Here is a 55,800-nt window from a genome sequence, read left to right on the forward strand (position 1 = left end):
CATCCCGTGAGCGTCACGACGCCCTCGCGGACCTCGACCCGGATGTGGTCGGCGGGCAGGGGGAGCAGTCGGTCGACGACCTCACGCCGTACCTCCTCGGTGAGGTCCTCGTCGTCCCGCAGGAACACCTTGAGCAGATCCGAGCGGCTGACGACGCCCTCGAGCCTGCCCTCGGCGTCGATGACGGGCAGCCGCTTGACCTCGCGCCTGGCCATGATGCGGGCCGCCTCGGCCAGGGTGGTGGTGCCGTGCACGGTGACCGCCGGGCTGCTCATCAGTTCCTCGGCGGTCAGCGCGCCGGCTTTCGCCAGGTCGGACAGACGCCGGCGCTGGGTGAACCGGTCCGGATCATCGTCCCGGAACTCCTCCTTGGGCAGCAGGTCGGCTTCCGAGACGACCCCGATCACCCGCCCCTCGCCTTCGAGCACGGGCAGCGCGCTGACCTTCCACCGTTCCATGAGCCGGACGATCTCCTTGAACGGAGCGTCGCGGCCGACGGCGACGACGGCGCGTGTCATCACGTCGCTCACGACGTGCGGACCGGTTTCCATGATCTCCTCCTCGGAGCGCTACAGGAGGAGGGCATACCGACGGTGACGATCACTTCCGGAACTCCCGGTGGTCGTCGTCCTTGCCGAAGTAGTGCCGCTCCTCGACGAACTCCCGCTCACCGGGACGCAGGACCGCTCCCGGCGTCGACAGGAAGGCGATGAGCCCCAGGACGCCGACGGCCATCAGTGCGAAGCCGACGACGAACGAGCTGTAGCCGAACACCAGACAGGCGCCCAGCACGGTGGCGACGATCAGAAGGAGGGGGATCATGGCCGCTGTCCTTTCTTGCGCGCTCCCCGTTCAGAGCTTGCGCAGCCAGTCGTCGGCGACGCCGTGCACGGCCAGGCCGGTGGGCTGGGGGAGCTTGTCGTCGATGCGGTAGGAAAGGTGGTCGACGACGTCCACGACGCCGTCCAGCCGCCGTGTCATACCGACCGCGATCGGTATCTCGCTGCGCCGCTCCAGCTGACCGGTGAGCGTGACCACGCCGTTCCGCACGGCCGCCTCGACGGTGTACGGGGCCAGCCACAGTGTGTTGACGAAAACCCCCTGCTGCACGTCCCGCCGGATCTCGTCGTCGGTGCGCAGGAAGACCTGGAGCAGGTCCCGGCGCGTGACGATGCCGACGAGCACGCCCGCCCCGTCCACCACGGGCAGCCGCTCGACGCGGTGCGCCGTCATGAGCCGGGCGGCCTCGGCGACCGTGGCGTCGGCGCGCACGGTGACGGCGGGCTTCGACATCACCCCGCCGGCCGTCGTGGCACGGCTCCTGGCGCCGGCGCGCCGGGCGCGGGCACTGAACAGACGCCGACAGCGCGCCCGGACGCCGGCGGTCTCCGGCTCGTGCGCCTGACGCAGCACGAGGTCGGTCCCGGAGATCACACCGACGACCTTGCGATCCTCGTCGATCACCGGGAGCCCGCTGATGCGGTGCTCCTCGAGCAGGCGCACCACTTCCTTGAACGGCGTGTCGCACCGTGCGGTGACGACATCGCCGACCATGAGAGCGCCTGTCCTCGTGGGCTTCATGGCCGAGCCTCGCTTTCGTGGGTGGCGGTGGTCACGACCCCCTTTCAGGGGCCTCGACTTCAGCTTCCCGCCACGGGTGCGCGGACCACATGGGCCGGACGTCCCCGCCGAGGGCCGACCCGTCCCTCGTACGGCCCGCCCGCCGGTGCGACCGTGAAAGTGGACCCCTGCGCTGCACGGAAGGCGGTGGGAACGATGACGCTTCCCCTGGTGTCGGGCGTCGACGGATCCGATGCGAGTCTGTCGGCGGTCGACTGGGCGGTGGACGAGGCCGCCCGGCACGGAATCCCCCTGCGTCTGGTGCACGCCTCGCGCTGGGAGCGCTATGAACGAGCCGTTCCGACCGGCAGCCTCAGCCGTCCGTCCGAGCGTGTGCTCGTCGAGAACCTCGTCGCCTCCGCGGCCGAACGCGCCGGGCGGCGCAACCCCGAGGTGAAGATCATCACCGACATCGTCCCCGACGACGCCGTCGACGCCCTCCTGAGCGAGAGCGACAACGCCTTCGCCCTGGTGACGGGCTCGCGAGGCCGCGGTGCGCTGAAAGGCCTGCTCCTCGGCTCCGTCGGCCTGGCCGTCGCGGCCCGCGCGCACTGCCCGGTGATCGTGGTCCGGGGCGACAAGGCGGCCCTGGCCGGCTCCCACGAGCGGATCCTGCTGGGTGCGGGCGAACCCGTGACCGGCGCCGAGGCCGTACGCTTCGCCTTCCGCGAGGCCGAGGCACGGGGCTGCACCCTGGACGTCGTACGGGCATGGCGCTTCCCCGCGCACGCGAGCGCCGGCGATCCCGCGCTCGCGAACGAACCGGTGCGTCGGTACGAGGAGCAGGCCTCGGCCCTGCTCGACACGCTGCTGTGGGACGCCATGGCAGACCATCCCGGTGTCCGGGTGCGGCGGGTCACGGCCGAGGGGCCGGCCCACAGCGTCCTCGTACGCCGCTCGGCAGCCGCCGACCTGGTGGTCGTGGGGGCCCGCCGCAGGTACGGCCACCTCGGGCTCCAGCTGGGCCGGGTGAGCCACACCCTGCTCCACCACGCGGACTGCCCGGTGGCGGTCGTGCCGCAGACGGCGTGAACGTCGTACGTGCCCTTCGACTCCGGCGCCGACTACCTCTATGCCGCGGGGGTGCCTGTCGGCGCGGCCTCCGCGTCGGGGCATGCCGGGTGCACAGGGGCCGTACGGCCCGCGGAGGGGACCGGGCAGCCTCTGCCCCCGCCCGGGGCCGCGGAGTGACGCTGGTACCGGATGACAGACCGAGCGTGGGAGGTGCCGAGATGCTGCGACCCGTTGTCGCCGGAGTCGACGGATCCGCCGAGAGCCTGGCCGCTGCCGCATGGGCGGCTCGCGAGGCCGAGCGGCGGGACAAGCCGCTCCACCTGGTGCACGCCTGGGACTGGCACCCCCGCCGGCAGGAACGCGAGATCGCCAGTGCCGCCCAGCGGCATCTCGCCCGGCGTTCCCTGCGGCAGGCGGAGGAGCACGTCCGTGCCGAGTGCCCCGAAGTCCGTCTCACCGAGGAGCAGAGGGAAGGCCCGGCCGTCGCCGCCCTGCTGAAGGCCGCGGACGAGGCGGAGCTGATGGTCCTGGGCTCCCGCGGACTGAGCGGCTTCACCGGATTCCTCGTGGGATCCGTCGCCCTCGGCGTGGTCGCGAAGGCGACGTGTCCCGTCGTCCTCGTCCGGAAGGACGAGGAGGCGGCCGACGAACACCTGCCGGCCGGCGACGGAAGCGCCTCGACGGACACCGGTTACGAGGACGTCGTGCTCGCCGTCGACCTGGCCGAGGCCTGCGACGAGGTCATCGAGTTCGCCTTCGAGGCTGCCCGGCTTCGGCACGCCCGGTTGCGCGCCGTGCACGCCTGGCAGGCGTCCGGCCCCGTCTCCCTCGGATCCGGCGACATCGGACTGGTCAAGGACACCTGGCAGGGCGAGGAGTGGTTGGGCTTCCTCAAGGCCGTGCTCCAGGTGTGGCGCGACAAGTACCCCGACGTGGAGGTCCTGGCGACGGTCGTGGACGAGAAGCCGTCCACCGCGCTCGTGCGGGCCGCGACCGGAGCGAGCCTCCTCGTCGTCGGCCACCGCCTCGCCGAACGTCCCGTCGGCCCCCGCACCGGACCCGTCACCCATGCCGCGGTCCACCACGTCGGCTGCCCCGTGGCCGTCGTCCCTCATTTCTAGTCGTCCCCCGCTTCTGGAGGAGGTGAGGGTCATGACGAGGCCGGTCGTGGCCGCTCCGGACGGTTCGAAGGAGAGCCTGGCCGCGGCCGACCGGGCGGCCGGGGAGGCCCTTCGTCGCGGACCGCCGCTCCGTCCGGTGCACACCTGGGAGGGCCCCGGCGCCCTTCCCGACGGTTCGGGAGCGGCCTCGGGGGAGACCCGCCTTCACGCCTGGCACCAGGCCCCGACCCGCCCGTCGGGGACCCGGGCCGGAGAAAGGGTGTTCCCGATGATGTCCGACGTCCGCGCAGACCCCTGCCACGCATCCACCTACCTGGTCCGAGCCGCCGTCACCGCTCCGTCTCCGTACAACACGCAGCCCTGGACCTTCGTCGCCGAGGGCGGGGACAGGGGCATCGAAGTGCATGCGGACGGGGCCCGGAGGCTTCCTCTCGCAGACCCTGTCGGCCGGGAACTGGTCATCAGTTGCGGAGCTGCCCTCTTCAACGTCCGGCTGGCCGTCCGCCATCTGGGCTTTGCCCCGGTCGTCGCGTACTTCCCGCGCCCGGCGGACCCGGCGTTCCTGGCCCGGGTGGCGTGGGGCGCCTACCGGCGTCCCTCACCCGAGGACGAGCGCCTGTTCGGTGCCCTTCGGCGCCGCCACACGGTGTGCGGGCCGTTCCTGGCGGAGCCGTTGCCCCGGTCACTGGCCGACGAACTGCGTGATCACGCACACCGCGCGGGCGCCACGCTGGACTTCGTCACCGACCGGGCGGGCCGACGGCACCTGGCCGAGCTGGTCCGGCTCGCCGAGGACGCGCACAGGTCCCGTCCGGAGTACGCCGCCGAGCAGAGACGGTGGACACGATGGCCCGGCGAGCCGCGGTACGACGGGATCCCCGTCGACACCGACGGGACACACCCGGATGTCACGATCTTTTCCGGACGCGACTACGTCGGCCTCACCCGGATGTTCCCCACGCCTCCGCAGCGATGGCCCTCGCGAACCGGACCGGTCGCGATCCTCAGCACGGACCGTGACGACCCCGCGGCCTGGCTGCGGGCAGGTGAGGCCCTCCAGCGGGTCCTGCTCGAAGCGGCGGACCACGGGGTCATGGCGGCCTTCCACACGCAGCCGCTGGAAGTGCCGTCCCTGAGGGTGAGGATCCGGCAGACACTCAGCGGCGGGGCCTTCCCGCAGATGATCTTCCGCCTCGGGTATCCGCCGTGTGTACGGCCGCTGCCCCGGCGCCCGGTCGCCGAGGTCCTCAGGACGGCCGACGGCGAGCCGACCTGAGTCGCGCGCCCCCGTCTCGGTCATGCGGCCGACGGCGACGGTGCTCCGAGCGTGGTGCAGCACCGCGTGGGCCACCGGCCCGAGTTTCCCTGTCCGGCGGGACGGACGGCGACGGCGTCCCACCACGGTGAGCCGACCCGCGGGTTGCGGCGGCCGGCAGGGCGTGTGCGGCCGATCCCTTGACCACCTGCTCCGCGACGGGGACGTACGGGAATCTCCGGTGCCACCTGGCAACGGTGTCGGTGGGCCGGGTGCGTTCCATCGGTTCCATCGACTCGCTGCGGCCGCCGCCGTGTTGGTCCCGACAGCGGGACCGCCGGCTCGGACGGTGACCGTCGGGCACCGGACCAGGCCCGGCACCAGGGGCAGCCGCCTGCGGGCCGCCTCGTCGGCGACCCACCACACGGCCGTCATCCAGAAAGCCCCGAGCCCCGAGCCTCCGGCCACAGGGCCGGACGGTGTGCTTCGGGGACCGAGCGGCCCCTGCCGGAGCGCTCCGCGCGAGGGGACCGTGGAGTCAGGAGGCAGGACAGGGCCGCCGGACCCGTCGGGACCGGCAGCACAAGGCTGTCCGCCGTCGCGCCGGGGAGCACCACCGCTCCGGTTCCGAGGTGCTCGAGGGAAGGGGGAGCTGTCATGAGCGGCCCTGTACTGGTGGGAGTGGACGGCTCGGCAACGGGCTTGGCCGCGGTGGAGGCGGCCGCGCGGGAGGCCGAACGGCTGGGGGTGGGGCTCCGACTGGCGCACGCCTGCGAGTGGCCGGCGGCCCAGGTACCGCCGGGAGTGCCCCCGTGGGATCCGGACGGCACCGGGGCGCGAGGCCCGGCGAACGGCGCGCTCGCGGAGGCCGAGCGCCGGGCCCGCAGCGCGGCGCCCGGTGTGCGGGTCACGTACACGGTCCTCATGGGTGAGCCGGCGGCGGTGCTGGAGACCGAGTCCCACCGCGCGTCGCTCACCGTCGTCGGCAGCCGCCCCATGAGCCGGTCCCGCGGCGGACGACGCGGCTCGGTGGCCGCCCGGCTCGCCGCCCACGGAGGTTCTCCGGTACTGATGGTCCGGGGCGGGCCGGACCCGGCCGGTCCCGTCGTCCTGGCCTGCGACGACGGTCACGTCGGTCGGCAGGCAGCGGAGTTCGCCTTCGCCGAGGCATCGGCCCGCGCAACGGACTTAGTGGTGCTGAACGGGTTCGCGACGCGGAACGGACGGCCCCAGGACCGGCCCGACGACTCATGGGCCGCGCTGCGGGAGAAGTACGGAGACGTCTCCGTACGCCGTCCCCGAGTCCGGGGCGGGACCCGCCGAGCGGTCATCGAAGCGAGCGCGCACGCGCAGCTCGTCGTGATCGGAACGCGGCGCCTGGGCGGATGGACCGCCGCCCGGCCCGTCACGGTCAGCCGAGTGGCCCTGCGGCACTCCGGTTGCCCTGTCGCGGTGATCCAGGAAGAGGGACGGGACCGGTGGACGCGTACCGGCTGGCCGAACCGGCCCGGCGCCCGGAGTGGCTGAAGTTCCCGGACCGGTTCCGCGACTGGCTCATCGGCATCCTGCTGGTCGCCGCCGTGGTGGCCGCCGCCATGAGCGACATCAAGGACGCACGTCCCTGACCCGCGGCCGTGCCGAGAGGATCGTCACGGGCACCGGTATGAGCACCGAACCGGGCGCGATCGCCGTCGAGTTGCGCTCCGGGACCGAGTCGTCCAGTCCTTGCCGCGCTGATCACCGACCCGGCCCGGGACGACGTCATGGCGCTGGGCACGGCGGGGCTGCTCGCCCTTTCCCGTGAGAGCGTCGGCACGGAGACGGCACAGACGATGGCGTTCACCACCTTCGTACTGTTCCAGCTGTTCAACGCGCTCAACGCCCGCGCGGACGACGGCACCGTGCCGTTGGACGCGGCGCAGTGGGCGGCGTGCCTCGCCACGGCGTCCTCCGGGTGAGCCGGGGCCCACGGACCCCCCGAACAGGGGCCGTTCGGCCCCTGCGACCGCTCCGGCGTACAGGTGAGGCTGGTGCGACCGGTTCGGGACGAACGTTCGCGGGAGGTGCCATGGACGCTGTGCGCGGACTCGTGGCCGACTCCTGGCGGCGCTGCCAGGCGTGCGGTGTACATCCCGACGGCAGCCGTCCGCCACCGCTGCGATGGGCGTCCGAAGGACTGAACGCCCATCGCGGGTCCCATCCGCTCGCCGCCGTGCTTCCCCTGTTCCGGGAAGTGCTGGGCTCCGGCGCCGCCGACGACGGGCATGTGTTCGCGGTCGGGGACGCGGACGGCACCCTGCTCTGGGTCGAGGGCGACGCCGGGGCCATGAGACGGGCCGAGCGTATGCGCTTCGTAGAGGGAGCCGTCTGGTCGGAGCGACAGGCCGGCACCAACGCTCCGGGTACGGCACTGGAGTTGGGCCGCCCGGTGCAGATCGTGACGGGTGAGCACTTCAGCGCCGCCGTGCACGGCTGGTCCTGCGCCGCAGCCCCGGTGCGCGATCCCGTCACGGGCAACGTGCTCGGCGTGGTCGACCTGTCCGGCGGCGCCACCATCGCCACACCGCCGGCCCTGGCCGCGGTACGTGCCGCCGCGCTGGCGGCCGAGGCACAGCTGGCACGGATGCCGTCCGTGCCACTCCTCGGACCGGACAGCCACGGTACGTCGACCCCCCACGGGCTCCGCCTGTGGGCGCTGGGCAGGGACGGCGCCCTGCTGGAGCGCGCGGGCCGGGTGCGCCGCCTCAGCCCGCGGCACAGCGAGATCGTGCTGGTGCTGGCCCTGGCGGGCCGGGGCGTCACGGGCGACCGGCTCGCCGTGGACCTCTCGGAACGTGAGCTGCCCGCCTCCACACTGCGCGCCGAAATGACCCGTCTGCGCGCCGTGCTGGGACCGGACCTGCTCGGCTCCCGTCCGTACGCGCTGCTGTGCCCCGTGCGGACCGACGTCGACGAGGTGTCCCGGCTGCTGGCCGAGGGCCGGGTCGGCGAGGCGCTGGCCCGCTACCCCGGCCCGCTGCTGCCGCGTTCGGAGGCACCGGCCGTCGTGGCGCACCGCCGTTGCCTGGAACAGCAGTTGCGCGGCGCCGTCCTCGGCAGCGGTGACGCCGGGCTGCTGCGCCGCTGGGTCATGGCGGACTGGGGCTCCGAAGACCTCGGTGCCTGGGCCGCCCTGGCCCGGATCCTGCCGGCCGGCTCGCCGCAGCACGCGGCGGCTGCCGCGCGGGCCCGCGCGCTGAACCTGGAGACGGCCGTGTTCCCCCAGGTCCGGCGGCATGCAGCGGTGTTGCAGCGTTCCCCCTCCTAGCGTTCCGAGTATCACCCCGATCGTCGTGATCGGACGTCATCCGAGAGGAGACGGCCATGAGGTACGAGCCTCCGGGCGCGCCGGGCAGTCCCGTCGACGTCGCGCCCCGCTACGAGAACTTCATCGGCGGCAAGTGGCAGGCGCCCACCACCGGCCAGTACACGCCCAACCTGAGCCCCGCCACCGCCAAGCCCATCTGCGAGATCCCGAAGTCCGGGGCCGAGGACATCGAACACGCCCTGGACGCCGCGCACGCCGCCAAGGACAAGTGGGGCGAGGCCTCCACGGCCCAACGGGCCGCGGTCCTCAACCGGATGGCCGACGCCATCGACGCCCACCGCGAGGAACTCGCCGTCGCCGAGAGCTGGGAGAACGGCAAGCCGGTCCGCGAGACGCTGGCCGCCGACATCCCCCTCGCCGCCGACCACTTCCGCTACTTCGCCGCCGCGATCCGCGCGCAGCAGAGCGAGATCACCGAGATCGACAAGGAGACCATCGCCTACCACTTCCACGAGCCGCTCGGCGTGGTCGGGCAGATCATCCCGTTCAACTTCCCGCTGCTGATGGCCGCGTGGAAGCTCGCCCCGGCGCTCGCCGCCGGCAACGCCACGGTGATCAAGCCCGCCTCCCCGACCCCGTGGTCGATCCTGAAGCTGATGGAGGTCGTCGGCGACATCGTGCCGCCCGGAGTCCTCAACGTCGTCAACGGCCCCGGCGCCGAGATCGGCAAGGCGCTCGCCACCAACAAGCGCATCGCCAAGGTCGCCTTCACCGGCGAGACCACCACGGGCCGCCTGATCATGCAGTACGCGTCCCAGAACATCATCCCCGTCACCCTGGAGCTGGGCGGCAAGTCGCCGAACATCTTCTTCAACGACGTGGCCGCGGCCGACGACGACTTCCTGAACAAGGCCGTCGAGGGACTCGTCCTGTACGCGTTCAACAAGGGCGAGGTCTGCACCTGCCCCTCGCGCGCCCTCATCCAGGAGGACATCTACGAGGAGTTCATGGGCCGCTGCCTGGAGCGCATCCGCGCCATCCGGCAGGGCGACCCGCTGGACACCGCGACCATGATCGGCCCCCAGGTGTCGAAGCAGCAGGTCGAGAAGATCGCCTCGTACGTCGACATCGGCGTCAAGGAGGGCGCCGAACTGCTGATCGGCGGCCACCGGCCCACGCTCGACGGGGAGTTCGCGAACGGCTTCTTCTACGAGCCGACCGTCCTCAAGGGCCACAACAGGATGAGGGTCTTCCAGGAGGAGATCTTCGGCCCCGTCCTCGCGGTCACCACCTTCAAGGACGAAGCCGAGGCCCTCGCGATCGCCAACGACTCGCTGTACGGCCTCGGGGCCGGCGTGTGGACCCGCGACGGCGCCCTCGCGTACCGCATGGGCCGCGCCGTCAAGGCCGGCCGGGTCTGGACGAACTGCTACCACCAGTACCCCGCCGGTGCCGCGTTCGGCGGCTACAAGGTCTCCGGCATCGGCCGCGAGAACCACCAGATGATGCTCGAGCACTACAGCCAGACCAAGAACCTCCTGGTCAGCTACGGCACCAAGCCGCTCGGGCTGTTCTAGGAAGGAGCGGGACGACATGTCCGTGGGTTCGGCGAGTGTCGAGAACGGCACCGCGGGACACGTCACCGCCACCCGGGCGGCCCGCCGGGCCATCGAGGACCTGCGCGCCGCCCGGGGCAGGCCGGTGATGTTCGTCCAGTCCGGGGGATGCTGCGACGGCAGCGACCCGATGTGCTTCCCCGGCGGCGAATTCGCCCTGGGAGACGGCGACATGCTCGTCGGCGTGGTGCAGGGATGCACCTTCCACATGAACGCCGACCACTACGAGGCCCTCGGCCGCCCCCTCTTCGTCCTCGACGTCGAACCGGGCACCCCGGGCGGCTTCTCCCTCCCGGCCGGGGACGGACTGCGCTTCGTCACCCGGATCAAGGCGCCCCAGCACCACACCAGTTGAGGAGCACGTCATGAAGGCCGCAGTGGTCACCGCATTCGGCAAGGCCCTGGAGATCCAGGACCTGCCCGTCCCCGAGACCGGCCCCGGACAGGTACTCGTCCGCATGGAGGCCTCCGGGCTCTGCCACACCGACATCCACGCCGCCCACGGCGACTGGCCGGTCAGGCCGCAACCGCCGTTCATCCCCGGCCACGAGGGCATCGGGCGCGTCGAGGCCGTCGGCACCGGCGTCTCGGAGGACCTCCTCGGCAAGCGGGTCGCCGTCCCCTGGCTCGGCTCGTCCTGCGGCACCTGCCGCCACTGCGTCTCCGGCTGGGAGACCCTCTGTGAGTCGCAGGTCAACTCCGGCTACTCCGTGGACGGCTGCTACGCCGAGTACGCGGTCGCGAACGCGGGCGCGGTCGTCCGGGTCCCCGACGCCGTGTCGTCCTTCGACGCGGCACCCCTGACCTGCGCCGGCGTCACCACGTACAAGGCGATCAAGGTCGCGCACGTGGTGCCGGCCGAGCGGGTCGCCGTCTTCGGCATCGGCGGACTCGGCCACCTCGCGGTGCAGTACGCACGCCTCGTCGGCGGCCTGGTCACGGCCGTCGACCTCGAACCGGACAAGCTCGGTCTGGCCCACCGGCTCGGCGCCGACGTACTCGTCAACGCCCGCACCCACGACCCGGTCGAGGAGATCAGGAAGACCGGCGGAGCGGACGTGGCGGTCGTGCTCGCCGCCGCACCCAAGGCCTTCGAGCAGGCGTACCGGTCGCTCAACCGCGGCGGACGCCTGGTCATGGTCGCCCTGCCCGCGGACAACGCGGCGGTCAGCGTGCCGATCTTCGAGACCGTGCTCGGCGGGATCTCCGTCATCGGCTCGATCGTCGGCACCCGGCAGGACCTGACCGAGGTGTTCGCGCTGCACGCGGCCGGACGCACCCAGGTCGTCGCCGAGCCCCGGCGCCTGGAGGACGTCAACGAGTGCTTCGACGAGGTCCTCGGCGGACGGGCCGAGGCCCGGCTCGTCTTCGAGTTCTGAGAGGCCCGGAGGTTCCGGGGGATCCGGAACCTCCGAGAGATCCGTGGCCCGGCACCCACCGGGCCACGGAGAGAGGCAGCACACCATGACCACCGTCACCGTAGGTGCCGTACGGGAGCGGGCACCCGGCGAACGCCGCGTCGCCCTCGTCCCCGAAGCCGTCACCCTCCTGCGCCGGGCCGGACTCGACGTCCTGGTCGAGACCGGGGCCGGCTCCGGAGCCTGGTTCACGGACGCGGACTACACCGCCGCGGGCGCGACCGTCGTACCCCTGGCAGAGCTGTACGCCCGGGCCGACGCCGTCCTGTGCGTGGCGGCACCCGATCCGGAGACGGCAGGGGCACTGCGCGCCGGACAGACCCTCATCGGTCTGCTCGAACCCCTGCGCCACCCCGCGCTGGTCCAGGAACTGACCGCACGCGGAGTGCGCACGGTGAGCCTCGACCTGCTGCCGCGCACCCTCAGCCGCGCCCAGTCCATGGACGCGCTGACCTCCCAGGCCAACATCGCCGGGTACAAGGCGGCCCTGCTCGCCGCCGACTCCTACGACCGCTTCTTCCCGATGCTGACCACCGCGGCGGGCACCATGCGCCCGGCGCAGGTCCTGGTCCTCGGCGCCGGAGTCGCGGGACTGCAGGCCATCGCCACGGCCCGCCGTCTCGGCGCCGTCGTCTCGGCGTACGACGTACGCCCCGCGTCACGAGGGGAGGTGGAGTCCCTCGGTGCCCGCTTCCTCGACGTCCCGCGCCCGCCGGAGGAGGCACCGGGCACCGAACAGGGAGGCTACGCACGGGAGCTGACGTCGGACGAGCAGCAGGCCCAGCGCGAGGCGCTCGACGCGCACATCGCCCGCTCCGACATCGTCATCACGACCGCCCAGGTCCCCGGACGCAAGCCACCCCTGCTGGTGACCGCCACCGTCCTGGAGCGGATGCAGCCCGGCTCGGTCGTCGTCGACCTCGCAGCGAGCGAACTCGGCGGCAACGTCGAGAACTCCGAACCCGACAAGACCGCCGTCCTCGACAACGGGGTCACCGTCATCGGCGCCGGACGCCTGCCGTCCGCGATGGCCACCGCCGCTTCCACGGCCTATGCCCGCAACCTCGTCGCCCTGCTGCGCCACCTGGTGCGGGACGGCGAACTCGTCCTCGACCCGGCCGACGAGATCACGGGCGCCCTCATGGGAGGTGAAACGTCATGAACGACCTCGACCTCCTCACCGCGATCACCGTGTTCGTGCTGAGCGTGCTGGTCGGCATCGAGGTCATCAGCAAGGTCCCCGCGACCCTGCACACCCCGTTGATGTCCGGATCCAACTCGGTGCACGGCATCGTCGTCGTCGGCGCCATGCTGATCGCCGCGGAGTCCCACACCTGGCTCGGCTACGCCCTGGCCTTCGTGGCCATGGTCTTCGGCGCGATGAACGTCGTCGGCGGGTACGTCGTCACGGACCGGATGCTGGAGATGTTCAAGGCCAAGCCCCAGAACAACGACAAGAACGACAAGGCGGAGGTGTGACCGCCATGGACACCGTCTCCAACGCCGTCCACTACGCCTTCCTCGCCGCGGCCGCCTGCTTCGTGCTCGGCCTGCACCTGATGAACCACCCGCGCACCGCGCGCCGCGGCAACACCCTCTCCGCCGCCGCCATGGCCGTTGCGATCGCCGCCACGGTGTGGCTGGTCGCCGACGAGAGCCACATCACCGGCACCGGCTGGCTCGTGCTCGCCTCGGGCGGTCTCGTCGGTGGAGCACTCGGCCTGGCGGCCGCCCGCCAGGTGCGGATGACCGCCATGCCCCAACTGGTCAGCCTCTTCAACGCCGTCGGCGGCGGCGCGGCCGCACTCATCGCCGTGAACGACCTGCTCCAGGCCGACGACGCGGCGGCGGCCGGCGCCAGGGTCTCCGTGCCGGGCGCGCTGGACATAGTCATCGGCGCGGTCACCTTCTCCGGGTCGCTGATCGCGGCCGGCAAGCTGCAGGGAACGGTCTCCGGAGCACCGGTCGTCTTCCCCGGGGCACGGCTGCTGAACGTGCTGCTGCCGGCCTCCTTCGTCGCCGGCACGGTCTGGCTGGTGCTGGCACCGGACTCCCGTACCGCGCTGTACGGGCTGACCGCCGTGGCCCTGCTGTTCGGCGTGACGATGGTGCTGCCCATCGGCGGCGCCGACATGCCGGTCGTCATCGCCCTGCTGAACGCCTTCACCGGATCCGCGGTCGCCATGGCCGGCTTCGTGCTGAACGAGACCGCCCTGATCATCGCGGGCATGCTCGTCAGCGCCTCGGGCGGCATCCTCACCAAGCTGATGGCCGACGCCATGAACCGCTCCATCGCCAACATCGTCATCGGAGGCTTCGGCACCGGCGCACCGGCGACGACCGGCGGGGGCGGCGCCCCGGCCCAGGTGCGGTCGGTCTCCGCGGACGACGTGGCGATCCAGCTGGCGTACGCGAGCAAGGTCGTCTTCGTCCCCGGCTACGGCCTCGCCGCCGCCCAGGCCCAGCACGAACTCGGCGACCTCGCCAAGCTCCTCACCGCCCACGGCATCGACGTCAGCTACGCCGTCCACCCCGTCGCGGGCCGCATGCCCGGCCACATGAACGTGCTCCTGGCGGAGGCCAACGTGCCCTACACCCAACTGAAGGAGATGGACGAGGCCAACCCGCAGTTCCCCCAGGCGGACGTCGCCCTCGTCATCGGCGCCAACGACGTCACCAACCCGATCGCCCGCCGACCAGGCAACGCGATCTCCGGCATGCCGATCCTCGACGTCGACAGGGCGAAGAGCGTCGTCGTCATCAAACGGTCCATGGGCCACGGCTACGCGGGCATCGACAACGAGTTGTACACCGACCCGAAGACCGGGATGTTCTTCACCGACGCGAAGAAGGGACTGAGTGAACTGAAAGCGGCCGTGGGTGAGTTCGTCGGCTGAGTTCCGTGGCACCGGTGATCCCCCGCCTTCTCCGGCGGGGGATCACCCCTGCGTGCAAGTCAGCCGACGGTGTCCCGCAGGCGTCGTTCCGTCGTGGCGGAGAAGAGATGGAACCCGCCAGGTCGAACAGTGACACGCACCTGCTCCCCCTTGGCGTACCGCCCCCTTTCCGGGGCCCGGACGACGACGTCCACGCTCTCCGGACCCACCTTGGCGGTGGTGTGGAGGTAGGTGACGGCACCGGTGTCCTCGACCGCCTCCACCACGAGGTCCAGGGCCGGCGTCTCCAGGTCCTCGGACGACAGGAAGACGAACTGCTCCGGCCGTACGCCGAGCAGGATCCCGGCCGCGCCCTCCTCGGACACCGCCTGCCGCACCACCGGACGCAGCGGTACGACAAGACCGCCCAGCTCGGCGCCCTCTCCGGTGAGAGGCGCTCGGAACAGGTTCATCGAGGGGGAGCCGATGAAGCCGCCGACGAAGGCGTTGGCCGGGCTCCGGAACACCTCCCTGGGCGTCCCCACCTGCTGGAGCACCCCGTCCTTGACGACGGCCATCCGGTCGCCCATCGTCATCGCCTCGACCTGGTCGTGCGTGACGTACACGGTGGTGGTGCCCAGCCGCCGCTGCAACGAGGCGATCTGCGTCCGGGTCTGTGTGCGCAGCTTGGCGTCCAGGTTGGACAGGGGCTCGTCCATCAGGAACACGCGCGGTTCGCGGACGATGGCGCGTCCCATCGCGACCCTCTGGCGCTGTCCCCCGGAAAGGGACTTCGGCTTGCGTTCCAGGAGGTCGCCGAGGTCCAGGACGTCTGCCGCCTCGGTGACACGACGCCGGACGTCCTCCTTGGGCATCCTGGCGATCTTCAGGGCGAAGCCCATGTTGTCCGCCGTCGTCATGTGCGGGTACAGGGCGTAGTTCTGGAACACCATCGCGATGTCCCGGTCCTTGGGTGGCAGGTGGGTGACGTCCCGGTCACCGATGCGGATGGTGCCCGAGTCGACGTCCTCCAGCCCGGCGAGCATGCGCAGGATCGTGGACTTGCCGCATCCGGACGGGCCCACCAGGACCATGAACTCACCGTCCGCGATCTCCAGGTCGAGCGTGTCGACGGCCGGGCGCTCCATTCCCGGAAAACGCCTCGTGGCCTTGTCGAAGGTGACGGACGCCATGACCTTACCCCTCTCTGTCCGGCCCCGGCGGTGCCTTGTACGACGGCGAGCGGCACGCACGGGGCACGGCGCCTTGCCCGGAGCCGCGCCTTCAGCCTCCCGGCCCGCAGTGGTGCGGCGGCAGGCACTCAACGGCCCTGTCCGAGGGGCGGCGAGCCCAGCGGCGGAGGGCCGCACAGCCCACCGAGGAGGACTTCCGGCCCGTTCCCAGCCGGTCGGCGTGATCTCGAGGGCTCACTCAGCACCGCGAGCTGAGGCGCGTTCTCGAACGCGGCGGCCTCGCGGCCGGTCTCAGACCGCGCCCGTGCCGGTGAGCTGCGGCTCGACGTCCACGACACCCTCCACGGCGCGCACGAGGCGTACGGCGATCGGGACGAGCGCGGTGTCGCGTACGTGTCCGCGCAGGGTGACGACTCCCTCCTGCACGGTGACGTCGATGGAGTGGCCGGCGGTCGGATACAGGGAGGACACCACCGTGCGGCGGACCTCGTCGGCTATCTCGTCGTCCGGCCGCAGGAAGACCTTCAGCAGATCGGCGCGGCTGACGATGCCCTGGAGCATGCCGATGTCGTCGACCACGGGCAGCCGCTTGACATGCCGGACGGCCATGATCCTGGCGGCCTGGGCCAGAGTGGCGTCCGCGTGGACGGTGACGGCGGGTGTGCTCATGAGCTCCTCCGCCCTGGTCGCACCGGCCTTGGCGACATCGGCCAGGCGCTCTCGCTGCTGGGAGAGGTTCTGCTCACCTTCGTGGAACTCCTCCTTGGGCAGCAGATCGGCCTCCGACACGACGCCGATGACGCGTCCCTCTCCCTCCAGCACGGGCATGGCGCTGACCTTCCACTGCTCCATGGTCCGCACGATGTCCTTGAACGGCGCGTCACGTCCCACGGCCACGACCGTCTGGGTCATCACATCGCTCACGTTGTACGGAGTCCCGGTCATGTCCGGCCACCTCCCTCTCGCTCCAGTCGTTCGTACTCCGGCTCATGTGGCCGGTCCGGCGCTGCGGAAGCGGTGTCGTCCACCTGATGGCGCAGCTCCGCGGAGACGTCGACCACACCGTCCACGCCCTGGCACAGGCGCACGAGGACCGGGACGAGCGACTTGCGCTCGACGGTGCCCTTCAGTGACACCCGCCCGTCGACGACCCGCACGGTGACCGCGCCGGGCGTGATGCCGAGCGTGCGCAGGAGCACCTCTCCCGAGATCTCCTCCCGGACGGCGCTGTCGCCCCGCAGGAAGACACGCAGCAGGTCGGCCCTGCTGACCAGCCCGACCAGCCGGTCCGCCTCGTCGACCACCGGCAGCCGTTTGACGTGGTGGCGCTCCATGACCTGGGCGGCCTCCACCGCCGACCACTGCGGGCGGGCCGTCACGGCCGGGCTGTTCATCAGCTTCTCGGCGGACGTGGCCTCCGCCTTCGCCCGGTCGGCGGGCCCGGGACGCAGGACCGGCAGCAGACCTGCCGGATCGAGTCGGGCGGCCTCCTTGCGCAGCAGGTCCGCTTCGGAGACCACGCCCACGGCGTGTTCCTCGTCGTCCACGACGGGTACGGCGGTGATGCCGTGTTCGGCGAGCAGCTTGGCGATCTCCTTGAAGCCGGTGTCCCGGCGCACCTTGACGACCGGTGTGGTCATGAGGTCGCTCACCGTCCGGTGCCACATGGCTCCCGCCTCCTCGTGTCGCGTGCGTTCCTCCCTCCACTCTCCGCCCCGCACACGTGAGCCGCATGGGCCGGACGGCCCGGACGGCACCCGACGCCCCCCGGGGAAGCCGTGGCGTGCGGCACCCGGCGGAAGGGGTGAGGCTGAACAGAGAAGAGAAGGCCGCCGACCGGGCGGACCGGCGGGCGCTGCCGAGGGCGCCGCCCGGCGGGAATGCCGCCGTGTGCTGTCCGAGACGGTCGCGGGCCGCACCGCGACGCACCCGGGGGTGCAACCGCAGTGGGAACCCGCGGGCGTCACCGTCCCGGTGTGAGGGCCGGACGGCCCCGCCCTCCGCCCCGGACGGCCCTGGTTGACTCCGGGCGGTCCGGCACACGATCGGAGGGCGCCGTCGCTCGAACGGCGAGACGGCGGGAGCGCCGCCGACCCCCGGGAGCCGATGATGGAAGCCTCACGCAAGGTCCGCCATGTCGCCCGTACGGCGACCCGATCACCGTACGGACCCGCCTGATGCGTACGAGCGCGGCCCCGCCGGCCGTCGGCACGCGGACCACGACGGAGCCCGGTACCGGCCCGCCGCCACGGGTACGGCAACTCGCCGCCGCCGATGTCTTCTCCGCCCTGGACACCACACGGCGTGGCCTCGCGCCGGCGCAGGCGGGGCAGCGGCTGGAACGGTACGGGCCCAACGAACTGCCGCGGACGCGACGCCGTGCCGCCTGGCGGGACCTGGCGGCCCAGTTCACGGACCTCTTCGCGGTGGTCCTGCTGGTCGCCTCGGCGATCACCTTCCTGGCGTACGGACTTCAGCAACCGCGTGAGGCCGGCACCCTGCAACTGGCGGTGGCCATCCTGGCCGTCGTCGTGCTGAACGCGGCCATCGGATTCGCGCAGGAGTACTCGGCGGAGCGCACGGCACAGGCCCTGGCGGCGATGGTGCCGCACGCCTGCCGGGTGCTGCGCGGCGGGGAACGGCTGGAGGTGCCCGCCCGGGAGCTGGTGCCGGGGGACGTGGTGGTGCTGGAGGCCGGGGACGCCGTGCCGGCGGACTGCCGACTGGTCGAGGCGCATGAACTGGCGGTCGACAACGCGTCGTTGACCGGGGAGAGCAACGCCGTGGGCCGCACCGCCGAACCGGTGGCGCCCGGGCCCGCGCTGGAGGCCCGTAACTGCGTCTTCATGGGGACCGACGTCGTCGCCGGATCCGGGCGTGCCGTGGTCCTCGCCACGGGCGCGTCCACCGAGTTCGGGCGGATCTACCGGCTGGCCGCCGCCGCGCCGCGGCAGAAGACCCCGCTGCAGGTCCAAGTGGCCGTCATGGCACGCCGGGTGGCGGGGGCGGCCCTGGCGACCGGGGCCCTGATGTTCGTCGTACGGCTTCCCACCGGCGAGTCCGTCGTGCCGTCGTTCGTGTTCGCGCTGGGGGTGATGGTGGCGCTGGTGCCGGAAGGGCTGCCCGCCACCCTGTCGGTGTCCCTGGCGATCGGCGTACGGCGGATGGCGCGGCGTCAGGCCCTGATCAAGCAGTTGCTGGCGGTGGAGGCGCTCGGCTCGACCACCGTGGTGTGCACCGACAAGACCGGGACGCTCACCCAGGCGGAGATGACCGTCACCCGGGTGTGGGCGAACGGCGTGCACCACGACGTGACGGGTGTGGGCTACACCCCGCGCGGCGAGGTCGCCGACGCGGCGCCGGTGCGCGAGCTGCTCAGGGTGGCGGGCCTGTGCTGCGACGCCCGGCTGGTGCCGCCCGCGAGCCCTCAGGAGCACTGGAGGGTGCTCGGCGACACGACCGAGGGCGCCCTGCTGGTCGTGGCGGCCAAGGCCGGTCTGGACCTGGACGCGGCGGCCGCCGCGACTCCCCGGGTGACGGAGTTCCCCTTCGACTCCGACCGCAAGCTGATGACCACGGTCCACCGGACCGCGACGGGCCACCAGGCATGCGTCAAGGGAGCCCCCGTGGAGCTGCTCACGCGCTGCACCGACGCGGAGCGGGACGGACGGCGGGAGCCGCTGACCGGGCGGGACCGGGCGGCGGTCGTCGCGGCGGCCGACGAGCTGGCCTCCCAGGGGCTGCGGGTGCTGGCCGTCGCACGGCGGGAGGTCGACGGGCCCCGGACCGACCAGCAGGAGGCGGAGTCCGGTCTGACCCTCCTCGGCCTGGTCGGCATGCTGGACCCCCCGCGCCCCGAGGTCACCGACGCGGTCGCCGCCTGCCGCCGGGCCGGCATCCGGATCGTCATGGTCACCGGGGACCACCCGCTCACCGGGGAGGCCGTGGCCCGCCGGGTGGGGATCGTGCTGCGGCCCGATCCCGTCGTGGTGACGGGTGCCCGGCTCGACGCCATGGACAACGACGACCTCGACGCGCTCCTCGCCGAACCGTCCGAACTGCTGCTGTGCAGGGTCAGCCCGGAGCACAAGATGCGGGTGGTCACCGCGTTCCAGCGGCGCGGCGAGGTGGTGGCGGTCACCGGGGACGGCGCGAACGACGCTCCCGCCCTCAAACACGCCGACATCGGCGTGGCGATGGGGGCCGGCGGCACCGACGTGGCCCGCGAGGCGGCCGCGATGGTCCTGCTGGACGACTCCTTCGCCTCCATCGCGGCGGCGGTACGGCTCGGCCGCGCCGTCTACCAGAACATCCGCAAGTTCCTCGTCTACCTCTTCAGCCACAACATCGGGGAACTGGTCCCCATCCTGGCGGCCACCTTCGCGGGATTCCCGCTGGTGCCCATCACCGCGGTGCAGATCCTCGCCATCGACCTCGGCTCCGACGTACTGCCGGCCCTGGCACTGGGCGCCGAGCCACCCGAACCCGACGTCATGGACCGCCCCCCGCGCTCCCGCCGGGAGCGGCTGTTCTCGGCCGCCGTGATGGGACGGATCCTGTTCCTCGGCGGCATCCAGGCGGTCTGCGTCACCGCCGTCTTCTTCTGGCACATCGTCGCCTCGGGCATCCCGTTCGACGACTTCACCAAGGACACGCCCGTCTACCGGGAGGCGATCACCATGGTCCAGGCGGGGATCGTGCTCAGCCAGTTCTTCAACGCGCTCGCCGTGCGCACCGACCGGCAGAGCATCCTGAAGGTGGGCCTGCTGTCCAATCCGGCCCTGCTGGCGGCGGGCGGCTTCGGCCTCGCCCTCATGGCCGCGATCAGCTACCTGCCCCCGCTGCAGGCCGTGTTCGGCACCGCCCCGCTCGACGCCGCCGACTGGGCCGTCCTGGCCGCACTCGGCACCCTGCCCCTGCTCGCGGACGAGACCCGCAAGGCGTGGCTGCGCCGACGCGACGCACGCCGGAAAGGAGCCCCACGGTGAAAGTGATCGTCGTCGGCTGCGGACGGGTGGGCGCCGGCCTCGCCGGTCTGCTCGCCGCGGAAGGGCACGACGTCGAGGTCGTCGACCGGCGCCCCCAGGCCGCCCGGCGGCTGCCCGACAGCCCCCGCATCCGCTTCCACGAGGGCAACGGCTTCAGCCGCGCCGTCCTGGGGTCCGCCGGGATCGAGCACGCGGACGCCTTCGTCGCCGTCACCTCCGGCGACAACAGCAACATCGTCAGCGCGCGTACGGCCAAGGACGTCTACCGGGTCCCGGTCGTCCTCGCCCGCATATACGACCCACGGCGCGCCGACATCTACCGCGACCTCGGCATCCCCACCATCGCCAGCGTCCGCTGGACCGTGCACCAGCTCCACCGGATGCTGCTGCACCGCCACCTCAGTCCCGAACTCAGTTTCGGCAACGGCGAGACCCTGCTCGTCCGCTCGGAGGTGCCCGCCTACCTGGTAGGCAGGCGGCTGACCGAGTTCGACGTCGACGGCGAGATCCGTGTCGTCGAGGTCACCCGCGGGGGCCGCTCCCTCATCCCCGCGCACGGCACACCCGCGCAGGCGGACGACCTGGTCACCTTCGCCGTCGCCGCCACCGCGCTCGGCAGACTGCGCGGCTTCCTCGACAAGGAGCTGGGAACGTGAACGTGCTCATCGCCGGCGCGGGACGGCTCGGCACCCAGATCGCCCGGGTGCTCTGCGCCGCCCGCAACGAGGTCACCCTCATCGACACCGACGACGACCGGCTGGCCGCACTGGAAGGCCGCGTCCCGGTGCGGCTGGTGGCGGGCGACGCCTGCGAACCGGCCCTCCTGGAACACTGCGGCGCCCTGACCGCCGACCTCGTCATCGCCACCACCGGCGACGACGAGGACAACCTCGTGATCAGCCTCCTCGCCAAACGGCAGTTCTCGGTGCCCCGGGTCGCCGCCCGCGTCAACGACGCCGACAACGCCTGGCTGTTCGACGAACGCTGGGGCGTCGACGTCGCCGTCCCCTCCGCCACCCCGCTGATCTCCCTCATCGAGGAGGCCACCGGCGCCACCGACACCGTCGCCCTGCTGCGGCTCAGCAAGGCGGGCGTCGAGGTCATCGAAACGGCCATCACGGAGCGGTCCAGGGCGCGGGGCCGGGCCCTGGGCGACATCGCGCTGCCCGAGGGCACGGTCGTCGCCACCATCGTCCGCGACGGACAGCCGACCGCGCCGGACCCGGCGGAGCGGCTGCGCCCCGGCGACGAACTCCTCCTCGTCTCCCACACGGCGACCGAGCAGGAGATCCACGCCGCCTTCCAGTGAGGGCGCCGCCCGTCCCGGGCTTCGGAGGTGCGTGCGGGCGATCAGGATCGGTAGGCGACCAGTGCCATCATGCCCGCCTCACCGTGGTAGGCGTTGTGGCAGTGGAGCATCCACTGTCCCGGATTGTCGGCGTCGAAGAACACGGACACCGTCTGCTGCGGCAGGACGATCGTGGTGTCCTTGCGTGGCCCGCCGCTGCCGAGCTGGTAGGTGTGGCCGTGCAGGTGCATCGGGTGCCACATGGCGGTGGTGTTGACGAAGTCGAGCCGGACCCGCTGCCCCTGTTCCACGGTGATCGGATGCGCGGTCGGGTCGCTCATGTCGAACCGCCGACCGTTGATGGCCCAGTCGTACATCATCATGCCGCCGGTCAGTTCGACGCGGTGGACCCGGTCGGCCTTCTTCGACGCCAGTCGGACGTCGTCCGCCGCGTTCAGCTGCGATGCGGCCAAGAGCTTGCCGTCCAGTTCGGCCGGACGGACGGACGCCCCGGGGACGCTGCCGGAGCCGGTGCGGATGACGGCCATGCCGGTGGTGTTCTTTCCCTCGGCCAGCGCCACCAGGGGGAAGACGCCGTCGTCCAGGGTGACCAGGACGTCGTAGCGTTCGCCCATGCCGATCAGCAGGGCGTCGACCTGCTGGTGCCGGACGGGGAAGCCGTCGGTATGGGTGAGGGTGAGTTCGTGGCCGCCGAGGGCGACGCGGTAGGCGGTGTCGCTGCCGGCGTTGATCAGGCGCAGCCGGACGCGCTTGCCGGGCTTGCTGCGGAAGACCGCGGGGTCGGCCGGAACGCGTCCGTTGACCAGGTGATACGGGTACTTGACGTCACCGGCGTCGCCCCCGAGCAGTGGGCTCCGAGCGCCCATCAGCATGAGCTCCGTGCCCGCGTCGCCTGAACCGGAGGCCGCGGTGGAAGGGGCGCTGGTCGTACCGCCCATGCCGCCCATACCCTCCATATCGCCCATGCCGCTCATGTCCATGCCGCCCATGCCCTGGCGCAGCTCGGCGAAGACGTCGTCCGGGGTCCCGGCGACGCCGTCGAGCCAGTCGTCGAGGACGACCACCCACTCCTCGTCGTACGACAGGGGCTCCCTGGGGTCCTCCACGATCAACGGCGCGTACAGGCCCCGGTCGAGCTGGACGCCGGTGTGCGGGTGGAAGAAGTAGGTGCCGGGCGTGTCCGCGGTGAACCGGTAGGTGAAGTTGTGTCCCGCCCGCACGGCCGTCTGGGTGGCCGGCGGTGCGCCGTCCATGTCGTTGCGCAGGGCGATGCCGTGCCAGTGGAGGGAGGTGGCGGTCTGGTCCGGCAGCTGGTTGGAGAGCGTGGCGGCCAGGGTGTCGCCGGCCGGGACGCGCAGTTCCCTGCCCGGGACCCGCCCGTCGAAGGCCCAGGTCCGGGCCGTGATCCCGGCACCCAGGCCGACCGTTGCCCGTGCTGCGGTCAGGGTCAGTTCGTGGGTCCTGCCGGACCTGGTGCGCTTCTTGTCGGCGGCGGCGACGGCCGACCCGGAGGGGCTGATCAGGGCAGGCGTGCTGCTGGAGCCGCTGCAGGCGGTGAGCGCGCCCGCGCCCGCGGCGCCGAGTCCGGCCAGCAGGACGGAGCGGCGGTTCATGCTGTTCACAGGGGTGTCCCTTGTCTCGATGTCGCTGGTGTTCGACGCGCGTGCGGACGGCTTCGTGCACGCGTGGGTGCGCGAAGCCGCGGGCGCGGCCTACAGCAGCAATCGAGAGAGAACGCAGAGGTCCGGTGGCGCCCGGCCCGTGGTGCCCGGGACGTCCCGGCCGCCGGCTGTTCCGGGGAAGGCCGGAGCGCCGCAGGCGGACGGCTGGTGGGGCGGCACGAGTTTCATGCTGTCTACGCCGATTCCGGCACAGTGCTGCGTCACCGTGCCGGAGCACGCCCCGGCGTCGTCGTGGATCGCGGCCGCGCCTGTGGCGAGCGACGGCATGGCGTGCCCGCTCGTGTGGACGGACAGGGACGGCCCGGCTGTGTGGCCCATGCCCGCCATGGCCCGGGCGGGCAGCACATGTGTGACGGCGCCGGCCGTTTCGTGATGCACGAGCACCGCGAGAGCGGCCACCAACGCGACGACGACAGCGCGTGTCCACCGCAGCGCGGCGCCGCGAGCGCCGTGAGGCCGGTGGTTGGCTGTCGTCATGGCTTCCGTCCGTGCTGACGTGAAACGGTGATCGCCATCAATATACCCGGGAGGGGTAAGGGGGCGACTGGGGCGGAGGGCGGGGTCGGTGACGCAGACACGCGTGCGGCCTGTCGTGGGCGCCGACGGCTGACCCGACGTGGCGCTGGACGCGGGTGGGCCGTGTGTCCGGTGGAGAACATCACCGGCGCGATGAGTGCCAACTGCAGCCGGTGGTTCGGCATCCAGCCGGGCACCCGGTCGGCGCCGAACAGTTCGTGTGCCATCACCGCGAACAGCACGGGGGCAGGCAGGCCAGCCCCGGCCCTCGGCACGCCACCGTCCAGCCGGACGGCACCGGCGCGGCGCGGTCCGAGGAGGTACCGGCCGAGCGCCGCGATCAGCACGGCCGAGGCCAGGACGACGACTTCGAGGGCACCCATGGGCGGCTCGCCTCCCTTGTCCGTTCCCTCCCCAGCCTGTCCGGGGAGCACCCCTGCCTGGTAGGGGCGCAATGGCCCACCGGTCCTGGACCGTCCGGCCCCAGACCACCACCACGGGCAGCGGGGACGATGCAGGTGAAGGCAGAGGCCGCCGGATACCCCTCCGCGTCCGGCCACGGAACGAGGCTGAGGCAGGTGAGTGGCGATGATGTTCTGGTACGACCATGGCGTGAGCGGCTGGGGCTGGTTCGCGATGTCGGCAGGCATGATCCTTTTCTGGGCGCTGATCATCACAGTCGCCCTGCTGGTCTTCCGCACGCTCAACCGGCCCCAGGAGCGCACCCACACCCCGACCGCACCCTCGGCCGAGGACATCCTCCGCGAGCGGCTGGCCCGCGGTGAGATCGACGAGGACGACTACCGGCGCCGCCTGAACGCACTGCATGCCGGGCCGCTCACCAAACCCTGAGACCCACGGGCCGCACAAGCACGAGTGCGGCCGGTGCCGGCTCACGGGGCGAGGGAGAAGTAGTTCTCCTCCTCCTGCGTGAAGTGCAGCCGCAGGACGGTGTTGAGGCCGTAGAGGCAGGAACGCGGGTCGTCGAGTTGTCCGGGGGCCAGACCGCCGTCGGCGCGGGCCAGTTGGAGGTGGGTGGCGATGCGCCGCGAGAGGCGTTCGACGAGCAGACGGTGGGTCTCCTCCACGGCGGTGAGCGCCGCGGGCCCGGGGGAGTCGGAGAGGCGATCGGCCGCGTCGCGTACGGCGTCCAGGACGTCCTGAAGGTCGTGGTGCTCGTCGGCGAACCGGTGGATGAGCGCTTCGGCGGCGGGGGTGACGGCGGGCCGTGCGGCCTGGTCGACGCGCAGGGCGCGCAGGGCGTTGAGGATGACGGCGACGTCGACGAGGCGGTCGACGCGGTCGGTGGTCAGGACGATGTCGGCGGCCTCGGAGGAGGCGGTGGAGCCGCGTGCGCCCATGGCGACACCGACGTCGGCGGCGGCCAGGGCAGGGGCTTGACGCCGTCGCCGACCATCACGGTGACCGCCGGATCGGTCTTCTTCTCTCCTTCCATCCCCTCGCGGCGCCCGGGCCGTCCGGAAGGGGACGTCCGGACCTGCTGTGGGGCCGGACGGACCGCAGGGGAACTCCTCAGAGGAAGCTGAGAGGTTCCTGTGCCAGGCTGACGCGCCCGATCGACACGGAAGACCCCGACGCACTGGAGGATTTCACCGATGAGCCTGGTCAACGGCCTGCCCGCACACATACTGCTCGTGCATTTCGTCGTGGTCCTCGTTCCCCTGACCGCGCTGGCACTCGTGGTCGGTGTGATCTGGCCCAGGGCGGCGCGGCGCATGGGTGTCGTCCTGCCGCTGCTCGCCCTGGTCACGCTCGTGAGCGTGCCGCTCGCCACGCAGGCAGGCGAATGGCTGGAGCGCCATGTCGACGGCAACGCGCTGGTGAGGCGGCATGCCGAACTCGGCGACGGCCTGTTCCCGTGGGCCGGGGGCCTGTTCGTCCTGGCGGTCGTCGTCTGGTGGGTGGCCGGCCGCGCCGGAGCGTCCGGCTCCACTGGCTCGCGCGGCATCCGGTGGTCCGCCGCGCCGGTGCGGGTCGCGGCGGCGGTGCTGTCGCTGGTGGTGGCCGGGGGAGCAGTCGTGGACGTCTACCGCATCGGCGACTCGGGGGCGAAGGCCGCGTGGCACGACGGGTTCTCCAAGACGGCGTCGGGCGACGGGGACGACTGACATCCGGTCGCCGGCACGGTTCGGCGGCAGATGGCGTGGTGCGGGTGGCGGTCGGCCGGCCCGCCACCCTCACGCGCCGTCGGTGTGCAGGGCCAGGCGGGGGCAGGCGGCGACGGCCCGTCGGGTGTGGGCGCGCAGCCGGTCGGGGACGATCCCGTCCCTGAGGACGGGGTAGCCCCATTCGTCGAGGTCGATCAGCTCGGGGAGCAGTTCAGCGCACAGCCCCTGGCCGGTGCAGGCGATGCGGTCGATGCGCAGGGTCCGGGTCGGGGTCATCGCCAGGTCTCCGGGGGTGTGGCGGGCGGTACGGGGATCCGCGGCGGTCGGTGGGCCGCGGGGCAGGTTCCGTGGGTGAGGTGGTGGTCGACGTCGTCGGCGAAGACACGCAGGGCGGAGGCGGCCAGGCGGGCGGCGCCGTCGGGATGACGGCAGGCGCCCCGGTCCGGCAGCAGACCCGTCCGGCGACGCAGACGGGACAGCAGCTCCGGGTGGGCCTGTCCGGCGGCCAGCGCGGCGAAGTCCTCGGCCACCGCGGGCAATCCGTAACGGCAGGGGCCGCACTGTCGGGCGCCGTGGGCGGCCAGGAAGGCGAGCATCCGGGCCGTTTCCGTCAGCCCGCAGGCCGGGTCGGGAAACGCGACGAGCACGCCCGCGCCGGGTGCGGCGCCCAGCGCGGCCAGCTCGCGGCGGGCGAGGGGCGTGGGCGCCTTCTCTGCCGGGATCCAGGTGCCGCCGAAGCCGCCGAGCAGGACGGCCCGCAGCGGTTCCGTGGTGCCTCCGGCACGGTCGAGCACGGTGGTGAGCGGCGTGCCGAGCGCCGCTTCCAGGACGCCTGGCGCGGCCACCGCCCCGGAGACGGTGACCAGCGTGGTGCCGGGTTCCTCCGGGGTGCCGGCCTGCCGGAACCAGTCGGGTCCGTGACGGGCGATGAGGGCGAGGTGGGCGAGGGTCTCGGCGTTGTGGACGAGGGTGGGGCGGCGGGCGACACCGCGTTCGTGGCTGCGCGGCGGGCTGCCCTGCGGGCGCGCCGGGCCCCCGTTGAGCCAGCGCACCAGCGACGTCGACTCGCTGGAGACGTAACCGTGCGGCAGGGCGTGCAGACGTATCCGTACGGGGTCGAGGCGCGTGCGTCGTCGCTCCTCCAGGGCGCCGCCCAGCTGACGGTGCTGGGCGGCGCGGGTACGGGGCAGACACACGTGGACGGTGTCGGCCCCGAGTTCGGCCGCCACCAGGACCGCGCCGTCGAGGACCAGGTGAGGGGCGACGGCGAGCAGGAACTGGTCCTTGCGGCCGGCGGGTTCGCTCTCCATGGCGTTGACGACGACCACGGCCGGCCCCCGGCCGTCCGCCACGCCCCGCAGCTTCCGGGCTGCCGGAAAGCCGGCGCCGCCGCGCCCGGTGAGTCCGGCCGCCTCGACGGTGTCCACCAGCGGCCTCGACATGTACCTGGTGAGGGGAGGCGGCCCGTGGCGTCGCAGGTGATCGGCCAGGGCGGCCGGTCGCCCGGTGGCCCGCCATCCCGCCAGCAGCCGCGCGGTGGGGTCGTCCGGCGGCGGTGTGCGGTGGTGAGGCGCGAGAGGCGCCACAGGCGAAAAGGTCATCGTCCACCCCCGAGCAGCAGCGTCGTGGCGGCGGCGCGCTGGGACCAGCCGGGCTGGAGCGGCCCGCCGGCCAGGAAGCCGGCCAGCAGCACTGGTACGGCGGCCGCGCCGACGGCGGCCACGAGGCGCCCGGCCACCCGTCCCGGACCGGCCTTCGCCAGGCGCCACCACACGGCGGCGACGACCGAGGCCAGGCATACGGCGTAGAGCCACAACTGGAGGGGGAGACGGGTGTCGGTGCCGGTACCGGCACCGTGGAAGAGGGCGAGCGGCCAGGCGGCATAGGCCAGCCAGTGCACGGCTTTCCAGCGGCGCACCCCCAGCCGGAGCCTCAGCGCGCTGGTGACCAGCACCGCGAGCAGCAGATCGGCCGCGAACGTGCCCAGCCCGAGCCAGAGCGGACGGTACGACGCGCCGAACGGGACCACGGCCACCGCCCACCCCAGGTGCACGAACGGATCGAGCACCGCCGTCACGATGTGCGCGGCGAGGAACACCAAGGTGAGCAGGGACAGGTTGCGGTGCAGCAGCCCGATCTCGAACCGGCCGATCCGTCGCGGTGCGGACCGCCCGCCGGAGGCGATCCCGAGCACCACGGTCGCGGTGAGCAGGACCAGCGCGAGGGTGCCGCCGGCGCGGCTGGCGTACCACAGGGGGCTGCCGGTCAGGGCGAGGGTCGTCATCGCGGACCTCCGGGGTCGGGCGCCGGTGAGTCGGGCGGCCAGCCGCCGAGGCGTACGACGGTGCCGTCGAGGCCGACCAGACGGGCGGGCAGGCCGGTGGAGCGCAGCCGGCGCACGGCCCGCCCGCCGAGCACGACCGCCGCCGTACTGGCCGTGTTGGCGTCCACGCAGGTGGCGGCGGCGACGGTGACCGTGCGCCACCCGGGCGCGGCCGGTTCCCCGGTGACCGGGTCGACGATGTGGTGCAGGGTGCGTCCGCCGCGCCGCCAGGTACGCACCCGGATGCCGGAGGTCGCCAGGCCCCCGCCGGTCACGGCCACGGCGGGGCCCGGCTCCGTCACGGGCTGCGCGTGGTCGTCGGCGAGGGCGATCCGCCAGCCGCCCTCCGGCGACGGTCCGGCCATGGCCAGGTCGCCGCCGAGACCGACCAGGACCCCGCAGCCGGTTGCCGCGGCGGCCTGTCGGGCGGCACGGTCGGCGGTGCGGGCCTTGGCGGTGGCGCCCAGGTCGAGGCGCGTGTGCGGGGGCAGACACAGCTGCCGGGTGCGCGCGTCCCATCTGACGCTTCGCCAACCGGGCGCGGGCCGGGCGACGGGCACGGGACGGACGTCGTCGGGGCGTACGGAGGCGAACGTACGGTCGTAACCGAGCGCGATCACCGCGCTGCCCACGGTCGGGTCCACGGCGCCGTCGGTGATCCGGGCGGCCCGTAGGGCGACCTGGAGCGCGTCGGCGAAGTATGCGCTCACGGTCGTCGGGACCCCCGCGCTCAGGTTGACGCGGGTGAGTTCGGAGTCCGGCCGGAAGCGGCTGCACGTCAGGTCGACGGCCAGGAGCTCGGCGCGCAGGACCTCTTCCGCGGCGGGCAGGGCGCCCGGCTCGGTGACGAGCAGGGTGGCGGTGGTGCCCAGGGCGGGGAAGACGGCCCGGGCGGGGGAGGGGGCCGGTGTCTGCGCGGTCATGACGCCCCCGTCGTCGTGTGCGGCTGCTGCTGTGTGGGAGCCGGGGGCCGGGCGGGAGGCTGCGGCGTCGGCCGGGCGGCGGGGGCCGCGCCCTCGTCCTCGTCGTCCTCATGAGCGTCGCCCCGCTCGTTCCCTCCCGTTGCCGGGGCGGAGGAGGACGTCGCGGGGTTCTGCACCGAGGGTGTGGCGGCCGGGGCGGGAGAGGCCGCGCCTCCTGGCAGCAGGTGCGTGTAGAGGCTGCCCAGCGCCGCCGCGCCGGCCACGGCGGTGACGGCGATCCACCGGGTCAGACGGCGGCTGCGGCGCAGGCCGCGCTCGCGCGCGAGCGGGGAACCGGTCGGCGGGGGCATCGGCGGGAAGCCGTCGGGGGAGGATGCCATGGCGGGGCTCCTGGAGGGTCAGCGGCCGGATCGGCCGCGTACACCTCAAGGCTGTGCTCACGGTTCTGGGGAACCCGCTCACGTCTTCTTCGGATCCGGTAAAGATCTCGGTCCGTCGGCCCGGTCCGGTCCGCGTTCCGGCCACAGCGGCAGCTGCAGTACGACGGTCAGCCCGCCACCGGGGGTGTCCTCCAGCCGCACCGTGCCACCGTTGGCGGTGACCAGGCGGTGGACGATGGCGAGCCCCAGCCCGGTGCCCCCGGCCTCGGGGTTGCCGAACCGGCGGAAGGCGACCGCCTTCGCCTCGGCCGTCATCCCGGGACCGTCGTCCCGCACGCGCACCCGCGCGGTGGACCCGGCCGCACGGCGGTCGAGGCCGATGCTCCCGCCGGACGGCACGGCGTCCACGGCGTTGGCGATCAGGTTGTCGAGGATCTGCTCCAGGTGCCCCGCCCCCAGTGCGACGGTCGGCGCCGCACCGTCGGACCCGGCGGCCAGCCGGAGCCCGCGCTCCTCGGCGACGGGCGTCCAGGCGGCCACCCGTTCGGCCACCACCTCGTCGACCCGTACGGCGGTCGGGCGGGGTGTGGTCTGCTCGGCGCGCGCGACCGCCAGCAGCCCGTCGACCAGCCGGGACAGCCGGGAGATCTCCTCCTGGGCGGCGGCGAGATCGGCGGCGGTGGCGTCGTCGGCGCCCGCCGCCAGGACGTCGAGGCGCAGCCGCAGCGCGGCCAGCGGGGTGCGCAGCTGATGGGACACGTCCGCGATCACGGCCCGGTGGCCGTGGACCAGGGCTTCGGTGCGAGCCGCCATGGTGTTGAAGGTGGCGGCGAGTCGGCGTACCTCCGGCGGACCGGATCCCACGTCGGCCCGCTCGTCGAGGGCGCCCTCGCCCAGCCGCCGGGCGGACGCGTCGAGCGTCGACAGGGGCCGGCTCACCCAGCGGGCGAGGCGCACGGACAGCAGGACGGACGCGGTCAGCCCCACAGCGCCGATCGCGGCGGACCATCCCCAGATCGCGGCGGTACGGGCGTCGAGCGGAGCCGCGGAACGGGCCAGGACGACCGCCCCGGCGGGCCGGCGCACATCACCGGCCGGTTCGGCGGCCAGCAGGCGCCCCTCGCTCTCGGGGGGTTCCGGCTCGCGTCCGCTCAGTACGTCCGCGACCAACTCCTCCGCCTCCTCACCCTGCGCCGCCTCGCACGGCGTACCGGCCACCAGGCGCGCCGAGGAGTCGTACACGGCGGCGCAGTCCCCCGTCCGGGCCGCGTCGGCCAGCTCCTTGTTCAGGGTGGTGGCCGGTTTGCCGTCGGAGAGGTGCTCCTCGGCCGCCGCGGCGATCACCCTCGTGGCCGCACGCTGGCTGTCGCGGTAGGCGACCCGCTCACGCGCCGTCAGCGACACCGCCAGCGGCACCACCGCCAGCACCAGCAGCACAGACGTCAGGACCACCAGCGTCCAGGCGATCCGGCGGGTCACGACTACTCCGCGGGTGCCGGTACCGACCCGAGCCGGAACCCGTGCCCGTAGACCGTCTCGATCAGCCCCGGCACGCCGAGCTTGCGGCGCAACGCCGCGATGTGCACGTCCAGCACCTTCGTCGGCCCGTACCAGTGGGCGTCCCAGGCGCGCTCCAGGATCTGCTGCCGCGTCACCACCCGGCCCGGATCGGCGGCCAGGCACTCCAGGATGCCGAACTCCTTCGGCGTCAGCGCCACCGCGCGCCCGCCCACCGACACCTGCCGGGTGCGCAGGTCGAGGGCCAGCGGCCCGTGCCGCACGGTCTCCGGCCCCGCCGGCCGCCGCCGACGCAGCACCGCCCGGATCCTCGCCAGCAGTTCGGCCAGCCCGAACGGTTTGACCAGGTAGTCGTCGGCCCCCTCGTCCAGGGCCACCACCCGGTCCGCCTCCTCGCCCCGCGCCGTCACCGCGATGATCGCGGCGTCCGACCGGGCCCGCAGCCTCCGGCAGACCTCGACACCGTCGATGTCCGGCAGCCCCAGATCCAGCAGGACGACGTCGGGGGAGGCGGCCGCGAGGGCGGCACCGCCGCTGCGGACGTCCTCGACCGCGTAGCCGGCCTGTCGCAGCCCGCGTACCAGGGACTCCGCGATACCCCGGTCGTCCTCCACGACCAGCACCCGCGTCTCCTCGGCCGCGCCGGTGGCCTCGGCGGTCATCCGGGTCACCCGCCCGAGCGGGCGAGAACGAAGTCGGCGCTGCCGGACAGCGTGGTGAGATGGGGTGCGTCCTCGTCGTCGATGCGGACGCCGGACCGTTCGCTGAGGACCTCGACGAAACTCAGGAAATCGAGCGAGTCCATCTCCAGCACGTCCCGGAACGCGTCGTCGGGCCCCAGGGCGGCGAGATCCGCGCCCGGGACGACACGGGCGATCGACTCCCTGACCATGTCGAGTGCTTCGGTGCGGTTCATGTTCACAGCTGCTCCGGGTTCTGCAGGAGGCGGGTGACGGCCGTGAGGTAGCGGGCGCCGACGGCGCCGTCCGTCGCCCGGTGGTCGGCGGAGAGGGTCGCGGTGACCACGGGACGTACGCCGAGCAGGCCGTCGATGGCCCATGGCCGGTCGACGACGCGGCCGAAGCCGACCAGGGCCACCTGCGGCGGGTAGATCACGCCGAGGACGCTCTCGACCCCCTGGTCACCGAGATGGGTGACCGTGAGCGTGGCGTCGGACACCTCGGAGCCGCGCAGCCTGCCCGTCCGCGCCCGGGTGACCACATCCTTCAGGGCGGCCATCAACCGGGGGAGCGTGAGCGTGTCCGCGTCGCGCAGCGTGGGAGCGACGAGCCCTCCGCCGCGCAGGGACACGGCCACCCCGAGATGTACCCCTTCACCGGCCGTGAAGCGGTCGTCGGTCCAGGAACCGTTGAGTTCGGGGACCTCCCGCGCGGCAAGTGCCGCCGCCTTGAGCAGCAGGGCCGCCGGCAGGAGTCGTTCGCCGACCGGGGCGCGCCGGTTGTGTTCGCGCAGCCAGGTCATCGAGGCGGCCAGGTCGACGGTGGTGGAGAGGTAGTAGTGGGGAATGTCCCGGTTGGCGCGGCTCATCAGACCGGCGATCGCCCGTCGCATGGCCGCCGCCCGGTCGTCGGACGGCGGCGCGCCGGCGCGGCGTTCGGCAGGAGGACGCACGGCCGCGTGCGGGGGTGCGGCAGCCGGTGTGGCCGGACCGGGCGCGGCCTGCCGCACATCCGCCGCACGGACGGTGGAATCCCTGCCCGTCCCCGGCACCGTGGCCAGGTCGACGCCGAGTTCCGTGGCGAGCCGCCGGGCGAGCGGGGTGGCCCGTGCGCGCCGGGGCCGGGCGGTGGACCGGGCCGCTGCCGCCTTCTCGACGTCGGTGCGGGTGACGCGTCCTCCCGGTCCGGTGCCGCGCAGTGTCTGCAGATCGACGCCACTGTGCTCCGCGAGGTGCCGGACCAGGGGTCCCGCTGCGACGCGGCCGGGCTGCAGGACCGTGGTGGGTGCGGCGGCCGGGAGCGGAGGTGCGGGCCCGGGCCCGCCCTTCTTCCCTGTGGGGACCGCCGTCCCGATCACCGCGAGCGGCGTGCCCACCGGTACCGTCGCGCCCGGCTCGACCAGCAGCTCCGCCATGGTCCCGGTCTCGAAGCACTCCACCTCGATCGTCGACTTCGCGGTCTCGACGACCGCGACCGGATCACCCCTGCGGACGGGGTCACCCGGCTGCACCAGCCATTCCAGCAGGGTGCCCTCGTCCATGTCGGCGCCGAGGGACGGCATGGTGAACTCGGCCATGGTCAGTCCACCGCCCGGTGCGCCGCCGCGACGATGTCGGCACTCTGCGGAAGGGCGGCCTCCTCCAGCTGCCGGGCGTACGGCATCGGGACCTCGGCGCTGCACACCCGCTCGACGGGAGCGTCCAGTTCGTAGAACACGTCCTCCGCGATCCGGGCGGACACCTCGGCGGCCAGGCTCCCCGTCCGCCATGCCTCGTCGACGACCACGGCACGGTGGGTACGGGCCACGGAGGCGGTGACGGTCGCGACGTCGAGGGGACGGAGGGTGCGCAGGTCGATCACCTCGGCACTGACGCCCTCGGCGGCCAGCTCGTCCGCCGCCGTGAGCGCCTTGGACAGCGAACCCCCGTAGGTGATCAGGGAGATGTCGGTGCCGGGGCGGCGGATCACCGCGTGGTCCAGGTCCACGGGGCCGGCGGACGCCGGGAGTTCGCCGGAGACGTTGTAGAGGCTGCCGTGTTCGAAGACCAGTACCGGGTCGGGGTCGGCGAGTGCGGGGGCCAGCATGTGGCGGGCGTCCTCGAGGGTGGCGGGGGTGAGGACGCGGATGCCGGGGATGTGCGCGTACCAGCCCTCCAGGCTGTGCGAGTGCTGCGCGGCGAGCTGCCGTCCGGCGCCCGTGGTCATGCGGATGACCAGCGGTACGGCAAGCTGACCGCCCGACATGTGCAGCAGGGTGGCGGCGTTGTTGAGGATCTGGTCGAGGGCGAGCAGGCTGAAGTTGACCGTCATGATCTCGACGATCGGCCGCATCCCCGCCAGGGCCGCGCCGATCCCGGCGCCCACGAACGCCGACTCCGACAGCGGGGCGTCGCGGACGCGGTCGGGGCCGAACTCCTCCAGCAGTCCGAGGCTGACGCCGAAGCAGCCGCCGTAGCGGCCCACGTCCTCACCCATGAGGAAGACCCGGTCGTCCGAGCGCAGCGCGTCCCGCAGCGCCTCGCGCAGGGCCTCCCGGTACGTCGTCGCAGGGGCAGGCGCAGTCGTCGTCGCGGTTACGGCGCCCATGGTCAGGTCACCTCCGCCGGTGCGCTGGTGACATGCCGGAGCAGGTTCTCCACCGGCTCTTCCGGCGCCTGCCCGGCCGCCTCGACGGCGTGGTCGATCTCGGCCTTGGTCCGCCGCTCGATCCGGGCGACGTCCTTGTCGACCGGCGCGCCGCTCTCGCGCATGCGGTCCATGAGCAGGGTGATCGGGTCGCGGGACTTCCAGCGCTCGATCTCCGCCTTGTCGCGGTAGCGGTCGGGGTCGTACATCGAGTGGGCGCGGAAGCGATAGGTGCGCAGTTCCAGGAAGTGCGGGCCGGTGCCGGTCCGGATGCCCTCGACGGCCCGCCGGGCGGCCAGTTCCACGGCCTCGACGTCCATGCCGTCCACGGCCCAGGCGACCATGCCGTAGGAGGTGGCGCGCATCGCCAGGTCGGTCTGCGCCTGGTGCCGCTCCAGAGCCGTGCCCATGGCATAGAGATTGTTCTCGCAGACGAACAGCAGGGGGAGGTTCCACAGGGCCGCGAGGTTCGCCGTCTCGTGGAACTCGCCCTCGGCGAAGGCCCCGTCGCCGAAGAAGCAGCAGGTGACCCGGTTCTGGCCGCGCAGACGGTCGGCGAGCGCCAGGCCGGCGGCCAGGGGGAGCCCGCCGGCGACGATGGCGTTGCCGCCGTAGAAGCGCCGCCCCGCGTCGAACAGGTGCATGGACCCGCCCCGGCCGCCGCTGCAGCCGGTCGTCCTGCCGTACATCTCGGCCATGACGGCCTCGGCGGTGATGCCGCGCGCCAGGGCGTGGCCGTGCTCCCGATAGGTGGCCACGACGGCGTCCTCGGGCGTCAGCGCCTCGTTGACGCCGACGGCGACGGCCTCCTCGCCGATGTAGAGGTGGACGAAGCCGCGGATCTTCGTGGCGCTGTACAGCTCGACGCACCGCTCCTCGAAGCGCCGGATGCGCAGCATCGCCTCCAGCAGGTCGCGGCGGTGCCCGGTGTCCGCACCGGGCCCGGGCACGGCCTTCGCGGCCTTCGCCGTCTTCCTGGCGGCTTTCCGGGGCGTCGGGGACTCACGGGTACGGCTGGGGCGGGTCAGGCTCATGCGGATCCCTCCAACGTGGACAGGTCGCCGGTGGGCAGGCCGAGTTCACGTGCGCGCAGCAGCCGGCGCATCACCTTGCCGCTGCGGGTCCTCGGCAGGTCCTGGTCGAACGCGATCTCCCGGGGAGCGACGGCGGGACCCAGCTTGCGGCGGCCGAAGCCGAGCAGCTCCCGTTCCAGGTCAGGTGTCGGCTCCACCCCCGGGCGCAGGGACACGAACGCCTTGACGACGTTCCCGGCGACCGGGTCCGGCCGCCCGATCACCCCCGCCTCGGCCACCAGCGGGTGTTCCATCAGCGCGCTCTCCACCTCGAACGGGCCGATGAGATGCCCCGCCGACTTGATCACGTCGTCGGCGCGCCCCACGAACCAGTACCAGCCGTCGGCGTCCCGGCGCACCAGATCGCCGGTCAGGTACCAGCCGTCGGCGAACGCCGCGTCGTAGCGCTCCTCGTCGTGCAGATAGCCGCGGAACATCGACGGCCAGCCCGGCCGCAGCGCCAGCTCGCCCTCCACGCCAGGGGTGCCCACCTCCGTCACCCTGCCGTCGACGACCAGGGCGCGGCCGTCCTCGCCCCGCTCCAGCACGGTCGCCTCGACGCCCGGCAGCGGCCGCCCCATCGAGCCCGGCCGGATCTCGCAGGCCGCGAAGTTCGCGATCATGATGCTGCCGGTCTCCGTCTGCCACCAGTTGTCGTGCACGGGCAGGCCCAGCACATCCCGGCCCCAGACGACGGCCTCCGGGTTGAGGGGCTCGCCGACGGAGGCGATGAAGCGCAGGGCCGAGAGGTCGTGCGAGCGCGGCAGGTCGTACGGGCCCTGGCGCGGTGTGGCGCGCATCAGCAGGCGCAGGGCCGTCGGTGCGGTGTACCAGACCGTGACCCGCTGTTCGCCGAGGATCCGGTACCAGCGCCGCGCGTCGTAGTCGCCCTCGTCGACGACCACCGTCACGCCGTGGACGAGCGGGGCGATGACGCCGTACGACATGCCGGTGACCCAGCCGGGGTCGGCGGTGCACCAGTACACGTCCTCGGGACGCAGGTCGAGCGCGTGGGCGGCGGTGGCGTAGTGGGCGACGACCGCCTCGTGGACGTGGACCGCGCCCTTGGGGGTTCCGGTGGTGCCGCTGGTGAAGTGCAGCAGGGCCATGTCGTCGGGGGACGTCGGCGCAATGGTGGAGGTGTCGGGGGCAAAGGACATCAGGCCGTCGAAGGACGCGGTGCCGGGCAGCTCCGCGGCCCCGGGGCCGACGATCAGGACGTGTTCCAGGCCGGGCAGCGCCGCCCGGCGCTCGGCCACCTTGCGCCGGTAGAGGGCTGCGGTGGTGACCAGGACCCGCGCGTCGCCGAGACGCAGCCGCTGCTCGACCGGGTCGGGGCCGAACGCGGAGAAGAGCGGACACAGGACACCGGTGTTCTTCAGCGTGCCCAGCACCGTCGTGTACAGCTCGGGGCAGCGGCCGAGCAGGGTGAACACCCGGTCCCCGCGGCCGACGCCGAGCGACCTCAGGACGTTCGCGAAGCGGGCGGTACGACGGGCCAGTTCGGCGTACGTCACCGTGGAGACGGAGTCGTCCCGGGCCACGCACCTCAGCGCGGCCTTGTCCCCGGCTCCCGCAGCCACGTGCCGGTCGACCGCCTCGTGGGCCATGTTGAGGCCGCCGCCGGGAAGCCCGGCCAGCTCGCTGCGCGCCTGCGACCACGCGAAGGCCGAGCGGGTCAGCTCGTAGTCGCCGAGACGCGGCGGCACCGCGGGGTCGGTGTCCTTGAGGATGGTTTCCCAGTGCATCGGTGCTCCTCCCGGCACTGCCCCGCCCTCCAGCGTCGCCGAGCCGGGCCGCGACTGCACTTCGACGGTCGCACTCACGGCCTCCTGGAGCCGGGGGCCGCCCGCTTCTTGCGGGCCCGAATCGCACGGTGCGCGGCTCCGCTCCGCTTCTCCGTGTCCCCTTGTGGCCCCCGGCTCATCTCCATGACACCGCTGTGCGCCGCCGGTGTGCAGGGCCGAAAGGCCCCGCCGGCTCGGCCGGCCAGCCCCTGCCTGCTGCGCCGGTCGGCCGGTCGTCGGCGGTGCGGCCCGGACGCGGTGTCACGCGCCGTGGCCGCCCGACCTGTGTCGCGGTGGCTCGCGGGCGGTGCGACGGTATTCACAGGGGGTCTCTCAGCAGCCGTACGGGAAGGAAGGCGGTGGCGGCGATGGAACTCCCGCTGGTCGTGGGCGTCGACGGATCGGACTCCAGCCTGCTGGCGGTCGACTGGGCGGTGGACGAGGCGGCACGGCACGGACTGCCGCTGCGGCTGGTCCACGCCTTCCGGTGGGAGCGTTACGAGCGGACCCTGCCGTCGTTCACCACCGGCCGCGGCGCCGGGGAGGTGATGGCGCAGAACATCGTCGCCTCCTGCGCGCAACGCGCCGGACTCCGGAACCCGGAGGTGAAGGTGTCCGAGGAGGTACTGCCCGACGACGCCGTGTCCGCCCTGCTGCGCACGGCGCCCGACGCGTTCGCCCTGGTCGTGGGGGAACGCGGGCGGGGCGAGGTGTCCGGACTGCTCCTGGGATCGGTCAGCCTGTCCGTGGCGGCGCGCGCGGCGTGCCCCGTCGTCGTGGTCCGGGGCGCGCAGCCCAACGTGCGGGGATCCCTCGGCAGGATCGTGGTCGGCGTCGGCGACACGGCCGAGCACACCGGCGCCGTACGGTTCGCGGCCCGCGAGGCACAGGCACGCGGCTGCGCACTGACCGCCGTACGGGCATGGCGCCGCCCGGCACACGAGCACGGGGACCGCCTTCCCGCCGCGGACGACGCCACCGAGGCGCTCGACGAGCGGGCCTCCACCGAACTGCAGGACGCACTGAGCGAAGCCGTACGGGAACACCCCGGCCTCTCCGTCCACCGCCACACCGTCGAGGGCCCGGCCCACCGCGTCCTGCTCGACGCGGCGGCCGACGCCGACCTGGTCGTCGTCGGAGCCCAGCGCAGGCACGGCCACTTCGGCCTGCAACTCGGCAGGGCCGCCCACAGCCTGCTGCACCACTCCGCCTGTCCGGTCGCCGTCGTCCCCGAGCGGGTCTGAGGGCCACCGCGTGGCCCGGTCCTGCCGGGCCGGGAGGAGTGCGCGGATGGAGGAGTGGACGTGGGAGTGGCAGGGGTACGACCCCGCGGGCGAGCGGCTGCGTGAAGCGCTGTGCACGCTCGGGAACGGCTACTTCGCCACCCGTGGGGCGGTGCCCGAGTGCCGGGCGGGGCTGGTGCACTGCCCGGGGACCTACGTGGCCGGGTGCTACAACCGCCTGGAGTCGACGGTGGCGGGACGGCAGGTGGTCAACGAGGACCTGGTCAACCTCCCGAACTGGCTCCTCCTGCGGTTCCGTGCACGCCGCGCCGGGGGAGCGTGGGGCAGCTGGTTCACCCCGGACACACACCCCCTCCTGGACCACCGGCACACCCTCGACCTGCGCCGCGCCACGCTCACCCGCACCGTCCGCCACCGGGTGGGCGGCGCCGGTGTGCTCGCCGTGGAACAGACCCGTCTGGTCCACATGGGCGATCCCCACCTGGCCGCGCTGCGGACCGTCTTCACGGCCGAGGACTGGTCGGGCGAGATCGAGGTCGAGTCCGGTCTCGACGGCGAGGTCATCAACGGCAACGTGCACCGGTACCGTGCTCTCGAACACCGCCAGCTGTCCGGTGTGCGCACCGGGGTCCTGGAGCCCGGCACGATCTGGCTGACCTGCCGGACCAGCACCTCCGGCATCCGGATCGCCACGGCGGCCCGTACCGCCGTCACCGGCTCCGCCCCGGTCACGTCCGTACTCCACCCGGCCCGCCGCCGTGCCGTCCACCGGCTGGTCCTCGCGCTCACCCCCGGCCGGCCGGTCGCCGTGGAGAAGACCGTGGCCCTGCACACCTCACGCGACACGGCGATCGGCGATCCGCTCGGCGCGGCGGTCGACCGGGCGGTCACCGCGCCGGAGTTCGCGGACCTGCTGGACGCGCACAGCGCCGCGTGGGAGCGGCTGTGGCGGCGCGCGGAGATCCACGTGCCCGGCCGGGCGGGCCGGGTCCTGCGGCTCCACCTCTTCCACCTCCTGCAGACCCTCTCCCCGCACACCGCGGACCTGGACGTGGGCGTCCCGGCCCGCGGACTGCACGGCGAGGCGTACCGCGGGCATGTCTTCTGGGACGAGCTGTTCGTGCTGCCGTACCTCAACCTGCACTTCCCGGAGGTCTCCCGGGCGCTGCTCGACTACCGGTACCGGCGTCTGCCGCGGGCCTGCCGGGCGGCCGCCGAAGCGGGCCGGGCCGGGGCGATGTACCCGTGGCAGAGCGGCAGCGACGGCCGTGAGGAGAGCCAGCAGTGGCACCTCAACCCGTCCTCGGGACGCTGGCTGGCGGACCACTCCCGGCTCCAGCACCACGTGGGCTCGGCGATCGTCTACAACATCTGGCGGTACTGCGAGGCCACCGGCGACACGGAGTACCTGCACACCAAGGGCGCCGAGATGCTCCTGCAGATCGCCCGGTTCTGGGCGGGCCTCGCGGCCTACGACCCGGGCACGGGCCGCTACCGCATCCGGGGCGTGGTCGGCCCCGACGAGTACCACGACGCCTACCCGGGCGCCGCCCGGCCGGGACTGGACGACAACGCCTACACGAACGTCACGGCCGCCTGGGTCCTCGCCCGCGCCCTGGACCTCCTGCGACGGCTGCCCGCGTGGCGCCGGGAGGAACTGGGCGACCGGGTCCGGCTGGACGCCGAGGAACCCACCCGCTGGGACGAGGTCTCCCGGCGGTTGCTGGTCCCGTTCCACGAGGAGGTCATCAGCCAGTTCGCGGGGTACGGCGATCTCGCCGAGCTGGACTGGGACGCCTACCGGGCCCGGTACGGCAGCATCAGGCGGCTGGACCGGATCCTGGAGGCCGAGGGCGACACGGTCAACCGCTACCGGGCGTCCAAGCAGGCCGACGTCCTCATGCTCGGCCACCTGTTCTCGCCCGCCGAGCTCGGGCGGCTCTTCGCGCGTCTCGGCTACGACGTGGACGACGAGGTCTGGCGCCGTACGGTCGACCACTACCTGCGGCGCACCAGCCACGGCTCCACCCTCAGCGGACTCGTCCACGGTCTGGTGCTCGCCAGGGCCCGACGGGCCGAGGCGTGGCAGTACGTCCAGGAGGCTCTGGAGTCCGACGTGGCCGACCTCCAGGGCGGTACGACCGGCGAAGGCATCCATCTCGGGGCGATGGCCGGAACCCTCGACCTCGTCCAGCGGGGCCTGACCGGCCTGGAGACCCGGGAGGACGCCCTCCGGTTCGATCCGGTCCCCCTCCCGCCGCTGTCCGAGTACGGGTTCTCGCTGCGCTACCGCGGGCACTGGGGGGTGAGCGTACGGCGTCGGAGCGGACTGCTGGAGATCGGTGTGCCGGACTCGGAGGAGTCGCCCCTGCGCGTCCTGCTGCCCGACCGGGCCGTGACCGTCGCGCCCGGGGAGACCTGCACGCTCGTGGTGCCGACGAGCTGAGGATCACGTCGCCGTCTCGGCGCCTGCCCCCGGAGCGGCCGCCTCGTTCCCCGCACCGGACACACGTACCGCGGTGACCTTGTACTCGGGGCAGGAGGTCACGGTGTCCGTGTGGCCGGAGGTGAGGCGGTTCACGCCGCTCGCGGGGAAGTGGAAGGAGCTGAACACCTGGCCGGGCGGGGTCTGTTCGCCGATCCGGGCGATGAGCCGGGCCCGGCCGTGCCGGCTCTCCACGGTGACCTGTGCGCCGTTGCGTACGTCGTACCGGGCGGCGTCGTCGGGGTGGAGGTCGAGGAAGTCGACGGGATCGAGGGCGAGGTTGCCGCCGCGGCGGGTCATGCTCCCGGAGTTGTAGTGCGCCCAGCGCCGGCCGGTGACCAGGAGCAGCGGGTAGTCGTCGTCGGGTTGCTCACCGGGTGGGAGGTAGGGGGCGGCGGAGAGGTGGGCGCGCCCGTCCGGTGTGGCGAAGCGCTCCTCGTACAGCTTGGCCTGCCCTGGGCGGTCCGGGTAGGGGCACGGCCACGGCACGGCGCCCTCCCGGTCCAGCCGTTCATGGGAGAGACCCGCGAAGACGCGCGCGACGCGTCCGCATTCGGCGAGGGCGTCGGCCGGACGGGGGCAGCCCAGGTCGGCGCCCATCGCCGCGGCGAGGGCGTGGACGATGGCGAAGTCGCTCCGTGCCTCACCCGGCGCGGGCACGGCGGGGCGGACCCGCTGGAACCTGCGGTCGAAGTTGACGAAGGTGCCGTCCTTCTCCAGCCAGGACGCGGCCGGCAGGACGACATCGGCCTGACGGGCGGTCTCGGACAGGAAGAGCTCGTTGCACACCACGAGCGGGCACGCCCGGAGGGCTTCGGTCACCCGGCTGCTGTCGGGGTCGGTCGCGCAGACGTCCTCGCCGATGACCCACAGCGCCCGCAGATCCCCGGCCCGCGCGGCGGCGAACATGTCCGGGATCCGCAGGCCCGGGCGGTCCGGGAGCCGTACGCCCCACACCGCTTCGGCCCGGGACCTCGCGACGGGGTCGGTCACCTTCCCGTAGCCGGGCAGCAGGTCGGGCAGCGCGCCCATGTCCGAGGCGCCCTGGACGTTGTTCTGGCCGCGCAGCGGATTGACGCCGTACCCGCGGTCGGTGCCGACGGCGCCGCGCAGGATCGCCAGGTTGGCCAGGGAGCGCACGCCGTCGGTGCCGTGCAGGTGCTCGGTGACGCCGAGGCCGTGGACGATGGCCGGCCGTTCGGCCCCGCCGTACAGCCGCGCGGCGGCGACCAGGTCCGACGCGGGCACCCCGGTGATCTCCGCGACCCGCTCGGGCGGGTAGTCGTCCAGCAGCCCGGTGAGTTCCGGCAGCCCGGTGGCCCGTTCGCGCAGGAACTCCTCGTCGGCCAGCCCTTCGGAGAGCAGGAGGTGGGCGAGCCCGTGGAAGAGCGCCACGTTGGTGCCGGGGCGGGGCCGCAGATGCACGTCGGCGTGCAGGGCGAGGCCCACGGCGCGGGGGTCGGCGACGATCAGCCCGGTGCCGCGCAGCACGCGCTGGAGCAGACGTGCGCCGACCACCGGGTGGGCCTCGACCGGGTTGGCGCCGACCACCAGCAGGCAGTCGGCCCGTTCCACGTCGTCGAAGCTGTCCGTGCCGCCGGAGAGCCCGAAGGAGGCGGTCAGGCCGGCAGCGGACGGGGAGTGGCACAGGCGGGAGCAGTTGTCGACGTTGTTCGTGCCGATGACGGCCCGCATGAACTTCTGGACGAGGTAGTTCTCCTCGTTGGTGGCGCGGGCCGAGGAGACCGTCGCCACGGCGTCCGCGTCGCCGTCCGCGACGGCCGCGCGCAGCCCTCGCGCGACATGCCCGAGTGCCTCGTCCCAGGTCACCGGCTCCAGGCGGTCCTCGCGCCGCAGCAGGGGCCGGGTGAGGCGTTCGGGAGAGGTGAGATATCCGTGGGCGAAGCGTCCCTTGACACAGGCGTGCCCCCGGTTGACGGGGCCGTCCCGGGCGGGGAGGACCGCCGTGACCTCACCGTCGGAGGCGACGACGTCCAGGGCACAGCCGACACCGCAGTATCCGCAGGTCGTACGCGTCCCGGCCGGCCGGTGGGCGGAGGTGAGCCCGCGCCCTGGTCCCGGCTCGGTGAGCGCGCCGGTGGGACAGGTGTCCACGCATCCGCCGCAGGCCACGCAGTCCGACTCGGCCCATGGCCCACCGGTTCCGGGAGCGACCACGGTGTCGGCGCCCCGGCCGGTCAGGGTCAGCGCGAAGGTCCCCTGCACCTCGGCGCACATGCGCACACACCGTCCGCAGGCGATGCAGAGGTCCCGGTCCAGATGGACGTACGGGTGGGAGTCGTCCGTACCCCGGCCTCCGGCAGCCCGGGCCGTGTCGGGGCCGATGCCCGACGAGCGGCAGACCTCGGCCAGTTCGCTGGGACTGTCGTCGGCGAGGGCACGCGGCGGCAGGGCGGAGGCGATGAGCTCCACCGCGTCCCGGCGCAGCTGCCGGAGATCGCCGTCGGCGGCTTCGACACGCGCCCCCGACACGGCCGGGGTCACGCAGGCCGCCACGACCGCCCCGTCGGCCCGCACGAGACACGTACGGCACGACCCGGCCGGTCCGAACCGGTCGTCGGAGCAGAGCGAGGGCAGCTCGACACCGGCCGCCCGTACCGCCGCGAGCAGTGAGGCTCCCCCGGGAACGGTGACGCTCGTACCGTCGACCTCGACCTCGACCTCGGCCGCGACTTCGGGCTCGACTTCGCTTCCGGTCATGACTCCCACCCCGGCAGTCGCTCTCCGTAGGCGTGGGCGAGGCTGCGCACCGCGGCGGGGATGCGCCGCCCGAAGGCGCACAGGCTCGCCTCGGCGAGTACGCGCGCGAGCCGCTCCCATGCGGGGCCGGGCGGGAGGCCGGCGGACGCCAGCTCCAGACCGCGACGCGAGCCCACCCTGCAGGGGGAACAGGCACCGCAGCTCTCCGCCGCCGCGAACTGCCAGACGTGTCGCAGCACTTCCTGTGGGGGCACCCGCCGGTCGAAGGCGACCAGCCCGGCATGGCCGAGCGCCGCGCCACGGGACGCAAGGCCCGCGGTGGTCAGCGGCACGTCCATCGCGCCGGGGCCGAGGAACCCGCCCAACGGGCCGCCGACCTGCAACGCGACGAGCTCGCTGCCGTCCTTCAGACCGCCGCCCAGCTCGGTGACGATACGCGGCAGCGGGGTGCCCAGCTCGACCTCGTACGCCCCAGGCCGGGCGAACCGCTCCGACAGACAGACCAGCTTCGTCCCGCTCTCGTCGGCTGCGCCGCGCCGGGCGTAGTTCGCCCCGCCACGCGCGATGATCCACGGGACGGAGGCGAGGGTCTCGACGTTGTTCACCACCGTGGGGGCGCCCCACAGACCGCGCCGGGTGGGATAGGGCGGACGTGGCCGGGCACAGCCCCGGTCCCCCTCCAGGCTCGCGATCAGCGCGGTCTCCTCGCCCGCCACGTAGGATCCGGCGCCCGCCACCACCTCGACGTCGAGCCTCGTGTCCGTCGCGTGCACGGACCGGCCGAAGTGCCCGTCGGCGTAGGCCCGCGCCACCGCCTCCCGCATCCGCGCCAGCGCCAGCGGGTACTCCGAACGCACCAGGATCACACCCCGGCGGGCCCCGCACGCGAAGCACGCCAGGGCCACGCCCTCCAGCACCCGCTCCGGCTCCGCCTCCATCAGCAGCCGGTCGGCGTACGAGCCGGGATCCCCCTCGTCCCCGTTGGCCACCACGACGGTCCCGGGAGTCCGGTCGGCCGCCTCCCACTTCGAGGCCACCCGGAATCCCGCGCCACCACGGCCCCGTAGCCCGGAGGCGGCCACCTCCCGCCGCACCTCGTCCGGGGTGCCGGCCGTGACCACCTGCGGCCAGAGCCGCCAAGGGGGCTCCCCGGCGACCACCCCGCCCAGCAGGACGGGATCACCGGTGACGTCGGCTGCCGGGATCGCCGGCGCCCGCGGGGGCACACGTCCGCAGAGCTGCTCGGCCAGTGTCGCGCCGGCGTGGGGTGTGTCACCGTCGAGCGCGGCGGGACCCGCGTAGCAGTACCCCAGACAGCGGACGGCCTGCAGTGAGGTCCCGCCGTCCGGTGAGGCGGTGCCCGCGGTGACGCCCAACGCGTGCTCCACGTCGGCCAGGTGCTGTCCGGCCTGCGCGGCGAAGCACGCCGTCCCCGCACAGACGCGGACGTGACGGCGGCCGTGCGCGGTGGCGAGGTCCGCGTAGTACCGGGCCGGTCCGAGCGCGGCGGCAGCGGGCAGGCCCACCTCCGCGGCGACGGCCGGAGCCCAGGCCTCGGGGCTGTCCGCCGTTGCCGCCCTGGCCTGTGCGAGCGACTCGATCAGTCGGCCTCCCGGCCGGCCGCGCCGGTCGGCCAGGGCCCGAAACGCGTCGAAACGGTCCGTGGGGCCCACGGCAGTCATGACCTCATCGTGGAGCCGGAGGCCGGGGACCGCAATCGGGGCAACGGGCTGCTTCCCCGGCCCCGGCACGGTCGGCACGGCGGGAGACCGCCGAGCAGAACCAGCGGACGACGTACGGCCCGAAGCGGACCCCGCAACGCCGTGATCGGCCGGGACCACTGCTGCGGAAGCCCGAAGGCCACCGGCTCCGGTCGCACTCGGTGCGGCCGCAATGGTGTCCCGGGCAGCCCCGCGGGTGCGCCGGTGGCACACGTACGACCGGGTACGGCGGGTGCTTGCGGAGTTGGACCAAGGATGGCCGGCCGCCAGGTGTGCCGGGGTGCGGCGTCGGACCGCCGTGGCCGCGGCGCGGGATGCCGGGGTTCAGCGCCGGGCTGCCACGGCTGCCGCGGCTGCGTCCAGGATGCGGTGCAGGACGGGGACCGGGATCGCCGGGTTGGTGACCGCCGCGCATGCCGTGTCGCGGTCGTGCAGCAGCCCGGCCAGGACGCGGGCCGGCAGCCGCGGACTGCGCACCGCGGTGGCGCGGACGGAAGCGTCCGGGTCGTTCAGCAGCCGCACCGCGTCGGCCGGTGACAGCCGGGAGTCCGCAGCCGCGCGGCGGCGCACCTCGGCCTCGGGATCCCGCGCCAGGCGTGCGACGTCGGCCGGTGTCGACTCCGGATCGTCCAGGGCCAGGCGGCGCATCCGCCCGCTGGGGTCGGCGGCGTGGCGCAGCAGGCCCGTACGGGGGAAGTTGGGGTGGCTGCGGGGTCGGTCGGGGTGACTGAAGCTGCCGTCCCACCAGCGCCAGACCTCCAGCAGCACGTCGGCCGGCGCGTCCTCGCACGATTCGGCGAGGAACAGCCGGACCACCCGGTCCCCGTCCCGCGCCAGGCGCGCCACGACATCGGGCGGCAGGTGCCGGGCCCGGGCCACACTGCGGCGGACCAGCGGGTGGGACGACGCGGCGAGTCGGCGCATCGCGTCGGCGTCGCCGTGCAGGTCCTTGACCCAGGGCAGGGTGCGCGACATCGACGTCGGGTCGAAGTCGTGGCGCACGGCGGCACGTTGCTCCTCGGTGAGATCGGGGCGCAGCGCCACCGCGGAGCGGATGTCGTCCTGCGGGTCCTCCGCCAGCACCGCGACGCCGTGCGCGCCCAGGCCCGGGTTGGCGGCCAGCGCCCGACGTACCTCCGCGTCCCCGTCCCGGACCAGCTCCGCCTCCAGCCCGGGTGCGAGGCGGCACCGTTCGAGTGCCCGCCGCGGGTCGGGCAAGGAGGCGAGAACGTCGCGCGGCATGGGTACGACGGTGTGGTGGGCGAGCAGCGCGGCCGTGCGCACCGCGTGGTCGGTGTCGGCCAGCAGCCGCTTCCGCAACGGCGCAGCGAGGTCCGTCCACCGGGCACAGGCCGCCGCCCGCACCCGGGCATCGGCGTCGGCCGCGAGGCCAGGGAGGTGCCGTGCGGGAAGCCCCCGGAGTTCCGCGGCTCGCGCACGGGACGGGCCGGTGAGGAGGTCGTCGTACACGTCCTCGGGGACTTCGGCGCCCCAGGCGCAGGCGTGCTCCACCCAGAACACACGTCGGTCCGGCGACGGCTCGGCGCGGACCAGACGCACCCACTGATCGGACGTGAGTTTGGGCCGGAAGGTGTCGGCGGGCCTTGACCGGACCCGCGGATCGGGGTGCGCCATGGCGGCGTCGAGGACAGCGGGCCGGTCGCAGCCGTGCAGGAAGCCTTCCTCCACATCGAGCAGCCGGATCAACAATGCGTCCGTCGCCGCCGGATTGGACCCGATGCCCTCCGCCCAGTGCAGAGGCCAGGCAGGTCGGCCGGGCACCGTCGCCCACACCTCGGCGCACTCGACCTCCGTCTCGCGCCCGGCGGCTTCGGCGGCCTCCTCCAGCCGCTCCGGCAGTCGGTCGAGGGCCGTCACCCGCGACCCGCCCGCACCGGGTATCTCCGCCAGCAGCACCTGCCCGTCGAGGGAGAGCGCCAAGAACCCGGGGGTGCCGGTCAACTCCGGTACGCCGCTCCCGGCGTACCGGACCCGGGTCCACCAGGAGTCGTTGCCGCCGATCCGGTGCCTGAGGACGGCCACCAGGAACTCGCCGCCTCCCTCGCGAAGACGGCGCCACCACACGGCGTCGAGCGCTTCCCGGGACACGCCGTCCGGCGCCGCGATCCCCCGCGCGATCCGCCAGCCGGCCTCCGGCGGGAACAGACCGCCCGGGCGTACCTCCCCGACGACCGTGAATCCGGCCCGTGCGAGTAGTTCGTGAAGTTCCTCTCGGCGTTGCACGCGATCATGATCCCCGTCGGCTCACGGTGGGACAAGGCCCTCAGCCCAGCCCCAACTACCGCTCACCCGGGGTGGTACTGGAGCGAAGTCAGCTGAAATGGGATCGCGGTGTCCAAGCGGTTGTGACAGGCTGCGGACCAGCAGACCCGTGTCCGAGCTCGCTCATGACAGGAGCGTGAGATGGCTACACCGCCGCGCCTGATCCCGTTGCTGGAGCAGTTCGACTTCGCGTACAAGCGCCTCGCCGACCGCATGGCGGGTCCGGTCATGGACAGCGGCAACGGCACGGACGTCGAGGTCGGTCGCCTGACCGATGACGAGTACCTCTGGGAGCCGGTGCCCGACTGCTGGTCCGTCCGACGGCGCTCGGACGGACCGGGAGCAGGTGCGACCGTGCTGGTCGGCGCGGGCGGCTGGGGACGCGACGCGGCGCCGGCCCCACACCCCGCGCCGCCGCCCTTCACCACCATCGCGTGGCGCCTGAGCCACCTCAGCGAAATGCTGGCCCTCCGGGCAGAGCACACCATCGGCGGCCGCGCCCTGACCCGGGACGACCTCCACGTCAGCGGAGACGCCGCTGGGGCGATCGCCGCCTTCGCCTCCGGCGCCACGGCCTGGCGGAAGGCGCTGCTCAGCGCCGACGACACCGCGCTCGACACGATCGGATACAGCGCATACCCATACGGCAGCGACCCGGATGATCCCTTCATGGAGACCGTCTGGTGGGTCAACCAGGAACTGCTGCACCACGGAGCCGAGATCGCCCTGATGCGCGACCTGTACCGCGCGCGACAGCTCTGACGCACCTCAGCGCGAGCCATCGCGGCTGTCCGGTCGCCGACCAACTCCGTTCCGAGCCGCACACGTTGCGCGATCAGCACACCTTCAACGAGGACGCGGCTGGTCTTTCCCACGGCCACTCCGGTCCCCCAGGGCTGGCTGAGCGTGGTGCTCAGTTCATCGCTGCCCGAGGCCTCGGCGGTCGAGATGGTCGATCAACGCGGCCTCCTTGCGGAGCAGCCGGTCGCGATCGTCGGCAGGAAGCGACGCGAGAGCGTCGACCAGGACCCGCTCGCGAGGAACGTGAACCATGTTGCCCGAGTAGATCCGGCACCCGGAGCACCACGCCAGCCCGACGCAGCGCTCGTAACTGGAGGACTCGGGCGGATGGAAGCGGTATGGGTAGGAACGGACAGGTTCCCGGCACGCAACGCAGATCCAGCGTTCCTCGTCGAAGACGGACCAGCCGATGCCCCTCTTGCGCCAGGCCGTGCGTCCTGCCGACGCTCTTCAAGTCGTCACGGCCATCATTCTGCCTCGGGGCGGCCGACCTGCAGGACATCGGCGACCACGGCGTCCGGCTCCCCCCGTGGAGCCCGTCACGGTCGGGAGCTTCGGCCCCGCCCGGGCGTGGACCGGGAGCCAGGCCCCAGCGCAGCCGGACACCGGGCTGCCCGGATCCCGTGTCGTACGGTCTGATGTCGCGGCCGCCCACCGTCCGCAACGGATCTCACCCAGCCCGGCGGTACCGCCGGTACGGCCGGAAGGTGTGAACCGACACCGGGATCAGGCCGCGACGAGTTCCTGCTCGCGGTCCGGCGTCCCGACCTTGGGCTTCTTGTTCGGCAGCGAGAGGCGGAAGACCTTGTGCCACGCGGAGAACACCTGCTTGGGCAGCGGCCCGGTGACGTACTCCAGCTCGTACTTCTCGAACAGCGCGCGCACCTTCACCGCGACCTCGGCGTACCGGTTGCTCGGCAGGTCCGGGAAGAGGTGGTGCTCGATCTGGTGGGAGAGGTTGCCGGTCATGAAGTGCATGGCCTTGCTGCCGCTGATGTTCGCCGAGCCCATCATCTGGCGCAGGTACCACTGGCCGCGCGTCTCGCCCTTGATCGACCGGCGCTCGAAGACCTGCACGCCCTCGGGGAAGTGACCGCACATGATCACCGAGTGGGACCAGATGTTGCGGACCACGTTCGCGGTGAACGTGGCGGCGAGCGTGGTGAGGAACGACGGGCCCGACAGCAGCGGGTGGATCACGTAGTCCTTGAGCACCTGCTTGCGGATCTTGCGGCCCACGGCCTTGGCCCGCGCGCGGAACTCCGGGTTCTTGCGGCGGCGCTTGCGCAGGTTCTTGCCGAGCTCCAGGTCGTACGCGGCGATGCCGTATTCGAAGAAGCAGGCGTTGATGAAGTTCCACAGCGGCTGGCCGAGGTGGAACGGGTGCCACTTCTGGTCCTCGTCGACGCGCATGATGCCGTAGCCGAGGTCGTTGTCCTTGCCGATCACGTTGGTGTACGTGTGGTGCAGCTCGTTGTGCGAGTGCTTCCACTGCTCGGACGGCGAGGCGTGATCCCACTCCCAGGTGGTGGAGTGGATCTTCGGGTCCCGCATCCAGTCCCACTGGCCGTGCAGGATGTTGTGGCCGATCTCCATGTTGTCCATGATCTTCGCCACGGACAGACCGGCGGTGCCGAGCAGCCACGCGGGCGGGAAGAACGAGAACAGCAGCACGCCCCTGCTGACCAGCTCGAGCTTGCGCTGCGCCGAGATGACCTTGCGGATGTAGGCGGCGTCCTGCTCGCCGCGGGAGGCGATCACCTCGTCGCGGATCGCGTCCAGCTCGCGGCCGAGCTCCTCGATCTGCTCCGCGGTGAGGTGGGCGGTGGGGTCGATGGCGGTCAAGGTGGTCCTACCGTTCGATGTCGCAGGGGCCCGCCGCGGCGGACACGCAGGTCTGGATGAGGACGCCCGGCTCGGCCTCGGTGATCTCGCCGGTGCGCAGGTCGCGGACGGCGCCCGCCTTGAGCGGCGTGACGCAGCCGAAGCAGATGCCCATACGGCACCCGGAGGGCATGAGCACGCCGGCCTCCTCGCCGATGTTCAGCAGCGGCGTGGCGCCGTCCGCGTCGACCCTCTTGCCGGTGGCGCTGAACGTGACCTCGCCGCCCTCTCCGGCGACGACGACGCCGGGGCGGAAGCGTTCGGTGTGCAGGCGCTCCGGGACGCCGTGCTCACCCCAGTGCTCTTCGGCGGCGTCGAGCAGGCCCGCGGGCCCACAGGCCCAGGTCTCGCGCTCGGCCCAGTCGGGCACGAGTGCGTCGAGACGGGCGATGTCGAGCATGCCGTCCGTGTCGGTGTGCACCTCGGTGAGCCGCAGCTTCTTGTCCGCGACCAGGGCGTGCAGTTCGTCGCGGAAGATCACGTCTTGCGGCCGTGGCGCGCAGTGGACCATGACGACGTCGTCGAACTCGGTGTCGCGCAGCATGCCCATCACCGGCGTGATGCCGCTGCCGGCCGTCAGGTAGAGCACCTTGGCGGGCTTGGCCTGCGGCAGCACGAAGTCACCGGTCGCCTGGTCGAGCTGGATCAGCGTGCCCGGTTCCACCCTGCGGACCAGGTGGTTGCTGACCTTGCCGTCCGGGATCGCCTTCACGGTGATCGTGACGCGGCCGTCCTGGCGGTTCGTCGGCGAGGTGAGGGAGTAGGCACGCCACAGGCGCACCCCGTCGACATCGACCCCGATCCGCACGTACTGACCGGCCGTGTGGCCGCGCCAGCCCCGTCCCGGCCTGATCACGACGGTCGCGGCGTCACCCGTCTCGGCGTGCACGGCCTCGATGCGCCCCCGCAGGTCGGCGCCCGCACGCAGCGGGCTGACCAGGTCGAGGTAGTCCGACGGCAGCAGCGGCGTCGTGACCATCTCCAGCAGTTTCCACGCCCTGCTGCCGAGGGCTGTACTCGTCATGACTCCAGCTTGCTGCGCCTCAGGGCGTAAAGTCCTGACCGCAGGATGTGAATCTGGTCGGTTGAATTGTGCGCAGGGAACAAAAACGTGAGCCATGCAATCCGGAGGGCCAGCGAACTGGCCCTGGATGAGACGACGGTCACCGCACTTCGGGCCGCGCTGAGGACCACCGCCGACGAGGTGGTCGAGGCGATCATCGACGAGGTCCCTCCCTACGCCAACGCCCTGTCGGGCCACATGGGCGCCACCATCCGCCGAGCCGTCCGCACCGCCCTGGGGCACTACCTGGACCTCGCGAGCGGGAACGCCACAAGCGGCGACGCCGGTGACGCAGCTTACGAGCTGGGCCGCGGCGAGGTGCGCGACGGCCGTTCGATGGACGCCCTGCTCAGCGCCTACCGCGTCGGCGCCCGCGTGGCCTGGCGATGCCTGGCAGCGGGTGCCGTACCCGCAGGTCTGCCCGCCGCCGAGGTCGCCAAGTTCGCCGAGCTGACCTTCGCCTACATCGACGAGCTCTCCGCCGCGAGCGCCGCGGGCCACGCCGACGAACTGGCCGCCCGGGGCAGGGCCCACGAGCGCCATCTGGAACACCTGGCCCGCGACCTCCTCGCCGGCGCCAGCCCGGACGTGCTGCTGGCCTCTGTTCAACGGGCCGGGTGGCAGGCTCCGGTTTCGCTGACCGCGGTCCTGCTGCCCGCCGCCCAGGCCCGGCCCGCCTACCGCACGCTCGACCCGAGCACCCTCGTCCTCGACGATCTGCCGGACGCCACCGGTGTGCTGCTCGTCCCCGATGCCGACCGGTCACATCTCCTGCGGCAGCTGACCGACCGCACCGCCGTGGTCGGCCCGGCCCGGCCATGGACGCGTGCGTCCGCCTCGTACGCACGAGCCGTACGCGCGCGCTCCCTGTCCTCCGATATTCGCGACACCGAGGACCATCTGCCCGAGCTGGTGCTGAGCGCCGACGTGGACGCGTTCGCGGACCTGCGTGCCCGAGCCCTCGCACCGTTGCGGACCTTGCCCGAAGCGACCGCTCGGCGGCTGGAGGAGACGTTGCGGGAGTGGCTGCTGCACCAGGGCAGACGGGACGAGGTGGCGGCGGCGTTGTTCGTCCATCCCCAGACCGTCCGGTACCGGATGTCGCAGCTGCGCGAGCTGTTTCCGGATCTCGCATCGCCACACCGGGTCCTTGAACTGACGCTGGCGGTCGGTCTCCGGGACGGCTGACGCGTACGTCGACCGTGCGCGAGCGCGGCGGGAAGATCTCGGGCGGGGACACGCCGCGCAACCTCACCCCGATGGAATCGAGGCCGCCTCGTACGAGTTGGGGGGCGGCCGGTGGGGGAGAAGGGCAACCCGGCCCGTGGCGCGGGCCGCACGGGCGCCTCCCCCCTGCTCGCCGCACGACCGGATGTTCGGCGGGTTCGCCGTGTCGTGCCACTGGTCGGCACGCTCGACCGCCACCCCGCGCCTTCCGTGCCGCGTCTCATGCCAGCCGCGGCGGAACCGGGGGAGTGGGACAGGTGTTCCTTGGACAGGGGAGAGCCTGGTGACGAGGTCGCCGTGCGGGCCGACCACGGCGGTGAGGAAGCGACGGATCTCGTGAGCTTCTCCCGCGTGATCCCCCGGCTCGGTACAGAACCGGTAGCCCTCCTTCTTCGTCCGGATCAGGGGCGGCCGGCCCCGTTCGGCGATGATGTCGCGCAGGCAGGCCAGGTCAGAACAGGCTGTTGTCGTGCGGGAGATCGGCCGGGAAGGGCATGACGACGTCCCAGTGTTCGACGATCTTCCCGTCGGCGACGCGGAAGAGGTCGTAGAACGCGACAGGCAGGGAGAAGGTCCCCTCGGACACCGTCAGGACGAAGTCGCCCTCGGCGATGACCTTGTGCACCATTGCGTAGTGGAGCCGCTTGCCCTGCCCGGCCCACTTCGCCGCCGCGGCGGCGAACCCCTCGATGCCGTCGGCGGCCTCGGGGTTGTGCTGCCGGTAGGTCTCCTCGGAGACGTAGTCGGTCATGGCGGAACGATCACCGCCGACGAGGACCTTCTCGGTGAACTCCGTGACCAGGACGCGGTTGGCCTCGGTCCGGTCGAGGTCGGTGGGCTCGGTGGGTCCGTCGGTCTGGGAGCGGCCCGATACGGTCTCCTGGACCCACGGGGTCAGAGCGTCCCAGTGCTCGGTGATCATGCCGTCCGCGTCGAAGCGGAAGATGTCGAAGGCGACCAGCGGGACCGGGCCGGCGCCGTGGTAGATGCCGTGCAGGGCCACCAGATCGCCGTCCGCGATCACCCGGACGACCTCGTGGTGGAAGGTTTTCGGCAACCCTGCCACCAGTTGGCGCAGCGGCTCCCGCCCGTCACCAGCGGTGGAGCTGTGCTGCTTGTAGTCGACGGAGACCCAGCGGTCGACGGCGGACGGATCCTTGTCGGCGAGAAGTTCGGCCGCGGCCTTCAGGATGGTGCTCTTGATATCGCTCATGGTGCTCTCCTCTGGCAGGGCCGCGCGGGCGTCGGCTTCGGCCGGGGCGCCTCGGCGACGGTGTGGGTTTCGGCTACCGGTGCGAGGTGTTCCGGGCTGACGAGCGCACGGCCGTACCGGCGTCGCTCTCGTCGGCCGACGGGTCTGCCGGGTCTGCCGGGGATCCCGGCGAAGGAGACCGTGTCCTCGTGGCGGGCGGCGGTCCGCCGCCCGGGGAGGGGGGCGGCGGACCGGGATGTGGGCGGCCGGTTCGGTGACGGCCGCGTCGTCACATGTGGACGACGGGTGCGGCGTCGGGGTTGTGGACGGGGGCGCCGCGTCGGTAGAGGAGGACGCTGATGACGACGCCGACGGCGAAGAAGGCGGCGGACCACCAGTAGGCGGTGGAGTAGCCCTCCAGGCTCGCGTGGGCGAGGACCAGGGGGTCCTTGGGGTTCTTGCCGTCGATGTAGGTGGTGACGGCGCTGGTGGCCAGGGTGTTGAGGAGGGCGGTGCCCAGGGAGCCGCCGACCTGCTGCATGGTGTTGACGGTGGCGGAGGCGACGCCGGCGTCCTCGGTGCGTACGCCGTCGGTGGCGAGCGACATGGCGGGGGCCATGACGAGGCCGAAGCCGAGGCCGGCAACGATCAGCGGGGGCAGGATGTTGGCGGTGTATCCGCTGGTGAGGTCGAGGTCGGTGAGCCAGACCATGGCGGCGGCGGAGATGCCCATGCCCAGTGGGACCACCGGCTTGGGGCCGAAGCGGGGGATGAGGACCGTGGAGGACAGGGTGGAGGTGAGCATGAGCCCGGCGATCATCGGCAGGAAGGCGAGGCCGGTCTTGACGGGGGTGTAGCCGAGGTTCTGCTGGAGGTAGTAGGTGAGGAAGAGGAAGACCCCGAACATTCCGGCGCCGATGATCAGGACCGAGAGGAAGGAGGCTCCGCGGTTGCGGTCGAGCAGGACGCGCAGCGGGAGCAGGGGGTGCGCGGCCTTGGTCTGCCATACGGTGAACGCGGCGAGCAGGACGGCGCCGGCGATGAGGAAGCCGAAGGTCTGCGGGGAGCTCCAGTCATGGGTCTCGGCGTTGGAGAAGCCGTAGACGAGGCAGAACAGACCGCTGCCGACCAGGAGGGCGCCGGGGACGTCGATGGTGACGTTCCTGTCACGGGTGGCGCGCTGGAGGAGAAGGGCGCCGCCGACGAAGGCGACCGCGGCGAAGGCGACGTTGACGTAGAGCGTCCAGCGCCAGTCCAGGTACTCGGTCAGGACGCCGCCGAGGAGGAGGCCGATGGCACCGCCGGCGCCGGCGATGGCGCCGTAGACGCCGAAGGCCTTGCCGCGCTCCTTGGGGTCGGTGAAGGTCACCGTGAGCAGGGAGAGGGCGGCGGGGGCCAGCAGGGCGCCGAAGAGACCCTGGACGGCGCGGGCGCCGACGAGCATGTCGAAGTTCTGCGCGGCGCCGCCGATGGCGGAGGCTCCGGCGAAGCCGACGAGGCCGACGAGGAAGGTGATCTTGCGGCCGAAGAGGTCGGCGAGGCGACCGCCGAGCAGGAGGAGGCTGCCGAAGGCGAGGGCGTATGCGGTGACGATCCACTGCCGGTCGCCGTCGGAGAAGCCCAGGTCCTTCTGGGCGGAGGGCAGGGCGATGTTCACGATGGTGGCGTCCAGCACCACCATGAGCTGGGCCACGCCGATGACGGCCAGGATCCACCAGCGATGACGCGGCGCACCATCGGTGGTCGGGGGAGAGCCGGCCCCCTCGGGGGCGACTGTGTCGGCAGAGGTGTGGGACATGACGAATCTCCAGACAAGGGGTGCATCA

At 72.8% G+C, this 55,800-nt stretch carries 50 protein-coding genes and 1 pseudogene (1 of these 51 running past the window's edge); 22 read left to right on the plus strand and 29 right to left on the minus strand.

Going from position 1 to position 55,800, the window contains the following annotated elements; translation table 11 throughout:
* The 3 genes in view from ACYQ8Q_RS43660 to ACYQ8Q_RS43670 are tightly spaced (at most 49 nt apart) and all read right to left on the minus strand, a layout consistent with a single transcriptional unit that may run on beyond the window.
* Positions 1–551: the 5' portion of a CBS domain-containing protein gene (locus tag ACYQ8Q_RS43660; protein ID WP_460072845.1), read on the minus strand. Its footprint begins 106 nt before the window's first position; 551 of the gene's 657 nt are visible here — the first part of the coding sequence; it begins with the start codon at positions 549–551; its stop codon lies off the left edge, out of view.
* 49 nt (positions 552–600) lie between these two features.
* On the minus strand, positions 601–822 hold the full coding sequence (locus ACYQ8Q_RS43665; RefSeq protein ID WP_460072846.1) for a hypothetical protein: 222 nt from the start codon (positions 820–822) through the stop codon (positions 601–603).
* A 30-nt stretch (positions 823–852) separates the two neighbouring features.
* Positions 853–1,554 (minus strand): CBS domain-containing protein, encoded by a 702-nt coding sequence (locus ACYQ8Q_RS43670; RefSeq protein ID WP_460072847.1) that lies wholly within the window; start codon positions 1,552–1,554, stop codon positions 853–855.
* A gap of 222 nt (positions 1,555–1,776) precedes the next feature.
* Here ACYQ8Q_RS43670 and ACYQ8Q_RS43675 point away from each other — a divergent pair, with 222 nt between their 5' ends.
* From ACYQ8Q_RS43675 to ACYQ8Q_RS43735, 13 genes are all read left to right on the plus strand, one after another.
* Positions 1,777–2,652, plus strand: a complete 876-nt coding sequence (locus ACYQ8Q_RS43675; protein WP_460072849.1) for a universal stress protein — start codon at positions 1,777–1,779, stop codon at positions 2,650–2,652.
* Positions 2,653–2,852: 200 nt separating this feature from the next.
* The gene (locus tag ACYQ8Q_RS43680; protein WP_460072851.1) at positions 2,853–3,755 is read left to right on the plus strand and encodes a universal stress protein; all 903 of its coding nucleotides are present in this window, start codon (positions 2,853–2,855) and stop codon (positions 3,753–3,755) included.
* Positions 3,756–3,786: 31 nt separating this feature from the next.
* Positions 3,787–5,031, plus strand: coding sequence for an Acg family FMN-binding oxidoreductase (locus tag ACYQ8Q_RS43685; RefSeq protein WP_460072853.1), 1,245 nt, complete (start codon positions 3,787–3,789; stop codon positions 5,029–5,031).
* A 636-nt stretch (positions 5,032–5,667) separates the two neighbouring features.
* Entirely contained in the window at positions 5,668–6,537 is an 870-nt protein-coding gene (locus ACYQ8Q_RS43690; RefSeq protein WP_460072855.1) for a universal stress protein, read from the plus strand.
* On the plus strand, positions 6,489–6,635 hold the full coding sequence (locus ACYQ8Q_RS43695; RefSeq protein WP_460072857.1) for a cation-transporting P-type ATPase: 147 nt from the start codon (positions 6,489–6,491) through the stop codon (positions 6,633–6,635). Before ACYQ8Q_RS43690 ends, ACYQ8Q_RS43695 begins: the two co-directional genes overlap by 49 nt.
* A gap of 138 nt (positions 6,636–6,773) precedes the next feature.
* Entirely contained in the window at positions 6,774–6,968 is a 195-nt protein-coding gene (locus ACYQ8Q_RS43700; RefSeq protein WP_460072858.1) for a cation transporting ATPase C-terminal domain-containing protein, read from the plus strand.
* 110 nt (positions 6,969–7,078) lie between these two features.
* Positions 7,079–8,317, plus strand: coding sequence for a GAF domain-containing protein (locus ACYQ8Q_RS43705; protein WP_460072859.1), 1,239 nt, complete (start codon positions 7,079–7,081; stop codon positions 8,315–8,317).
* Positions 8,318–8,373: 56 nt separating this feature from the next.
* Positions 8,374–9,894: an aldehyde dehydrogenase family protein gene (locus ACYQ8Q_RS43710; protein WP_460072861.1), complete on the plus strand. Its 1,521-nt coding sequence runs from the start codon at positions 8,374–8,376 to the stop codon at positions 9,892–9,894.
* 16 nt (positions 9,895–9,910) lie between these two features.
* The gene (locus ACYQ8Q_RS43715) at positions 9,911–10,288 is read left to right on the plus strand and encodes a DUF779 domain-containing protein (protein WP_460072863.1); all 378 of its coding nucleotides are present in this window, start codon (positions 9,911–9,913) and stop codon (positions 10,286–10,288) included.
* Positions 10,289–10,298: 10 nt separating this feature from the next.
* On the plus strand, positions 10,299–11,312 hold the full coding sequence (locus ACYQ8Q_RS43720) for a zinc-dependent alcohol dehydrogenase (protein ID WP_460072864.1): 1,014 nt from the start codon (positions 10,299–10,301) through the stop codon (positions 11,310–11,312).
* 85 nt (positions 11,313–11,397) lie between these two features.
* Positions 11,398–12,513, plus strand: a complete 1,116-nt coding sequence (locus tag ACYQ8Q_RS43725; protein ID WP_460072866.1) for an NAD(P) transhydrogenase subunit alpha — start codon at positions 11,398–11,400, stop codon at positions 12,511–12,513.
* A complete protein-coding gene (locus tag ACYQ8Q_RS43730; RefSeq protein WP_460072867.1) occupies positions 12,510–12,830 on the plus strand; it encodes an NAD(P) transhydrogenase subunit alpha part 2 in 321 nt (106 codons plus the stop codon). Before ACYQ8Q_RS43725 ends, ACYQ8Q_RS43730 begins: the two co-directional genes overlap by 4 nt.
* A gap of 5 nt (positions 12,831–12,835) precedes the next feature.
* A complete protein-coding gene (locus ACYQ8Q_RS43735; RefSeq protein ID WP_460072869.1) occupies positions 12,836–14,248 on the plus strand; it encodes an NAD(P)(+) transhydrogenase (Re/Si-specific) subunit beta in 1,413 nt (470 codons plus the stop codon).
* A gap of 59 nt (positions 14,249–14,307) precedes the next feature.
* Here ACYQ8Q_RS43735 and ACYQ8Q_RS43740 read toward each other — a convergent pair whose 3' ends face one another.
* From ACYQ8Q_RS43740 to ACYQ8Q_RS43750, 3 genes are all read right to left on the minus strand, one after another.
* On the minus strand, positions 14,308–15,420 hold the full coding sequence (locus ACYQ8Q_RS43740; protein WP_460072871.1) for an ABC transporter ATP-binding protein: 1,113 nt from the start codon (positions 15,418–15,420) through the stop codon (positions 14,308–14,310).
* 291 nt (positions 15,421–15,711) lie between these two features.
* A complete protein-coding gene (locus ACYQ8Q_RS43745) occupies positions 15,712–16,365 on the minus strand; it encodes a CBS domain-containing protein (RefSeq protein ID WP_460072873.1) in 654 nt (217 codons plus the stop codon).
* On the minus strand, positions 16,362–17,087 hold the full coding sequence (locus ACYQ8Q_RS43750) for a CBS domain-containing protein (protein WP_460072875.1): 726 nt from the start codon (positions 17,085–17,087) through the stop codon (positions 16,362–16,364). The genes ACYQ8Q_RS43745 and ACYQ8Q_RS43750 overlap by 4 nt, the downstream gene beginning before the upstream one ends.
* Positions 17,088–17,597: 510 nt before the next feature.
* Here ACYQ8Q_RS43750 and ACYQ8Q_RS43755 point away from each other — a divergent pair.
* The 3 genes from ACYQ8Q_RS43755 to ACYQ8Q_RS43765 are packed head-to-tail and all read left to right on the plus strand — an operon-like array spanning position 17,598 to position 21,717.
* Entirely contained in the window at positions 17,598–20,408 is a 2,811-nt protein-coding gene (locus ACYQ8Q_RS43755; protein WP_460072876.1) for a cation-translocating P-type ATPase, read from the plus strand.
* Positions 20,405–21,064, plus strand: a complete 660-nt coding sequence (locus ACYQ8Q_RS43760; protein WP_460072877.1) for a potassium channel family protein — start codon at positions 20,405–20,407, stop codon at positions 21,062–21,064. The genes ACYQ8Q_RS43755 and ACYQ8Q_RS43760 overlap by 4 nt, the downstream gene beginning before the upstream one ends.
* A complete protein-coding gene (locus tag ACYQ8Q_RS43765) occupies positions 21,061–21,717 on the plus strand; it encodes a potassium channel family protein (protein ID WP_460072878.1) in 657 nt (218 codons plus the stop codon). The genes ACYQ8Q_RS43760 and ACYQ8Q_RS43765 overlap by 4 nt, the downstream gene beginning before the upstream one ends.
* A 41-nt stretch (positions 21,718–21,758) precedes the next feature.
* Here ACYQ8Q_RS43765 and ACYQ8Q_RS43770 read toward each other — a convergent pair whose 3' ends face one another.
* Complete coding sequence (locus tag ACYQ8Q_RS43770) at positions 21,759–23,339, minus strand: multicopper oxidase family protein (RefSeq protein WP_460072880.1); 1,581 nt, start codon at positions 23,337–23,339, stop codon at positions 21,759–21,761.
* 90 nt (positions 23,340–23,429) lie between these two features.
* Positions 23,430–23,876, minus strand: coding sequence for a hypothetical protein (locus ACYQ8Q_RS43775; RefSeq protein WP_460072882.1), 447 nt, complete (start codon positions 23,874–23,876; stop codon positions 23,430–23,432).
* 627 nt (positions 23,877–24,503) lie between these two features.
* Here ACYQ8Q_RS43775 and ACYQ8Q_RS43780 point away from each other — a divergent pair.
* Positions 24,504–24,767, plus strand: a complete 264-nt coding sequence (locus ACYQ8Q_RS43780) for an SHOCT domain-containing protein (protein WP_460072883.1) — start codon at positions 24,504–24,506, stop codon at positions 24,765–24,767.
* A gap of 41 nt (positions 24,768–24,808) precedes the next feature.
* Here ACYQ8Q_RS43780 and ACYQ8Q_RS43785 read toward each other — a convergent pair.
* A pseudogene (locus ACYQ8Q_RS43785) lies at positions 24,809–25,350 on the minus strand (heavy metal translocating P-type ATPase); the annotation flags it as partial.
* A 181-nt stretch (positions 25,351–25,531) separates the two neighbouring features.
* Between ACYQ8Q_RS43785 and ACYQ8Q_RS43790 the strand changes: the two are divergent.
* Entirely contained in the window at positions 25,532–26,044 is a 513-nt protein-coding gene (locus ACYQ8Q_RS43790; RefSeq protein WP_460072885.1) for a DUF2231 domain-containing protein, read from the plus strand.
* Between the two features lie 69 nt (positions 26,045–26,113).
* On the opposite strand, the gene ACYQ8Q_RS43795 is transcribed toward ACYQ8Q_RS43790, so the two are convergent.
* The 12 genes from ACYQ8Q_RS43795 to acsA all read right to left on the minus strand — a co-directional run bounded on the left by ACYQ8Q_RS43795 (position 26,114) and on the right by acsA (position 37,314).
* The gene (locus tag ACYQ8Q_RS43795; protein WP_460072887.1) at positions 26,114–26,320 is read right to left on the minus strand and encodes a ferredoxin; all 207 of its coding nucleotides are present in this window, start codon (positions 26,318–26,320) and stop codon (positions 26,114–26,116) included.
* Entirely contained in the window at positions 26,317–27,486 is a 1,170-nt protein-coding gene (locus ACYQ8Q_RS43800) for an NADH-ubiquinone oxidoreductase-F iron-sulfur binding region domain-containing protein (protein WP_460072889.1), read from the minus strand. The genes ACYQ8Q_RS43795 and ACYQ8Q_RS43800 overlap by 4 nt, the downstream gene beginning before the upstream one ends.
* Before the next feature lie 155 nt (positions 27,487–27,641).
* Positions 27,642–28,328, minus strand: coding sequence for a ferric reductase-like transmembrane domain-containing protein (locus ACYQ8Q_RS43805; RefSeq protein WP_460072891.1), 687 nt, complete (start codon positions 28,326–28,328; stop codon positions 27,642–27,644).
* Entirely contained in the window at positions 28,325–29,290 is a 966-nt protein-coding gene (locus ACYQ8Q_RS43810; protein WP_460072892.1) for an FAD:protein FMN transferase, read from the minus strand. Before ACYQ8Q_RS43810 ends, ACYQ8Q_RS43805 begins: the two co-directional genes overlap by 4 nt.
* Positions 29,287–29,670, minus strand: a complete 384-nt coding sequence (locus tag ACYQ8Q_RS43815) for a hypothetical protein (protein WP_460072894.1) — start codon at positions 29,668–29,670, stop codon at positions 29,287–29,289. Before ACYQ8Q_RS43815 ends, ACYQ8Q_RS43810 begins: the two co-directional genes overlap by 4 nt.
* A gap of 78 nt (positions 29,671–29,748) precedes the next feature.
* Entirely contained in the window at positions 29,749–31,149 is a 1,401-nt protein-coding gene (locus ACYQ8Q_RS43820) for a sensor histidine kinase (RefSeq protein WP_460072895.1), read from the minus strand.
* Positions 31,150–31,151: 2 nt separating this feature from the next.
* Positions 31,152–31,850 (minus strand): response regulator transcription factor, encoded by a 699-nt coding sequence (locus ACYQ8Q_RS43825; RefSeq protein WP_460072897.1) that lies wholly within the window; start codon positions 31,848–31,850, stop codon positions 31,152–31,154.
* A 5-nt stretch (positions 31,851–31,855) separates the two neighbouring features.
* Positions 31,856–32,104 carry an acyl carrier protein gene (locus tag ACYQ8Q_RS43830; protein WP_460072899.1) on the minus strand — a complete coding sequence of 83 codons (249 nt, stop codon included), beginning with the start codon at positions 32,102–32,104 and terminating at the stop codon, positions 31,856–31,858.
* A 2-nt stretch (positions 32,105–32,106) separates the two neighbouring features.
* The gene (locus ACYQ8Q_RS43835; protein WP_460072901.1) at positions 32,107–33,444 is read right to left on the minus strand and encodes a dihydrolipoamide acetyltransferase family protein; all 1,338 of its coding nucleotides are present in this window, start codon (positions 33,442–33,444) and stop codon (positions 32,107–32,109) included.
* A gap of 2 nt (positions 33,445–33,446) precedes the next feature.
* Positions 33,447–34,454, minus strand: a complete 1,008-nt coding sequence (locus ACYQ8Q_RS43840; protein WP_460072903.1) for an alpha-ketoacid dehydrogenase subunit beta — start codon at positions 34,452–34,454, stop codon at positions 33,447–33,449.
* A gap of 2 nt (positions 34,455–34,456) precedes the next feature.
* Complete coding sequence (pdhA, locus tag ACYQ8Q_RS43845; RefSeq protein WP_460072905.1) at positions 34,457–35,527, minus strand: pyruvate dehydrogenase (acetyl-transferring) E1 component subunit alpha; 1,071 nt, start codon at positions 35,525–35,527, stop codon at positions 34,457–34,459.
* Positions 35,524–37,314, minus strand: a complete 1,791-nt coding sequence (gene acsA / locus ACYQ8Q_RS43850; protein WP_460072906.1) for an acetate--CoA ligase — start codon at positions 37,312–37,314, stop codon at positions 35,524–35,526. Before acsA ends, pdhA begins: the two co-directional genes overlap by 4 nt.
* A 407-nt stretch (positions 37,315–37,721) precedes the next feature.
* On the opposite strand from acsA, the gene ACYQ8Q_RS43855 reads away from it, so the two are divergent.
* Complete coding sequence (locus ACYQ8Q_RS43855) at positions 37,722–38,597, plus strand: universal stress protein (protein ID WP_460073751.1); 876 nt, start codon at positions 37,722–37,724, stop codon at positions 38,595–38,597.
* Between the two features lie 46 nt (positions 38,598–38,643).
* Positions 38,644–41,043, plus strand: a complete 2,400-nt coding sequence (locus tag ACYQ8Q_RS43860) for a glycoside hydrolase family 65 protein (RefSeq protein WP_460072908.1) — start codon at positions 38,644–38,646, stop codon at positions 41,041–41,043.
* Positions 41,044–41,046: 3 nt separating this feature from the next.
* On the opposite strand, the gene fdhF is transcribed toward ACYQ8Q_RS43860, so the two are convergent.
* From fdhF to ACYQ8Q_RS43875, 3 genes are all read right to left on the minus strand, one after another.
* Complete coding sequence (fdhF, locus tag ACYQ8Q_RS43865; RefSeq protein ID WP_460072909.1) at positions 41,047–43,803, minus strand: formate dehydrogenase subunit alpha; 2,757 nt, start codon at positions 43,801–43,803, stop codon at positions 41,047–41,049.
* Positions 43,800–45,485, minus strand: coding sequence for an NAD(P)H-dependent oxidoreductase subunit E (locus ACYQ8Q_RS43870; protein ID WP_460072911.1), 1,686 nt, complete (start codon positions 45,483–45,485; stop codon positions 43,800–43,802). Before ACYQ8Q_RS43870 ends, fdhF begins: the two co-directional genes overlap by 4 nt.
* Positions 45,486–45,848: 363 nt before the next feature.
* A complete protein-coding gene (locus ACYQ8Q_RS43875) occupies positions 45,849–47,768 on the minus strand; it encodes a hypothetical protein (protein WP_460072912.1) in 1,920 nt (639 codons plus the stop codon).
* Positions 47,769–47,948: 180 nt separating this feature from the next.
* Here ACYQ8Q_RS43875 and ACYQ8Q_RS43880 point away from each other — a divergent pair, with 180 nt between their 5' ends.
* Entirely contained in the window at positions 47,949–48,569 is a 621-nt protein-coding gene (locus ACYQ8Q_RS43880) for a DinB family protein (protein WP_460072914.1), read from the plus strand.
* A 156-nt stretch (positions 48,570–48,725) separates the two neighbouring features.
* Here the strand turns inward: ACYQ8Q_RS43880 and ACYQ8Q_RS43885 are convergent, their stop codons facing one another.
* From ACYQ8Q_RS43885 to ACYQ8Q_RS43895, 3 genes are all read right to left on the minus strand, one after another.
* Positions 48,726–48,860 (minus strand): hypothetical protein, encoded by a 135-nt coding sequence (locus ACYQ8Q_RS43885; protein WP_460072916.1) that lies wholly within the window; start codon positions 48,858–48,860, stop codon positions 48,726–48,728.
* Positions 48,861–49,334: 474 nt separating this feature from the next.
* Positions 49,335–50,453 carry a fatty acid desaturase family protein gene (locus ACYQ8Q_RS43890; RefSeq protein ID WP_460072918.1) on the minus strand — a complete coding sequence of 373 codons (1,119 nt, stop codon included), beginning with the start codon at positions 50,451–50,453 and terminating at the stop codon, positions 49,335–49,337.
* 7 nt (positions 50,454–50,460) lie between these two features.
* Positions 50,461–51,516, minus strand: a complete 1,056-nt coding sequence (locus ACYQ8Q_RS43895; protein ID WP_460072920.1) for a ferredoxin reductase — start codon at positions 51,514–51,516, stop codon at positions 50,461–50,463.
* A gap of 87 nt (positions 51,517–51,603) precedes the next feature.
* Here ACYQ8Q_RS43895 and ACYQ8Q_RS43900 point away from each other — a divergent pair, with 87 nt between their 5' ends.
* The gene (locus ACYQ8Q_RS43900; RefSeq protein ID WP_460072922.1) at positions 51,604–52,743 is read left to right on the plus strand and encodes a PucR family transcriptional regulator; all 1,140 of its coding nucleotides are present in this window, start codon (positions 51,604–51,606) and stop codon (positions 52,741–52,743) included.
* 490 nt (positions 52,744–53,233) lie between these two features.
* Here the strand turns inward: ACYQ8Q_RS43900 and ACYQ8Q_RS43905 are convergent, their stop codons facing one another.
* Both ACYQ8Q_RS43905 and ACYQ8Q_RS43910 read right to left on the minus strand, forming a co-directional pair.
* Positions 53,234–53,995, minus strand: coding sequence for a nuclear transport factor 2 family protein (locus ACYQ8Q_RS43905; protein WP_460072923.1), 762 nt, complete (start codon positions 53,993–53,995; stop codon positions 53,234–53,236).
* 268 nt (positions 53,996–54,263) lie between these two features.
* Positions 54,264–55,772, minus strand: a complete 1,509-nt coding sequence (locus tag ACYQ8Q_RS43910; RefSeq protein WP_460072925.1) for an MFS transporter — start codon at positions 55,770–55,772, stop codon at positions 54,264–54,266.
* Positions 55,773–55,800: the final 28 nt, after the last annotated feature.

It is taken from the genome of Streptomyces sp. YKOK-I1 (assembly GCF_054660435.1).

Excerpts from the sequence above, each read along its gene's own strand:
- ACYQ8Q_RS43780 (WP_460072883.1), top strand. The coding sequence starts at position 24,504 with ATGATGTTCTGGTACGACCATGGCGTGAGCGGCTGGGGCTGGTTCGCG.
- ACYQ8Q_RS43880 (WP_460072914.1), top strand. The coding sequence starts at position 47,949 with ATGGCTACACCGCCGCGCCTGATCCCGTTGCTGGAGCAGTTCGACTTC.
- ACYQ8Q_RS43830 (WP_460072899.1), bottom strand. The coding sequence starts at position 32,104 with ATGAACCGCACCGAAGCACTCGACATGGTCAGGGAGTCGATCGCCCGT.
- ACYQ8Q_RS43735 (WP_460072869.1), top strand. The coding sequence starts at position 12,836 with ATGGACACCGTCTCCAACGCCGTCCACTACGCCTTCCTCGCCGCGGCC.
- acsA (WP_460072906.1), bottom strand. The coding sequence starts at position 37,314 with ATGCACTGGGAAACCATCCTCAAGGACACCGACCCCGCGGTGCCGCCG.
- ACYQ8Q_RS43725 (WP_460072866.1), top strand. The coding sequence starts at position 11,398 with ATGACCACCGTCACCGTAGGTGCCGTACGGGAGCGGGCACCCGGCGAA.
- ACYQ8Q_RS43710 (WP_460072861.1), top strand. The coding sequence starts at position 8,374 with ATGAGGTACGAGCCTCCGGGCGCGCCGGGCAGTCCCGTCGACGTCGCG.
- ACYQ8Q_RS43895 (WP_460072920.1), bottom strand. The coding sequence starts at position 51,516 with ATGACGAGTACAGCCCTCGGCAGCAGGGCGTGGAAACTGCTGGAGATG.
- ACYQ8Q_RS43870 (WP_460072911.1), bottom strand. The coding sequence starts at position 45,485 with ATGACTGCCGTGGGCCCCACGGACCGTTTCGACGCGTTTCGGGCCCTG.
- ACYQ8Q_RS43670 (WP_460072847.1), bottom strand. The coding sequence starts at position 1,554 with ATGGTCGGCGATGTCGTCACCGCACGGTGCGACACGCCGTTCAAGGAA.
- ACYQ8Q_RS43905 (WP_460072923.1), bottom strand. The coding sequence starts at position 53,995 with ATGAGCGATATCAAGAGCACCATCCTGAAGGCCGCGGCCGAACTTCTC.
- ACYQ8Q_RS43810 (WP_460072892.1), bottom strand. The coding sequence starts at position 29,290 with ATGACCGCGCAGACACCGGCCCCCTCCCCCGCCCGGGCCGTCTTCCCC.
- ACYQ8Q_RS43860 (WP_460072908.1), top strand. The coding sequence starts at position 38,644 with ATGGAGGAGTGGACGTGGGAGTGGCAGGGGTACGACCCCGCGGGCGAG.
- ACYQ8Q_RS43815 (WP_460072894.1), bottom strand. The coding sequence starts at position 29,670 with ATGGCATCCTCCCCCGACGGCTTCCCGCCGATGCCCCCGCCGACCGGT.
- ACYQ8Q_RS43910 (WP_460072925.1), bottom strand. The coding sequence starts at position 55,772 with ATGTCCCACACCTCTGCCGACACAGTCGCCCCCGAGGGGGCCGGCTCT.
- pdhA (WP_460072905.1), bottom strand. The coding sequence starts at position 35,527 with ATGAGCCTGACCCGCCCCAGCCGTACCCGTGAGTCCCCGACGCCCCGG.
- ACYQ8Q_RS43835 (WP_460072901.1), bottom strand. The coding sequence starts at position 33,444 with ATGGCCGAGTTCACCATGCCGTCCCTCGGCGCCGACATGGACGAGGGC.
- ACYQ8Q_RS43885 (WP_460072916.1), bottom strand. The coding sequence starts at position 48,860 with ATGGTTCACGTTCCTCGCGAGCGGGTCCTGGTCGACGCTCTCGCGTCG.
- ACYQ8Q_RS43680 (WP_460072851.1), top strand. The coding sequence starts at position 2,853 with ATGCTGCGACCCGTTGTCGCCGGAGTCGACGGATCCGCCGAGAGCCTG.
- ACYQ8Q_RS43800 (WP_460072889.1), bottom strand. The coding sequence starts at position 27,486 with ATGTCGAGGCCGCTGGTGGACACCGTCGAGGCGGCCGGACTCACCGGG.
- ACYQ8Q_RS43665 (WP_460072846.1), bottom strand. The coding sequence starts at position 822 with ATGATCCCCCTCCTTCTGATCGTCGCCACCGTGCTGGGCGCCTGTCTG.
- ACYQ8Q_RS43745 (WP_460072873.1), bottom strand. The coding sequence starts at position 16,365 with ATGACCGGGACTCCGTACAACGTGAGCGATGTGATGACCCAGACGGTC.
- ACYQ8Q_RS43675 (WP_460072849.1), top strand. The coding sequence starts at position 1,777 with ATGACGCTTCCCCTGGTGTCGGGCGTCGACGGATCCGATGCGAGTCTG.
- ACYQ8Q_RS43790 (WP_460072885.1), top strand. The coding sequence starts at position 25,532 with ATGAGCCTGGTCAACGGCCTGCCCGCACACATACTGCTCGTGCATTTC.
- ACYQ8Q_RS43855 (WP_460073751.1), top strand. The coding sequence starts at position 37,722 with ATGGAACTCCCGCTGGTCGTGGGCGTCGACGGATCGGACTCCAGCCTG.
- ACYQ8Q_RS43720 (WP_460072864.1), top strand. The coding sequence starts at position 10,299 with ATGAAGGCCGCAGTGGTCACCGCATTCGGCAAGGCCCTGGAGATCCAG.
- ACYQ8Q_RS43740 (WP_460072871.1), bottom strand. The coding sequence starts at position 15,420 with ATGGCGTCCGTCACCTTCGACAAGGCCACGAGGCGTTTTCCGGGAATG.
- ACYQ8Q_RS43705 (WP_460072859.1), top strand. The coding sequence starts at position 7,079 with ATGGACGCTGTGCGCGGACTCGTGGCCGACTCCTGGCGGCGCTGCCAG.
- ACYQ8Q_RS43775 (WP_460072882.1), bottom strand. The coding sequence starts at position 23,876 with ATGACGACAGCCAACCACCGGCCTCACGGCGCTCGCGGCGCCGCGCTG.
- ACYQ8Q_RS43685 (WP_460072853.1), top strand. The coding sequence starts at position 3,787 with ATGACGAGGCCGGTCGTGGCCGCTCCGGACGGTTCGAAGGAGAGCCTG.
- ACYQ8Q_RS43755 (WP_460072876.1), top strand. The coding sequence starts at position 17,598 with ATGCGTACGAGCGCGGCCCCGCCGGCCGTCGGCACGCGGACCACGACG.
- ACYQ8Q_RS43700 (WP_460072858.1), top strand. The coding sequence starts at position 6,774 with ATGGCGCTGGGCACGGCGGGGCTGCTCGCCCTTTCCCGTGAGAGCGTC.
- ACYQ8Q_RS43730 (WP_460072867.1), top strand. The coding sequence starts at position 12,510 with ATGAACGACCTCGACCTCCTCACCGCGATCACCGTGTTCGTGCTGAGC.
- ACYQ8Q_RS43715 (WP_460072863.1), top strand. The coding sequence starts at position 9,911 with ATGTCCGTGGGTTCGGCGAGTGTCGAGAACGGCACCGCGGGACACGTC.
- ACYQ8Q_RS43690 (WP_460072855.1), top strand. The coding sequence starts at position 5,668 with ATGAGCGGCCCTGTACTGGTGGGAGTGGACGGCTCGGCAACGGGCTTG.
- ACYQ8Q_RS43750 (WP_460072875.1), bottom strand. The coding sequence starts at position 17,087 with ATGTGGCACCGGACGGTGAGCGACCTCATGACCACACCGGTCGTCAAG.
- ACYQ8Q_RS43795 (WP_460072887.1), bottom strand. The coding sequence starts at position 26,320 with ATGACCCCGACCCGGACCCTGCGCATCGACCGCATCGCCTGCACCGGC.
- fdhF (WP_460072909.1), bottom strand. The coding sequence starts at position 43,803 with ATGACCGGAAGCGAAGTCGAGCCCGAAGTCGCGGCCGAGGTCGAGGTC.
- ACYQ8Q_RS43805 (WP_460072891.1), bottom strand. The coding sequence starts at position 28,328 with ATGACGACCCTCGCCCTGACCGGCAGCCCCCTGTGGTACGCCAGCCGC.
- ACYQ8Q_RS43825 (WP_460072897.1), bottom strand. The coding sequence starts at position 31,850 with ATGACCGCCGAGGCCACCGGCGCGGCCGAGGAGACGCGGGTGCTGGTC.
- ACYQ8Q_RS43840 (WP_460072903.1), bottom strand. The coding sequence starts at position 34,454 with ATGGGCGCCGTAACCGCGACGACGACTGCGCCTGCCCCTGCGACGACG.